Here is a 57671-nt window from a genome sequence, read left to right as displayed (position 1 = left end):
CGATTTGCCGTGCTGCGGCGTTGGCTTCAGCAGCAAGCGCGTCCGACTCGGTTTGTAACTGCCGACGTTGTTCATCCAGCGCGATGACTTCGTCAACCAGCTCCACTGCTGCGAAGTTCCGTACACGCAACCGTTCGATTACATGGTCCCGGTTTTCGCGGATATAACCTATTTGCAACATATTTTCGCTTATTTTGTGTCGGCAAAGATAGTAATGTGATTCAAGATATGCGAATGACTGCTATACAACTTTACAAACGAATACCTCCACCATGCTTTACCTTGTTCCAACGCCGATAGGCAACCTTGAAGACATGACGCTCCGCGCTATCCGGATACTCAAAGAAGCGGACGTCATCCTTGCTGAAGATACCCGCACCAGTGCGCCTCTGCTTAGGCACTTCGGTATAGAAAAAAAGGCATTTGCTCACCATCAGCATAATGAACATAAGGCCGTCAATGAAATCATCCGTTTCTTAGCGGAAGGCCAACATGTAGCGTTGATTACCGATGCTGGCACGCCGGGGATATCCGACCCGGGATTCCTCCTGGTGCGTGAAGCCATCAAGCAAGGGATTGCGGTACAGTGCCTGCCGGGAGCAACAGCGTTCGTGCCGGCACTGGTAACGTCGGGCTTGCCATGCGACCGGTTTTGCTTCGAAGGGTTTCTGCCTGTAAAAAAGGGCCGGCAAACCCGGTTAAAAACCTTAGCGACGGAAAGCCGAACAATGGTATTCTATGAATCTCCCCACCGCTTGCTTAAAACGCTGCAGGAATTCGCGGAAATATTCGGCGCTGATAGACAGGCATCGGTTTCGCGGGAACTCAGCAAGCTATATGAGGAGACCATACGCGGCTCGTTGGCTTCCTTAATAACGCATTTCGGGTCGAACCCCGTGAAGGGGGAATTTGTAATATCCGTACAGGGTTTGGGATAAACTTGTTATCTTAGCGTGTGAATCATGAAAATCGATCAATATATCAGCGACGGGCAAGATCCGAAAATAGCTGAAAAGCTGCTGTTGAAATTACAGGACATGCTAACCTCAGGTGAAGCGGTGACTTATATTGCGGTACAGAAAAAACCGGCCGTAACGTTGCTGCCCGACAGCATTGCGCTGACCAATAAACGGGTGTTCATCTGTGAATTCACGAAACTCGGATTGGCCACAGACTTCAAAATCCTTATCTGGGAAGCTGTTAAGGCGGTTACTTTCAAAGAAGAAATCTTCGGCGCAAAAGTAACCGTCGTTCCGGAAGAAGGTGAAAACCTGAGCGTAGATTACATCCCTAAAACCCAAGCACGGCGCGTGTTTCAGTTTGCCAACGAGGCGCTTGAAAAAAGGAAAACAACAATCGTTGAAAAGCCCGAAGAGGAGGAAGAACTGCCGATGCAACCGGAAGAGGAGCCGGTATTGATACAACGGGAAGCTATCGGGGAGCACGGGGATCCGGAAGACGAACTTACCCTGAAATTAAGAAAGCTTAAATCACTGTTCGAACGGCAGCTGATTACCCAAGCGGAATACGAAAGCAAAAAGAACGAACTCTTATCCCAGCTTTAGCCGTGAAGAAAAATTATGTGTTAGCACTTTTCAGTGCCTTTTTACTGTGGTTGGCATGGCCGCCCATCTCTTATACTGCGCCCTTGTTATGGGTTGCCTTCGTCCCGCTTTTGCTGGCGCTGGAAGATGTGATGCGGGGAACGGCGCGGAAGAAAGGTGCCCGTATTTTTATGTTGGGGGGACTTACCGGCGTATTGTGGAACACGGCGTCCATCTACTGGGTATTCAATGCGATGAACGCCGTTATGCCCGTATATGCGGCGGCGCTTGTTTCACTCATTCCCTTCGGGCTGGCTGCCTTATTGATGGCCCTGGCCTTCCGGCTTTACTATCAATTGCGCAAACGGTATGCGATTGGCTGGTCGCTGGTCGGCTTGGTTTGCTTCTGGATTGCTTATGAATACCTGCACCAAACGTGGGATCTCGCCTTCCCGTGGATGACACTGGGTAATGGATTTGCCGAAACCCACCAGCTTGTGCAATGGTATGAATATACCGGGGTATATGGCGGAACAGTATGGATTTGGACGACCAATATCTTGGTTTTCCTTGGCATCCTGTCTGCCAAAGATGGCTTTCCGGTACGCCAAAGGTACCAGCTGGTTGGTGCTGCTACTGCATTAGCCTTGTTACCTTCGGCATGGTCACTATACCGCTATGCCTCATATACAGAATATGAGAACCCCTCGAACATAGTGGTGGTACAGCCCAATGTAGATCCGTACGGTAAGTTTACCTTTATTACACCGCAGGAACAAACGGAGAATCTTATCCGCCTATCGGAATCAGTGGGCCAGCCCAACACTGAATTTTTTATCTGGCCAGAAACAGCAATCGCCCGGCAGGGCGGCTATAACGAAGATGAATTTCACCGCGATCCTGTTTTTCTGCGCATTCAGGACTTTTTGAACGCTTACAAGAATGGCAATGTGCTGTCTGGTATTGAGGGTCATCGCATTTACAGCCATCCTGAAACACCTACCGCCAGGGCCTACGACGGAATTTATTATGATGCCTTTAACTCAGCTGTACTTATCGAAAATTCGGCCAAACTCCAGTTTTACCATAAATCCAAACTGGTGGCTGGGGCTGAACAGTTTCCATTCGGCGGGGCACTGTCCTTCATGAAACCGCTCTTCAGCGCTTTCGGGGGTACTACCGGAGGTTATGGTAAACAGGATATCCCGTCCGTCTTTTACTCGCAAAGCGGCATCGGAGCCGCCCCGGTCATCTGCTATGAATCAATATGGGGCAATTATGTGGCCGAGTACATTAAACACGGAGCACAGTTCATCGCCGTGATCACGAACGATGGCTGGTGGGGCAATACGGCTGGCAAAGACCAGCACCTGGCCTACGCCAAGCTTAGGGCCATCGAAACCCGCCGCTGGGTAGCCCGCTCGGCAAACACCGGAATTTCAGCATTTATCAATCAACGGGGCGATGTGGTGCAAAAGACAACATGGTGGACGCCTGCCGCGATCAAACAAGATATCAACCTCAATGAGGAAATGACGTTGTATGTGCAGGGAGGCGACTACCTTGCTTATGCAGGATGCGGCGGAAGTGTTTTGTTCGGGATGCTGTTATTGTTCGTGTCGCTGAAACGTAAGCAATAATGGTTACCTTTGCGATGCAAAGCGCAGCAAACGACAAGTATCCCATGTTTACCGGAATCATTGAAGCCATCGGCACTGTCTCCGACCTCCGAAAGGAAGCGGAAAACCTTCATATCAGTATCGCCTCGCCCATTTCGGATGAGCTGAAAATCGACCAAAGCGTATCCCATAACGGGGTGTGCCTCACTGTGGTGGAGCTATCGCCTGGGCAGCATACCGTTACAGCTATCGCCGAGACACTTCAAAAGAGTAATCTGGGCAAACTGAAACGGGGCGATTTTGTCAATCTCGAACGCTGTACCCGGATAGGAGGACGCTTAGATGGACATATTGTGCAGGGCCATGTTGACCAAACCGGGACATGCATTCATATAGAAGACCAGCAAGGCAGCTGGCATTATACATTCCAATACGAACCATCGCATGGCAACGTCACCGTCGAAAAAGGATCCGTTGCGGTAAATGGCATCAGCCTTACCGTAGTAGATTCGCAGGCCGATCGGTTTTCCGTGGCCATCATTCCCTACACCCGTGAACATACCAATATCCGAGACGTGAGCATTGGAAGTACCGTCAACTTAGAGTTTGATATCATCGGAAAGTATGTAGCCCGGTTGCTGACGCGCTAATCTACTGAATCCGCACCCAAACCCGTATTCCCCCGGTCTGGATATTGACAATGTGCACGGGACAGACTTCCCACGAAGGAAGTGGTTTGTATCTACTACCGTAAAATAAACGATTATTGCTACTTTTGCCATCACGCTGGGTATTTTTCTCATCCGGGGACAACAATGGATTGGACAACCACCATCAACGGCTTCAGGCACTACCTTCAACTGGAACGGGCCATGTCTGCCAACACCATCGACGCATATCTTGACGATGTGGCCAAGTTACGGCAGTTCGCCGAACCGTTGAACCTGTCGCCAAGTGCCGTTACACCGGCAAACCTGCAGGATTTCCTGGCGTGGATAAATGGATTCGGCTTATCAGCCTACAGCCAGGCACGCATCCTGTCGGGCATAAAAACCTTTTATCTTTTCCTGAGCCTGGAATATGGACTCCTGGAAAACCCCACGGCGCTCATCCAAGCGCCACGGCTCGGCCGCAAAATCCCGGACATACTCAATATTACCGAGATTGATCAGTTGATAGGTGCCATCGATCTATCTACCCCTGAAGGCATGCGGAATAAAGCGATGCTAGAAGTATTGTATGGTTGCGGATTACGGGTCAGCGAATTGGTGGGACTTAAAGTTTCCAACCTTTTCCTTGACGTGGAATTCATTAAGGTTGAAGGTAAAGGCAGCAAGGAACGCTTGGTGCCCATCGGCAGCCATGCCGCCAAATACCTTCGCATCTACCTCAACGATGTGCGGATTCACCAACCTGTCAAACGCGGTTCGGAAGACTTCGTGTTTTTAAATCGGCGCGGGGCTCCGCTTACCCGGGTTATGGTATTTATCATTGTTAAAGACCTCGCCAAGGTAATCGGATTAAAAAAGAAAATCAGTCCGCATACCTTCCGCCATTCTTTTGCCAGTCACTTGGTAGAGGGCGGAGCCGATCTCCGCGCTGTTCAAGAAATGCTTGGACACGAAAGCATCACTACAACGGAAATCTATACCCATGTCGACCGCGATTACCTTCAATCAGTTATCACGCAATACCACCCACGTGCTTAACATATTCTAACTTTTAAATAAGGGTGCATTATGGCGCTATGTTAAGAAGTTAAGTATTTGATCATTATGATTGATGGCATTAAGCAATGCGCGGTATCGGAAGGCAATTCGGCCATCTAATCCAACCACGAACGTTTCCCGACCGGTAAGAAACAGGACATTCTTAACCCCAAACGCCTTCAGTACCCGGTTGCCCGGGTCGCTCAGCAGCATGAAAGGGAGCTGGTGCTTTTCCACAAACGACCGATGGCTCGCTACACTGCCCGAATTGATGCCGAAAACCAGGGCTCCTGCTCCGGCATAGTCCGCAAAACTATCCCGTATAGCGCAAACTTGCTTGGTACACCCGGGGCTTTCATCTTTGGGATAAAAAAAGATGACCAGTATGTTCTTGCCGATGTAGTCTGCAATGTCTACATCGTTCCCATATTGATTTTTCAGAATGAAAAGTGGAATCTTGTCGCCCACCCCTAACGTATTCATCATTAACCTGCTTTGTTATGTCAACATATCATGGATTTTGCCTCCTTGCCTTATTGAGCCTGATCATGGCTCCGAAATCAAGGCCCGAGGCCATTGCTTCCACAGTCATGGCGATCCGCTTTGCACGGGTGGTTATTGTTTTGGCGTCGCGGATGTAATTCAAGAAGTAATTACGGTGTGATTTCGGCAGTTCCATGAATCGTTCCCAGAGCCCCTCCTCCCCGTCGCGAAGGCAGATCTCCAAATCTTCCGGCACCTCAATAACAAAATCGGTATCCTCTTCCAGCCGTAGCGACAACGTGTCCCCCACGCTTTTTCTCAACACCTTACGCATCTGGCCATTAATGGCCAGGAAATAGTTACCCTCGCCTTTCGGCATCAAAGTCAGACCCGAAAACGGGTGGCCGTCTATATCGCCGCGCACACGGTATACCTGACGATAACCGGGTTTCAGCTGCCCGGCAATGGATCTTGGCACTTCGATAAATGCCCACCCTACCATCGCTGCGCCTGGTGTTTCCGATTGTACTATCATTGCCTGAAAACTTACCATCGGTTAATCAATATAATAAAGTTGATGTGAGGAATTCAAGCCTTCAAGCACAACACGTTCGGCGAATAACCCATAAACTGACGATCCGCTGCCGCTCATGGCGGCATATACCGCTCCCTGTTCGTAAAGCAGGGCCTTTATAGCAGCTATTTCTGGATACCGCGCAAAAATGCCGGGTTCGAAATCATTGAAAATAGTGTCCCGCCAAGTCTCCACCGGCTGCATGATGGCAGCGGCAAGATGCTTGCTAGCGGGTTCAGGACTCACCGTACCATAGGCCGTTGCCGTAGACACATATACATCCGGCTTAACCAAAACCAGATGGTACGGCGACAAATCGACCTGCACCTGGTTAAATATATCACCAATACCAGTCGCCAAGACGGGAGTGTTGCGAATGAAAAACGGGCAATCCGCGCCCAACTGACGGGCATAGCTTATCAATGCCGGTTCGTCAAGCCGGAGGCCGAATTGCTGGTTGGCCAGCTTCAGCAGGAACGCGGCGTCAGCCGATCCCCCACCCAATCCGGCGCCTATCGGGATAACCTTATGCAAATAAATATGTACTGGAGGCAGGTCATAAACGTCCTGCAATAGCCGATACGCCCTGACACAGAGATTATCCCGGCCGTCAGCGGGGATAGGTACCCCAGAGACACTGAACTGCAGTTTACCGGCTTCTACGATTTCCAATGCATCATATAACTTCAATGGATAAAAAACGGTTTCTAAGTTGTGATACCCGTCGTCCCTTCGGTTTAGTACCTGAAGGCCGATATTAATCTTCGCGTTGGGAAAGGCAATCATGATGCACAAATATAGGCTTCATGGGCATGGGAAACAAAGATGGCATAAAATTGTGGTTCTTCCGCATACATGAATTACCGGAAAAGGCTATGCTGGCTGGCCGTGAATATATCCCGCAAGCTCCGGTTGATTTCTGACGTAACTGCAGCGCCTTCTATTCCGCTATATGGATATAACAAGACAACTTGTTGGCGTGCAACCTCAACCAGCGACCGACTGGCATGACTTACTGCGGTCAGCTGTTCCTGAGGAATGGTTCCGTATTGGAGCAAACCATCCCATGAAGCTTCCAGGGCGTCATAGAACAATCGCTTGGATTGCTTCAACCGCGTCCCGGCTATCTGGAATAACCCCCTGATTTTTTCTGAATGGCTGTTCTGGAGCTTTCCTTCCGTCAATGCAACGAAACATTCCATAAAATGACGAGCCATCCCTAACGTGTTCACGGCCAACGTTACTTCTGCAAACTGTAAAAACGGGTATCGGTATACCGGGTCCGGAAATTCGGCATACTCGGGCCTTATCACAAACGAATGGGTATCGGCCACCCATACCCCATCCACGTCAAAGGAATGGCTGGCGGTTGCCTTAAGACCAAACGTATTCCAGTCTTCAACCACCCGCACACCGGCTTTGGGCATAAAAAAGGATTTCACCAACGTATTTCCTTGTTCATCCAATAAGGGCTTCCCTTCTCGTTCTATCACACAGTTTGCCGTAAAATGGGTTAAATGCGGAGCCCCCGTGGCATACCGCCACTTTCCTGTAATCCGATAACCTCCAGCCTCCGCTTCAGCGTGCCCCGCAGCCTGACCGCTTCCCCCGAAACAAATCTTTTGATCACCAAATAGAGTTTGCGCTACGGCTGGTGGCAAAAAGCCGGCAAACAAATTGGCGCCTGCACACAGCGTAACCGTCCACCCCAAGCTACCATCTATCCGGGCCAGTTCCTCTTCCAATCGCACACCCTCGGGGATAGATAACGCTAAACCACCGAACTCCTTGGGGACGAACAATTTGAACCATCGATTATTGTAGATAACCGATAGCTGCTTATCGGTAAGCCTGCCCAGTTCTTCTGCTTTAACAGCTTCGTGCCGAAGTTCGGCTTGGATATGGGGCGGTACGGTCATAGTAGATCAGCCGAAGGGTCTTTGCCGTTTCTAATAATTCGTTTCCATTCAATATAGCCAAAAATAGCTACGACAAACAGAAATAAGGTCAACAATGCGTATAAATGTAACCCTTTATAAGCCAGCAATGGTATGGCGAAGGCATTGCTGACATTTAGCAATATCCAGTTTTCAATCTTTCGCTTGGCCAATAACCACATGCCGGCCCATGCCGTAGCACTTACCCAAGCGTCCCATACGGGCACGGTTGAATCCGTATATTGTATCAACGCATAGTATAATACCGGAAAACCTATAGCCACAATCAAGACGGTAACGCCCCACTCCTTCGTTGTAGCATAAGTGGCCATCACCGGTGCATTACCGGTTTTGCGCGCCCAATAGATCCATCCGTAAATGCTCATCACCAAATAATAGGCATTGAGCAGGATTTCGGCGTATAACCCTGCGTCGTATAATACATAAATGGTAATCAGGACACTGACAATGCCAAAAGGATAAAGCAATACGTTGTTGGCTTTTGCGAGCAACACCTGAATGATTCCGCATCCTACCCCTATCCAATGCAGCAGCGGCGTTTGGGTGAGCTGCCTGCCCAATTCTTCCGTCCAGTCTACCAAACGCGCTAAATCGGCCATGCTTTAAACCGACTCCAGCGTTCCCTCAAGTTTCAGCAGGGCGGCCGACCGTTCCCGGGTTTCCCGGCAGAGCTGTTCATCCGCTGCGATGGAACGCCCAAAAGACGGAACCATTTCCCGCAGCTTGCTAAGATACTGTGCTGTTTTGGCCCGCTCGGGAAAACAGCGTGCAAGAAGATCAATCATAATGGACACCGAAGTGGATGCACCCGGCGATGCGCCCAATAACGCAGCAATGGAACCATCGGCACTGCTTACCACTTCCGTACCGAATTCAAGGACTCCGCCATGCTTTTCGTCCTTTTTAATCACCTGGACACGTTGTCCGGCGACTTCCAATTCCCAGTCCTCTTTACGCGCTGTAGGCACGTATTGCCGGAGCGCTTCCAGCCGATCTTCCGGGCTTTGCCGGACTTGGTTGATCAGGTATTTGGTCAACGGTATATTATCCATACCAGCAGCCAGCATCGGCCGTATATTGTTCAGCTTGATGGAAGCCGGCAAATCCAACCAGGATCCGTTTTTCAGGAACTTGGTAGAAAATCCAGCATACGGCCCGAACAGCAATGCCGTTTTACCGTCGATAACGCGGGTATCCAGGTGAGGTACAGACATCGGCGGAGAACCCACAGCAGCCTTTCCGTACACTTTGGCCCGGTGTCGGGCAATCACATCCGGATTAGTACATTTCAGCCATTGGCCGCTTACCGGGAATCCCCCGAAACCTTTCGCCTCTGGGATACCTGATTTTTCCAATAGCAGCAACGAACCTCCGCCAGCTCCGATGAATACAAACTTGGCCGTCACCGTACGTTTTTTGTCGGTGGTAAGATTCTTAACCGTTACCTTCCAACGGCCGTCAGTTGCGCGTTCGATATCGCGCACTTCATGGGCCAGCTTGAGTTTAACACCGCTTTGTTGGGTAAGATGCAGGAATAACGCACGGGTAAGTGCGCCGAAATTGACGTCTGTACCGATATCAATCTTGGTAGCCGCGAGCATCTCGTCGGGTTTGCGACCATCCATGATCAACGGGATCCATTGTTTCAGTACTTCATGGTCTTCGGTATACTCCATGCCGTGGAACAAATGATGGTCACGCATGGTCTCATACCGCCTCCGCAGGAAGGTAACATTGTCTGCCCCGAACACAAAGCTCATATGAGGAATACTGCGGATAAAGCTCTCCGGATGTTCTATCAGTTTATTGGCCACCAGGTATGACCAAAACTCCTTTGATACTTCAAATGCTTCGGCTATTTTAATTGCCTTACTAATATCAACGGAACCATCCGGTCGCTGTGGCGTATAATTCAGTTCGCACAATGCAGAGTGCCCGGTACCGGCATTGTTCCAGGCGTCTGAACTTTCCGCAGCGACTTCATCGAGCCGCTCAAAAATTTCGATACTGGCGCTGGGGTGCAGCTCGTTTATCAACGTACCCAACGTGGCACTCATGATTCCGGCGCCGATAAGAATAACATCCGCCTCGTCGGCGGTTTTTTTATTTCTTTTACCCATCTCGTTGTTATTGGCGCAAAAATAATGACACAAATCTGTTAATTTTCAAAAATTCGTCATTAATTACAAAACATTAACAATATTGGCATCGGCGGGTGATCAGGCATACCGCCATAATAGCGATAAAACTGCCCAAAGCCCTACTTACGGAAGTATTTAGCCACCATGGCAATGGCATCATACATATCAAAGGGCTTTTTGATATAATCTTCGGCACCACATGACCGTGCAATGGCTTCGATATTGGCCGCAGACGAAATCATGATAACCGGAATATGTTTTGTTTCGGCATTAGCTTTCAAGGCTTGGCATAGTTCACTTCCTGTTGTCCAATACAAGCGTTGATCCAACAGGATTAAGCCGATCGGATGTTCCCGTAGGATCCGGAACATGGATTTCCCGTTATCAACGATGACTTCGTATTGCTCATATTCCATAATCTCAGTCATCAACGCTGACACATCGGCATCGTCTTCGATATAGAGCAGTTTATTTTTCAAACTATTAGGCTGAAATTCATCAGTAGATTATTAGCCGGCAGATAACTACCTATACAAAACTAATTCAAATAGTCGAAATTACCAAACAGCATCTATGAGGCTTGGTTATTCACGTTCAAGCTTCTGGAATCCGGATGTCCGCCCTTTTTTGTTTTTCGGAAAGGGCGCTTCTTTTTGCGCTTTTTATCCGTACGCTTCTGTTCGGGGTCTGTGGCGGCCGCAGTCATTCCATCCGGCAGGGCAATTTCGGGCACTGTCCTGTCCATCAACCGCTCGATAGCAGCAAATCGCCTATGATCACGGCTGTTTACAAACGTGATGGCTGTACCGGTACGTTCGGCACGGGCCGTACGGCCAATCCGGTGAATGTAATCTTCTGGATCCGGCGGCACATCATAGTTGACCACCAAGTCGATTCCCTCCACGTCAATTCCCCTGGAGAGCACGTCTGTTCCTATCAATATCGGCAACTGCTTATTTTTGAAGCGAAGAAGGATATCCTCCCGCTCTTCCTGGGATAAATCAGAGTGAAAAGGCTGCACTTTCAATCCAAGCTTAATCAATTCCTTGCCCAGAATTTTCACCTTCTCCTTGGTAGAGGCAAATACAATGACACTGCTGTAATCACCACTCTGGAGAACCCCCTTCAATAGGGCTGTTTTATGTTGGTCTGCAATGCGGTACTGCTGTTGAGTTATGCCCTCGGCAGGCTTTGACAGGGATATGGTTACCTGCTTAGGCTGTTTGAGCATAGCTTTGGCAAATGCCCGGATCTTAGTCGGCATCGTGGCGGAAAAAAGTAACGTTTGCCGTTCGGCGGGTAACTGACGCACGATGCGGTTGATATCATCCTTGAATCCCATATCCAGCATGCGGTCCGCCTCGTCAAGCACCAAAAAGCGGATCTCACCCAGACGCACAGCTCCCGAATTCATGTGCGCTATCAATCGGCCCGGAGTAGCTATCACAATATCCACCCCTTCCCGCAATGCCCGGCGCTGCTGTTCATAACCGATGCCGTCTCCACCGCCATATATCGCAATGGATGTGATACCGGTAAAATAGGCCAATCCCTCGACCTGTTGATCAATCTGCACCGCCAATTCCCGCGTGGGCGCCAATATCAGCGCACTGATAGCGGGGCGGTGTTCCATACGGCATATTGCATCCATCACAGGCAACAGATAAGATGCCGTCTTTCCGGTGCCCGTTTGCGCACAGGCAATCAAATCATGTCGCTCTTGGATTATCGGGATGGCTTCGGCCTGTATGGGCGTAGGGGTTTTGAATCCCATGCTGTTTAAGCCTTCGAACAGCTGACTATCGAAACTGAAATCACTAAATGTCAATGTATTTTGTATTTACTAAATCTGTAATGACGCAAAAATACGCATTTCCGATGGATTATTTTCAAGCCATTTACAGCGCGCCTCACACGGTTTGTCAAATTTCCGTTAAGAATGGAACCAAGCCCCTTTTTTTGACAAATAATGTTTTCCTTTGCCAACCGAATGAACGTTCAATTGGATCAGGCAGCGGATAAGAAGTGTGCGATTTTCGAAAGTACGCTTAAACTGGTAAGGGTTCGCGGCTTCCATGGAAGTCCCATGAGCCAGATAGCCCAGGATGCGGGGGTAGCGATTGGTACCATCTACCATTATTTCTCCTCTAAAGATGAATTGCTCATTGCGTTGTTTGACAATTGTAAGCAAAAAATAGCTAAGGCCATGTTTAAGCCGGCCGAGGATCACTTGCCCTACCCCGATCGCTTTGTGGCTGTCTGGACAAACCTGGTGTGCTTTTATATTGAACGCCCTGAGATACTGAGTTTTATGGAACAGTTCTTTTCCTCTCCTTATGCAGCAGTGGTATATGGCAGCGGATGTAACATACAGATGAAAAACGAAATGTCAAATTTTCTTGAACAAGGCATTGGCAAGAACCATATAAAACCGTTGGATATCAATATCTTGACTGCTGCGTTTATGGGAACTGTTACTGCTGCGGCCAAAAGGCATATCAATGGCCACTATGCGTTCAATGAAACTGCGATGAGGGAAATGGTATCCATCATTTGGGATGGTATTAAACGATAATAGCTTTTTGACGACAACAAAAAATGTATAGAAAATTGCATAGTACCTTTGTTTTTTCAGTTTTATTTACCTTAACGGCAGCAACGGTATTTGGCCAAGAAAACCAGCCGACGTTACCTGAAAAGGCGACTTTGGCAGATGTGGTATCCTACGCACTGGAAAACCGGCCTGCCGTGCACCAAGCGTTGATCGATGAAGAAATCGGCGAGCGGGAAATTGCTTCGGCATTGTCTGGATGGTTTCCGCAGGTCAGCGCCATGGGTTCTTACAACTGGAACATAAAGATTCCTACCAATGTCATCGGCGGCAATGTCATCCAATTAGGACAGACGCATGTAAGTGCTGCCGTGCTGCAGGCCGACCAGCAAATCCTCAACCCCAGCCTTATCCAGGCGTCCAAAGCGGCCAGATACATCCGCCAACAAAATGCCTTAAATACGGAAAACAGCCGTATCAATACCGTGGTTGAAGTAAGTAAGGCCTACTATGATATCCTCACCAGCGAAGAGCAACTCAACATCATCAAGGAAAATATCCAGCGCTTGCAACGGCAATTGAACGATGCGAAAGCCCGGTACGAAACCGGTATTGTGGACAAGACCGATTTCAAACGCGCCCAAATTGCGCTTAGCAACACGTTGGCCGACCAGAAGCGAGTGAGTGAACTGCTGACATATAAATACGCTTTTCTGAAAGAGTTAATCGGATTTCCAATCGAGCATCCGATAGACCTGTCTTTTGACGGGGCCTCCATGGAAAGCCAAATACTCCTCGATACTACGCAGACGGTAAACTACAACCAGCGGGTAGAATTCAGGCAGTTACAGACCGTAAAGCAACTGCAAGAACTCAACACTCAATATAATAGATGGATGTATCTCCCCAGTCTATCGGCTTTTTATAATTACGCATGGGATTTCCGGCACAACCGCTTTTCTAGTATGTTCGATGAAAGTTTCCCGCGTTCGGTATTGGGGTTAACGTTGAACATCCCCATTTTCCAGGGGGGGCGGCGCGTCCATGAGATCCGCAGATCGCAACTCCTGGAATCCCGCATTGACTGGGATCTGGTCAATTTAAGGAACCAGATCAATACACAATACGAAATGGCCTTGGCTACCTACCGAGCCAATTTAAACGACTGGCGGGTAGCACGGGAAAATGTGGCACTATCGGAAGAAGTATACAACACGATAAAGTTACAGTATGATGAGGGAATCAAAACCTACCTGGATCTGATGACTGCCGAGACGGACCTCCGCACCGCACAAATCAATTACCTGAACGCCCTTTTTGCCGTACTATCGGGTAAACTGGAAGTGCAGCGGGCGTTGGGAACCGTGGCCATAGAAAACGAATAACCAGCGAACTAAAACACCTTAGGAATACCGTGAACATGATCAATATGAATAACCTTAACATCTCAGCGATAGTCATGATTGGCGCAGGTATAATAGCTTCCTGCGGCAACAAGCAGCAACAGCAACAGGCCGGTCCCCAAGCCATTCCGGTGACAACCGCCACCGTTACTGAAGAAACCGTGGTGGGCAGCGAAACGTTTCCGGGCACTGTTGTGGCGCTTAATGAAACCGAGCTCCGTGCAGAAGTAAACGGCTATATCACCGGCGTATTCGTGGCTGATGGCGCCACGGTCGCCAAAGGTCAGCGGCTGTATGAAATCGATCGTACACGCTACGAAGCAGCAGCACAACAGGCACAGGCTAACTTGACTATTGCTGAAACCAATCTCAGCCGCATTAAACGTGATGTGGAACGCTACCGTAAGCTGGCTGAACAGGACGCCATCGCCAGACAGACGCTGGATTATGCGGAAACAGATCTGAGCAATGCCGAAGCTCAAGTAGCATCTGCGCGAGCAGCCCTCGTAACGGCGAATACCAATCTTGAGCGCTCTACCATAGTTGCGCCGTTCAGCGGCACGGTGGGTATCGCACAGGTGCGTATGGGCGCGTTGGTTACAGCAGGAACAACACTCATTAACAGCATTTCATCTACCAACCCAATTGCAGTGGATTTTCCGGTTAATGAACGTAACATCCAACGTTTTAGCCAATTACAGAAACTTCCGGCCGCCGAACGGGATTCCGTCGTCATGTTGAACCTGCCTGGCGGAACCACCTTCCCATATCCCGGGAAAATCACAGCCCTCGACCGCGCCGTTGATCCGGCCACAGGTACGATTACCGTACGCGCAAGTTTCCCTAACCCTGATGGTATATTAAGGGCCGGTATGAACACTACCGTCCAGGTGCGCACACAATCGGCATCCAACCAGTTGGTTATCCCCTACCGTGCCATATCTGAACAACTTGGCCAAACCTCAGTATATGTGGTCACCGACAGCAGCACGGTCGAGCAACGCAGCGTACGGTTAGGGCTCAAAATAGGCGACCGCGTTGTCATTAGCGATGGACTTGCCAATGGAGAAACCGTAGTGACGGACGGTATCATCAACCTGCGGCCGGGGGCCAAAGTGCAGGTAAGCGAGCCCGCCGGAAAGAACTGAGTCTGATTAACGACTATCAAGCATCTAGGAAAAAAGCAACATGATCTCAGAAGTATTCATAAGAAGACCCGTTACCTCTATTGTTATCTCCATCCTGATTACACTGATTGGGGTCATTTCGATTACTACCCTGCCCGTCAGCCAATATCCGAATATTTCGCCACCTACAGTACAGGTACAGGCAACATATACCGGAGCCGATGCGCAGACCGTTGAACAAACGGTGACCACACTCATCGAAAGCCAAATCAACGGTACGCCCGGCATGCGGTATATGCAATCCAACAGTACATCCGACGGCCGGGCGGCCATTACCGTAACATTCGATGTGGGCACCGATATCGATATCGCTACACTGGACGTGCAGAACCGTGTAGGTATTGCAGAGCCATCCCTGCCCGAAAGCGTGCGGCGCCTGGGGGTTGTCACCCGTAAGGCTAACACGGACGTGCTGATGATGGTATCCCTGATTTCTCCCAATGGCACACGGGACCAGAAGTTCCTTGCCAACTATGCCAACCTGTATGTACGTGATGCATTGATGCGGGTAAAGGGTGTTGGTGATGTGATGGCCTTTGGGCAGCCGTTTGCCATGCGCGTATGGCTGGACGCTACCAAACTTTCAAACCTGGGCCTGACTCCTGCTGACGTCAACGCGGCTATCCAAGAGCAAAACATCCGAATGCCCGGGGGTAGCATCGGCGCCCGCCCCCAAGAGCACACTCAGGTATTCGAATACCCCGTTATCCTAGACGGAGACCTGAACCAAGAAGAACAATTCGAACACATAATTATTAAAACCAACGCCGACGGTTCTATTGTATACTTAAAGGACGTTGCACGTATAGAATTGGGAGAGTTTGCATACTCCATCACCAACAAACTCAATGGGTTGACGGCTTCAGGCATGATGATAAACCAAATGCCGGGCGGTAATGCCGTGGAAACCGCCGAAGGAATTTACGCGGCGCTGGAGCAATTAAAGGCCAATTTCCCAAGCGACATGGATTATGTGGTCAATTATGAAACAGTGACCGTTGTTCAAGAATCCATCAGCAATGTATTGCATACCTTGATTGAGGCCCTGATATTGGTTACGCTGGTGGTTTTCATTTTCCTGCAAAGCTGGCGGGCAACGTTGATTCCGATATTGGCCATCCCTGTATCCATAGTAGGCACCTTCATCTTTTTTAACCTCTTTGGCTTTTCCATCAATAACCTGACCATGCTGGCATTCGTATTGGCCATTGGTATCGTGGTGGATGACGCCATTGTGGTAGTGGAGGCCGTACAACACTATATCGATCATGACAGGCTACCAGCGCCGGAAGCCACGCGAAGAGCCATGAAGGAGATTACCGCGCCGGTAATTGCCATCGCCTTGATTCTGGCCGCTGTGTTTGTACCCGTGGGCTTCATACCGGGCATGGTGGGTCTGCTTTACCAACAGTTTGCCATTACCATCGCCGTATCGGTACTGCTATCCGCATTTGTGGCGTTAACGCTCACCCCGGCTCTGTGTGCGCTACTGCTTAAGCCTATGCAGTTCAACGAAAAATCGAGGGGGGTTAACCGGCTGTTCTACCGGTTCAATACCTGGTTTGAGCGGGTCACCAAGCGTTACTCCAACGGCGTACGCGCTGCCATCAAAAAAGCACCGCTCGTTATCATCCTGCTAATCTGTATTTATGTGGGCACCGTTGGCTTGTTTACGGCAAAACCTACAGGCTTTATCCCGACTGAAGACGCCGGCGTGATGATGGTAGGGATAACCTTGCCCGAAGGCGCGTCATCCGAGCGCACGGCCAACCTGCTGGATGCCTTATCGGATTCCCTGCGACGTGACAATCCGGAAATCCGAAATATCATGCGCATTGCAGGGATTAACCTCCTCAACCGGTCGTTCAAACCCAATGGCGGTACGTTCTTTATCCAACTCCATCCGTGGGAAGAGCGTAATCGTACTGCCCAAGAAGTTATCAACGGGATACAGCGGAAATATGCGGGTTTTCAGCAAGCCACCATACTTCCTGTATCACCCCCTGCAATCCCAGGCTTAGGTACGAGCGGTGGGTTTAGCATCCAGATTATCGACCAGCTCAGTGGAGATATCAAAGACTTCGAGACGCAGGTGAGCCGGTTCCTCATGGCTGCCAATCAGCGCCCGGAGATCGGCATGGCCTATACGTTATTTAATTCGCAAACCCCCAATTATCTGGTAGAGGTTAACCGTGAACAAGCTAAACGCATGGGCGTACCGATTTCCAGCGTATACAGCACCATTTCATCCTTCCTCGGAAATAGCTATGTAAACGACTTCACACGCTATGGCCGGAACTTCCGTGTGGTAACCCAAGCTGACACCGCTTTCCGCATGGATATCGCAGATATCAACAAATTGTATGTTAGGAACCAACAAGGCAACCCTGTACCGCTAAGCACACTGGTGTCTTACCGGATTATCGAGAGTCCGTCTATCATCAACCACTTCAATATCTTCCGCTCCATAGAGGTTATGGGCAGCGCTGCCCCGGGCTTCAGTAGTGGCGATGCACTAAATGCGCTTGAAGAAGTAGCAGCACAGACCTTGGGAACGGGTTATTCTTACGAGTTCTCTGGATTGAGTTTACAGGAACGGGAGGCGGGCAATATGACGCTGATGATTTTTGCACTGTGTATCATATTTGTCTTCCTGCTCCTGGCCGCCCTGTATGAAAGTTGGTCGGTCCCCTTCTCTATCCTGCTGTCTGTGCCGCTTGGTATATTCGGAGCTATTCTGGCGCTGACATTCCTGCCACGGTTAGACAATAATATCTACGCCCAAATAGGGCTTGTGGCCATTATCGGTTTGGCAGCCAAGAATGCTATCTTGATCGTGGAGTTCGCCAAAGAGCGCGTGGATATCGGAATGGGATTGCTGAAAGCAACTCTTGAAGCAGTAAAGTTGCGGCTACGACCTATTATCATGACTTCGTTCGCATTTATTTTGGGCATCGTGCCTCTGATGTATTCGGCAGGCGCTGGCGCCATAGCGCGGCAGACCATTGGCTGGACGGTGTTCGGCGGGATGTTAATCGCAACGTTACTGGCCATTTTCGTTGTGCCTGTATTGTTTGTGCTGATTACCAGGATGGCTTACGGAAAAAAGAAATTGGCGGCGCTGAAAGCATCGTACAAGCCCGAAGAGCATACCGACATCTTACACACGGACGACGATGAAGAGGAATAACTTTATTTATTTCCTTTTTATTTTTTACTTTTCATTTATACATTAAAAATCTATATTTGCAGTCCCAAATCCACCGAGGGTTTGGGATTGCTGCCCAGGTGGCGAAATTGGTAAACGTTGCGGTCTCAGAAGCCGTTGGGAGAAGTCCCTTGAGAGTTCGAGTCTCTCCCTGGGCACGTTAATGCAAAAGCACCTATAACAAGGTGCTTTTTGCGTTAATACCTATTTGTTTCTGCCGATTGCGAAGTCTCCCGGTGCCATACACCGTCAATGACGCGACTACTGCTTCAATTTTTTTTGTTTTCGAAATCTAACTGATAGTTGCCTACATGTCGCTCACTCTGCGCAATTTTCTTTTTGTGAACAAAAAAATTAACCGTCCCGACAACCAGTACGATGGCAGAAGTCGTAAAAAAGGCGTACTCGTAGATGTATGCATCCCGGATTTCAAGCAGCTGATTAACTGAAACACCGGCAACAGCAAAGTACATAGACGTACGCAGGAATGCCAGAAAAGTGGATTGATTGGCCAATATGGTGCGCTGTAAAGCCAGCCTTTCGCGCAAAATCAGATCTTTATTCATGGTAAAAGCAATTCACTATCTTTGTAATTCTGTAATCAGGTAAAGATACAAACACATGAGTACATTTAAGGAACTGATTCATGGCGACAAACCGGTATTGGTAGACTTTTTTGCCACATGGTGCGGCCCCTGCCAGACACAAGCGCCCATATTGGAACAAGTCAAACGGCGGGTTGGCCAGGCAGCCACCATTATAAAAATCGATGTCGATAAAAATCCGCATGTAGCAGCCACCACTCGGATTAAAGGAGTTCCCACACTGGGCAGGGACGTCGTCGGAACCTGAAACCTTGGTAGCTTTCTCCCTACTTTTTACTGACTTTCTCCCCACTATCTCCCGCCGTATCTTTAGGACTGCTTTGCCCCTGCTTTGCCTTTTCTTTGGAATTTTGTGGACACGCCGTGGACCAGCCCAAAGCGGACCGTGGGAGACGGGGGGATTTGGTCAGAAGAAAGGGGGTAGTTAAGGTGCTGTTGGCATGTGCCGTAATGGGTCATAACCGTTAACGGAAGTCTTTAACCACGGACAAGTCGCGCCGCAAACATGCTATCGCCCTTATAAGGATAGCCAGCAAGCAAATCCATAGCCTCCAGGTGCAGGCCGTGGCTTTCCTGCAGATAAGCAACGATATTTTCGTTTTCTTGGGCAAACACCGAACACGTAATGTAAACCATCGGCTTCCCCGGCTTAAGGTGCTTCACGACGTTCCCGGCAATATGCGTCTGTAACGCGGCAAACCGATCAATCGAGTGCTTATTGAACGAAGAAATCATCTCCGGCGTACGGCCCCAGGTCCCTGAACCGGTGCAAGGTGCATCAAGGATAATGCCGTCAAACCGTTCATTGCCCAGAACAGCGGTTGTATCCCGTGTTAAGTCGATGATTTTTTTTCTATAGGATTTGATGCCTGCGGCATCGAAACGTTCGTCCAGGTTGCGGAGGATACTGCCCCGCACATCAGATACCAATAGCGCTGTTTCCGGATGATGATCCATTAACAGGAGCGATTTCCCACCCGCACCGGCACAGGCATCCCACCAGCTTTCACCGGCCGATGCACGGACATACTTGGCCGTTTGCTGTGACGTATAGTCTTGCACTTCGTATTTGCCGGTAATGCCTGCGATATGTCCTAACCGGGTTCCATTTGGTAAAGCAACAGCATATTCACCCAACTCCCTATAGCTGACCCCTGCATCAGTTAATGCTGCGGTTACTTCACGCTGATGTCCCCGGCGGATACGGATAAACAAATCAGGCTGTATAAATAGGCTTTTGATGAAAACCGCGCTGTCCATACCGGCCGACAGCAATCCCTGTAAAGGAAACACATCCGCCAACCGGAATCCTGTATGCGCTTCAAGTAAGGCCAATTTTTCGTCCGAGGTGGCCTGAATGAACCGGTATAAATCTGGCAATAAGTATTGAACTACCTGACTTTCGCTACTGCATAGAAATTCCGCAACCGCTAACCGCTCAGCCACGGTTGCCACCGGTAAGGCGGTGCCTATACGAAAATAGTGATAAGCCAATCGGGATATCACACGCCGGTCGTTGCTTCCCATCTGCCGGTTACGTTTGTAAAACGCGGTTAGAAAACGGGCCAAAGGTATGTTCCGCTCCCGCTCATATTCGTTCAACAAACGTTCCACCGTCCGGATTTGTTGCGTTACCCGCTTTTCGGCCGACATGGTATCCCCTTATGATTATGGAAGTGGCTGGAAACTTCCGGCGCGGTATTGCAGAATAGAAACGGCATTATTCACGTATCCCCAAGCAGGGTTGTATTCGAATTCAAACGCGTTGTGCAGTCCGTCGTATCTGTTATCTGCCACATGCTTTTTATAGTCCGCGCCATATTTAGCCAACAAGCCCCCAAAATAAAAAGCCGCATCGTAGCCCTTATAGGCGAACTCCGTGGGGGCCACCCCATATGTTTTCCGATAATGCTGGTCAAATGTGCGTACCCGCGGGTCCGATTGATCGATATAATAGGACGTGGTAATGTAGGTGCGCAGTCCGGCCAGGCCTACGCCTCCTTGAAAATCCAGCTTTGCCCAGTTCGGATGACCAAAGAGCCTGATATCGTACGAAAGTTCTTCCTGCAGCTTTGTGAGCTGCGCCAAAATCGGCGACAGCTGATACGCATTGGTGGTTCCGAGAACCACCAGGTTTTTACCCGATAAACGCACCGTACGATCAAGCCCTTCTTCATCAGAAACCTCTTCTACGTTGATAGACTTATCAGCACGCAGGATGGCAGCCTTCAGCGGAGATAGAAACTGTTTGCTGGCGGCGTCTTGCGTCTGGTATAACACCACCACGTCGCCGGTACGGTATTGACGCGCAATGTGCTTTGCTAAGCCGTTAACGTGGGCCGTAATAGGCGGTGTGATGGTTACCAAGTTGGGTATATTAAATTCAGACGGCATACTGGCCGCCAATGGCGAAATCTGCAGCGCATTTTTCAGATCAGCGTTAAAACCAAACACTTGTATTTCCTTAGGAAACACGGGTCCCACAACCAATGCCGCTTGTTGCACTTCCTCAAGTTTAGCCACACGCGCATTTTCCGAAACATCATCCCGTGTGTCTAACACATTGACCTTAAAATGACTTCCCTCTTTTTCCACCAGCGCGTCCAGCCCCAATTTAAATCCTTGGTAAAAGTCCAAAGCCAGTGCCGAACGCTTGATATCCGCTGTGCTGGGTGCATGCGGATTTGCTTTATCCAATTCAAAAGGCAGCAATAAGGCTATATGGTTCTTATCAACCTTTGCTTCTTCCGATTCGATCTCCGCCCTTTTTTCGGCTTCCTTCGATTCTTCTGTTGTTGGCGTGGTTTTGTCTCCCGGCCCGCGTAATACACGAACTTTGGGTGTACACCCGGCGATAAGCAGTATTATTGCAATACTGCAGCCCACCCATTTATTCCCATTCAATCGTAGCCGGAGGTTTCGAACTGATGTCATATACTACCCTGTTTATCCCCTTTACGTGATTGATTATCTCATTTGATATTTTGGCCAACAACTCATAGGGCAGGTGAACCCAGTCTGCCGTCATCCCATCCAGTGATCCCACTGCCCGCAGGGCCACCACATGCTCGTAAGTGCGCTCGTCGCCCATTACTCCCACCGACTGCACCGGCAGGAAAATGGTTCCGGCCTGCCATACCTTATCGTACCAGCCCGATTCGCGCAGGTTACGGATGTAGATATCATCAGCTTCCTGCAAAATCCGTACCTTTTCCGGCGTGATTTCGCCCAATATCCGGATAGCCAGTCCGGGCCCCGGAAAAGGATGCCGTCCCAGGATATTCGGCGCTACGCCCAGAGCCTTCCCTACCCGGCGCACCTCATCCTTAAACAGTGTATTCAGTGGTTCCACCACCTTCAATTTCATGAAGTCCGGCAAACCACCAACATTATGGTGAGACTTAATAGTTGCCGATGGCCCGTTTACCGACACCGATTCGATGACATCGGGGTAAATCGTGCCCTGCCCCAGCCACTTGACTTCCACCCCTTCGGGCAATTCAGCTTGCACCGCGTGGGCCGCGTCGTCAAACTCATCAATGAACGCTGCGCCAATAATCTTGCGCTTCCGCTCAGGGTCGCTCACTCCGGCTAATTTTTGATAAAACCGGTCTTTAGCGTTCACCCCTTTGATGTTCAACCCCATGTGTTGGTATGATTCCAACACCTGTTCATATTCGTTTTTACGCAGCAGTCCGTGATCGACAAATATACAGTGCAAATTTTTGCCGATAGCCTGGTGCAGCAATACCGCAGCAACGGTAGAATCCACCCCGCCAGATAGCGCCATGATCACATGGTCATTGCCCAGTTTTTCTTTAAGAGCGGCCACAGTGGTTTCCACGAATGCGTCTGCGGTCCATGACGGCGTGCATCCACAAATATCTACAACAAAATTCTTCAGCAAGGTGGTGCCGTCTGTACTGTGGGTAACTTCCGGATGGAATTGGATACCGTACATTTGCGTACCCGTAACATGATAGGCTGCGACACGAACGGAATCCGTGCTTGCGATAACCTCAAAGCCAGCCGGAATTGCTGAAATGGTATCGCCATGCGACATCCAAACCTGCGAATCAACCGGAATATCAGCCAGTAAAGGGCTGCCGTGATTCACAAACTGGAGATTAGCTCGCCCATATTCACGGATGGTGGATGCAACCACTTCCCCGCCCGAATGCTGGGCGATATATTGCGCGCCATAGCAAACCCCAAGCACAGGGAAAGCAGCCTGCAAGGTGCGGAAATCGACCTGCGGAGCGTCGGGCTGCCGAACGGAATATGGGCTACCGGAAAGGATGACCCCCTTTACCGTCTCATCAAACTCCGGAAGGTGATTGTATGGATAAATCTCGCAGTAAACATTCAACTCCCTCACCCGGCGTGCGATCAATTGGGTGTATTGGGAGCCGAAATCAAGAATCACGATTTTTTCTGGCATGCGCCAAAGGTACGGAGAAGATATGAACTATTGAAGCATCAATAACAAAATACTAACCGTTGGATTCCGATTGCGAACGATGCTGACTCCAGTGTGTAGCATGCTTGATGTCCAATGATTCGGCATCAAAAACCGGATCCTGGCCGGCCTTCTTCTGCCTCCGGTAGTCAGCCAAAGCCTTCAAGGCGGGTTTCCGAAGCAGAAAGATCGCAATAAGGTTGAGCCAGGCCATTAGCCCCACCCCGATGTCTCCCAATGTCCAGGCCAGACCAGCAGTCTTGACTGTACCATAATAGGTAGCAAAAAGGATCAGAAGCCTAAGCGCCCAAACCGCCCACTTGTGTTTTCCGCGCTTATCAAGGTAGCTCAAGTTGGTTTCGGCCATATAATAGTAGGCCATAATGGTGGTAAAGGCAAAAAACAGCAGGGCAAAGGCTACAAATCCGGCACCCACGCTGGGGAAATGGTGCGCAATGGCTTGCTGGGTATATTCCGCACCGATTTCCGCACCAGGCAGTTGTTCAACCAAGTAGCCACCTGCCGGGCTCTGTACGTTATAGGCTCCGGTGAACAAGATCATAAACGCTGTCGCCGTACATACAAACAACGTATCCACGTAAACCGAGAATGCCTGAACCAGCCCCTGCTTGGCGGGATGGCTTACTTCTGCCGCAGCAGCAGCATGCGGAGCGGTACCCTGCCCTGCTTCGTTGGAATAGATACCACGCTTGACCCCCCACGCCACAGCCATGCCGATCACGCTGGCAAACATAGGTTCAAGATTGAAGGCTGACCGGAAAATCAATCCAAATACATCGGGGATCTCCCTGTAATTTATCGCGATAATAATCAACGCCATTAAGATATAGGCGCCAGCCATAAATGGTACCACTATCTCGGCCACTTTGGCGATGCGTTTTACACCGCCGATAATGATTAAGCCAAGCAACAGAATCAGGGCTATGCCGGTATACTCCACCGGAACCGAAAAAGCATTTTGTGCACTGAGTGCAATGCTGTTGCTCTGCACGCCCGGCAAAAAGAAAGCCGTGGCAAGGATGGTCGCCACGGCGAAAACCACCGCATACCATTTTATGCCCAGCCCTTTTTCGATATAAAAGGCAGGTCCACCCCTATACTGGCCGTCTTTCACTTCTTTGTAAATCTGCCCTAATGTAGCTTCTACATAGGCAGAAGCACTGCCCAGAAACGCAATTAACCACATCCAGAATATTGCTCCCGGCCCTCCCATGGCAATAGCGGTGGCTACCCCGGCGATATTGCCGGTGCCTATTCTGCCGGAGAGCGCTATGGCAAACGCCTGGAACGACGAAACTCCCTTCTTGGATGAACTGCTGCCAAACAGGAGCTTAATCATATCCCTAAAGTACCGGACCTGCAAAAAGCCGGTGGCAAACGAAAAATACACGCCCACAGCGAGGCATAAAAGGATTAATGCGTTACTCCAGATAACGTTGTTGATTGAGCTGACAAACTGTTCCATAAAATTAATTGCGTTTTTGGCAAACCCCACTTTTTTCAGGGTAAAGATTGTTTAGGGCCGCAAGATAGGGAATCATTCGTTTTTTTGTACCATCTAATAAAAAAAAGAAGAAGCCGTCTCGTTACTTTTTGAGACGGCTTCTATTTAAAATGCTATTGCCCCATTACAATTTGCTGTTTACATCAAGGGCGTTCAATTCCTCAAACGCTTGGGTAAGGCGTTTTACGAAGTGCTCTTCACCTTTACGCAGCCACACCCGCGGATCATAATACTTTTTGTTCGGTGAATCCGCGCCTTCGGGATTGCCTATCTGGCTTTGCAGGTAACCTTCTTTAGCTTGGTAATAGTTCCGTACGCCGTCCCAAAACGCCCATTGCATGTCGGTATCGATGTTCATTTTGATAGCGCCGTAAGATATCGCTTCGGCAATTTCCTCCGGTGCAGAACCTGACCCTCCGTGAAACACAAAATTTACTGGTTTTTCGGCGGACAATCCAAACTTCTCCCGGATGTATTGCTGCGAATTATTTAGAATGACGGGTTGCAGTTTCACATTGCCGGGCTTGTATACGCCATGCACATTACCGAAAGCAGCAGCCACCGTGAATTTATTGCTCACCTTGTTCAGCTCCTCATAAGCATAAGCGACTTCTTCGGGTTGCGTGTACAACTTTGAACTATCAACATCCGTATTGTCAACGCCGTCTTCTTCCCCTCCCGTTACTCCGAGCTCAATTTCTACCGTCATGCCAAGCGGCTTCATCCGCTCTAAGTATGTCTTCGAGATTTCTATGTTTTCTTCGATGGGTTCTTCGGAAAGATCGAGCATGTGCGACGAAAACAGTGGCTTGCCATACTGTTTATAAAAACGTTCGCCATGGTCAAGCAATCCGTCAATCCAGGGCAATAACTTCTTGGCCGCGTGATCCGTATGGAGAATAACAGCCACACCGTAATGCTCAGCCAACAGGTGCACATGCTGAGCCGCAGACACAGCCCCCAGTACACACGCCTTTAAGTTATCATTGTTCAGGGACTTGCCTGCGTAAAACTGCGCTCCGCCGTTTGATAACTGAATGATCACAGGCGAATTAACCGCTTTAGCAGTTTCCATCACAGCGTTAATGGAATTGGTGCCAATTACGTTGACCGCCGGCAATGCAAACTTATTGGCTTTTGCCACTTCAAACAGTTCTTGTACAGCATCACCGGTAACCACCCCTTTAAAATCTTTCAAGCTCATGGTAATATCTTTAAATTTAATGTCCTTAAAGGCCTCGAAAGTAAGGATAATTTTTCTAAAAGCACAACTTCAATACCGCAATGCCAATCCACCGTAAAAATTCCGCGGCGCCGCAGCATTAAAGAACCGGCCCGAGGTATCAGGCATACCGGCGGCAACAAATGCATTGATGTCATTTCCCAGACTGTACCGTTCATTCAACAGGTTATCGCCGCCTGCAAACACCTGTACCACCAGCTTGTTACCCAATGGCCTATCCCAGCTAAACTTCGCTTGTAGCAAATGATAGCTTTCAGCAAATACTGTATTGGCATCATTTAGTGGTATGGCCGATGTGTAATTATGCATCAGGAACAACGTGATGGCTTCCGGCAACAGTGCTTTAACACTGCCTATTGCCGTCGCAGCGGGCACGCCGGTAAGCTTATTCCCCGTAAAGTTTTGCCCGCTGATATGGTAATCGCCGAACCTGAATCGGCTCAGCGTTAGGCCGGCACCCAATTCTAAGCCACGCAACAGACCTTTCCCGTGCGGCGTAACAGCCCATGCATCGGCAGACAGCTCCAGGCCCCGCTGTTTCACTTCCCCGGCGTTGCTGAAAAATTCGGCGCCGTTTTCACGCAGTTGCCGAATAATTGCGTCTTCCATACGATAGTAAAACACGGAACCATCCATTCGAACACGGCGATTGGTTGACTGCCATCGGAACCCCACTTCATGGTTCCAGCCCGTTTCAGCCTCAAGGCCTGTATTAACAATATTGTCAGAAGGCCGCACCTCGGCAATAGTCGGAGGCGAGTATCCCCTCGAAACCGATCCCCTCCACGCCCATTGCGGAGACAGTTCATAGGAAAGCGCCACCCTGGGCATCCATTCCGCGTCAAACGCCTTGCGCCGGTACCCCGAATCTTCTTCCGGGAAAACTGTCCGGAACCTATAACCATAATAATTAAGGCTCAATGAAGTTTCCAGAAACAGGCGGTTAAAAACGGTGGCCCCAAAGCGCGCAAAATAAAAATACTGCCGGCTCCGCAAGACGTCGGCGGCTTGGGCATCGCCTCGTGTACCGCCGTGGTTATCATAGTTAGACACATCTGTACTGCCGTGCTGCCATTCCATCCCAAGGTTGGCCTGCCATGATAACGCCGGGGACACACGGTCTGCATAGTTAAGGTAGGTCCGGAAACCGACCGAATATTCATCCCGTAGTTCATAATTGGTGATGAATGGATTCCTGAAATCTGTCAGCATCCCAAAGACAGCAGCCACATGCTTAAATTTATGGCCTATGCCGGTTTCATGAACCACACCGCCGAAAAGTGTTTTGTTAATCACGCCGGCTTGTTGGTCGACCGCCCCCGGCAAGGCACCCGCAGCCGGACGCGCCTGTCTTGGGTTCTCCGCATACTGTGCCGCGGTGAGCCCTCCGGGTGTGCGGTATTGCAAATCGGAATACAGCGCTATCAGGCGCATTTCGCGATTGGCTTGGTATCTCCATCGCTGAATAGTTTGCAACGCCGTCCGCTTCATCGCCGAATTTTCCCGGTAACCGTCAGTGCGCTGATACCCTTGATTAACGGCCAAGCGGTAGGTTTGCGAAGGATTCACAGCAATTGAAAATTGTTGATGGAACAACCCGTACGAGCCCGCGTTGAGACGTAACGCTCCGGTACTTTCGTCATTCCCCAGCCCCGCCGGATGAAAGCGTACTACCCCGCCTGAATTAGCGCCGAAAAGACTGCCATCCGGGCCTTTCAAGATCTCGATCTGATCGATGCTGGACGCATCAAGAATGTTAAGGTAAGTATTCCCACCGGCATCCGTCAGCGGCAACTCATCGTAGTACACCTTTACGTTGCGTACCCCAAACGGCGAGCGCAGGAGGCTACCCCGAATGGATAACCGGTAGCTTCCCGGCGAACGCTCCTCCATACGTACCCCCGGCACGGTGTTAAAAGCGGGTAGCAAGGAAGCCCCGCTTTGGTTAGCCAGGGCGGCGCTACTGATTACCCCCGCAGAGCCGGTAAGCTTAAACAACGGCTGTGACGTGAAATATGCGTTTACAGTTACTTCTTGTAGTCTTGTCGTGCTGTCTTGGGGCGATTGCCCCGCGGATGCATAACTGGCCGATAAAGCCGCTATAAAAACAATAATAAAAGCTCGTGTCATACTTGTCAGAAATCGGTCCGAAAATAACGAATATCCATCCGATATTAACCGTCCCCTATGTTTGTAACATCATTTAAACTTTAAAGATTGCCAGAAGTCTAAAAAACTAAACGTAACAGACAATACCATGAGATCAATAGTCATTATATCCTTATCCATCGTGCTTAGCTGTGCCGGTGGGTTTATTTATGGGCAGGAAACCAACACCCAGCACATCTCGAAGCTGGTCATTGGCAAAAAGAAAAAAGAGACGTTCGCTGGCAGGGATTCGACACTAGTGCTCCATATAGACACGTTGGTAATGAAAGACCGCGCGCAGCTTTTATTCTTCGGAAAAAAAGACGTTAAGCTGACCATCGGCCATGCTGAAATCGACAAACGTGGTTACATATTCGGCACAGACGGTAAAAACAACGGCACCGATTTCGACATTGATGTAAAATTCAATAAACTTGGCCAACTGTATGTATTGGCCGGAGGCAGGGACGCCAACAACAACGGCTCCCGGACTTTCCCCAATGGCGACGGCGGCGATGTCAACTTGGTGTATGACAGTAGCGGTATCGTGCCACAGACATCAGACAAACAAGCACCGCATTACCTTCACCTCGATACCCGCGCCGGTGGATACCGGGTAAATCCGCAGACTGATTTGAATAATATCTATAGCCTTATCAATATGCGATCGGCAGGGCGTCCCCTCGGCAACCTGGCTCAAGGGCAGGTATACTCCGGATCTCCGGGACGAGATGGAAAAAGCACCGTAGAAGCCCGTCCCTGATGTACCTGAATCCGCCCCGCGAGGGACGCGAGCCGGCTTACCGGTTTTATCTGTCTACGCCCGACTCGACAGTCACCCGCTCCAATGCATAACGGATAGCTACACCGAAAGGCGTTAGCTTAATGGGGTATAATCCCTTCAGTCCGTTATTTGTAGCAACCAGGTCATGCCGCATATAGGCAATAAACGCAGCGGCCACATCTTGTTCAAACTGGTAAACATAGCGGCTAAAAAAAACCGACAATGACACACCCAACCCCGGCAACGCAAGCACTGTTTTTTTCAGCCGTATGATGGCCAGATAACGTTCAAACGCTTCACGATAGGTCATTACCTCCGGCCCTCCGATATCAAATGTCTTTCCGTAGGTGTTTTCATCCAACATCATGCTGCTGAAATAACTACAGACGTCCAACAGGTGTACAGGCTGGCAACGGCTCGTGGCAAACTCTTTAGGAAGGATAACGAGCTGTTGTTTAGCGAGCGTAGATAAAATGTTAACCAAAGATGAGCCTTTCCCGATGATATTGCTGACCCGTACAATCGTGTAGCCAAACCCGCTCTGGCGGATATACGATTCAATCTTTTCCAGATTATCGTCGGTTAGCTTCGTCACATAAATCAGATGCTGGCATGCCGTCGCCTGCAACGCTTGGATGTATTTCTGCAAAGCAATGGACTCCATTTCCAGCCGGATATCAAGTTCATTTATGGGAGACTGATTGAAATAAAAGGCTACCTGCGTTTCACTATCGATTCCCAAAGGCAACTCGCGGCGGAACAGATCACCCTCGATGATATGGAGACCTTCCCGTTCCTGCACATGTTTATGAAAGAATTTACGGCTGCGCACCAAACAAGTTACCTGATGATCAGCACTGGCAAGACAGGTGGCAACATTCCTTGCCAAATAATTATTAAGACCGGTTATCAGGACCTTCATATGCTATCCTTTAAGAATATGGCTTGGTTTTATTATATCCAATACATTCAGAAGCCCAAAAAGTTTTCCAACGGGATATTTTTTCGCAAAGGTAAGATTTCTTCCGGTAAATCAAATTCCGGTTTAATTGTCAATATTCTGTCATCCCCAACCCTAAACCTTACAAGCGTCACGATTAAACCTTATATTTGTAGAATTTAAGCTATTGCATTGCATGGATAGAAAAACAATTCTGGTTTGGTTCAGGAACGATCTGCGCGTCCACGACAACGAGATTCTGCTTCGGGCCACGGAGCGTGCCCACCAGGTTGTACCTGTCTATTGCTTTGACCCCAGGTATTTCACCACTACCCGCTACGGCACCAAAAAAACAGGGGTATTGCGCGCTGAATTTATACGTCAAAACGTGCGGGCATTGCAGCAAGCACTCCAGCGGTTGGGGGGTAATCTCATCATTGCACACGGGCTTCCGGAAGTAGTGCTTCCCCAAATTGCAGAACAGCACCAGGTAGACGAAGTGTATCACCACCGCGAAGTGGCATACGAAGAAACCCAGATATCCGCGCTTGTGGAAGAAGCCCTGTGGAAAATGCAAATCAATCTCCGGCATTTCATCGGCCATACGCTGTATCACAAAGAAGACCTCCCCTTTCCAATAAAAGACATCCCTGATGCTTTCGGTATTTTCAGAAAAAAAACCGAACGGGAAAGCGACATTAGGCCCCAGTTAGGGGTTCCGGAGATTATCCGCGTACCGGAAAACATCGATATCGGCCGGTTACCTGATCTGGAAGAGCTCGGATTTGACAAAGCGGAAATCGCGCAAACGCGCCACGTGCCGTTTAAAGGAGGGGAAGAAGAGGCGCTCCGCCAGATGGACACCTATCTAAGCGCCCACTCCGCAGGTGTGGATTTCTCCAACCTTTCTCCTTACATCGCAATAGGCGCCCTTTCGCCCAACACGCTGTATCACGCGGCAAAAAAAGCAGAAAAGACGGTCTCAGATAAGAAACGTGTTGAACAGCTTATATTAAAATTATTATGGCGTGACTATTACAGGTTCATGTTTAAAAAACATGGCAACCGCTTTTTTAAGGTTAAGGGCCTTACCGATACGCTACCGGATATGAACGAAGAAGACGGCGACCTTTTCCATCGGTGGAAATCAGGCGACACAGGGAACCCTATCGTTGACAAAGGCATCCGTCAGCTCAACGATACCGGCCACATTCCCCATCATTTGCGCATGATAGTTGCTGCATACCTCATTCATGAGTTGAAAGTCAACTGGTTAAAGGGCGCAGCATGGTTCGAAGAAAAACTTATCGACTACGGTCCCGCCAATAATTACGGCAATTGGGCTCACCTGGCCGGTGTAGGAAGCAGCCAGAAAGAAAACAAACCCATCGATATCAAAAAGCTGAGCTCACGATTCTACCCCAAAGAAGCATATGTTTCCGGTTAACGGGTCGCTGTTAGTTCCTTGTTCCGGAACTTCCGGCATCGATTGTAAAAAACATATTATTGCCGATTACCAGTAAAATTTGGCTATAAAATTGCGGATATTCCTATGGTAAACAATTTATTAATTATAACTTTGACCCATCATTGCATAAACAACTAAATGGACAAGCTTTCTTATTTAAGTAACGCAGATTCGGCTTATATCGATTCATTGTACGAGGCATACAAGCAAGACCCCGAAGCTGTTGATTTTGGCTGGCGTAAATTTTTCGAAGGTTTTGACTTCGGCCAAACCGGCGCTGCGGGAACGACGCAGGCTACTCCCGATCACGTATTGAAGGAAATCAACGTACTGAACATGATCAATGGGTACCGGGATCGCGGACACCTGTTTACTGAAACCAACCCGGTGCGGCAACGCCGGAAGTATTACCCCGGAAAAGAGCTGGAAACCTTCGGCCTGAGCGAGTCCGATATGGACACGGTCTTCAACGCGGGTGTAGAGATAGGATTAGGTCCAGCCAAACTGCGGGATATCCGACAACTCATTGAAGACACCTATTGCCGTTCTATCGGTGCTGAATTTAAATACATCCGTAGCCCTGAAAAGATAAAATGGCTGCAGGATCGCATGGAAGGTGAACGTAACACACCCAACTTCCCCATTGAAAAGAAAAAGCGAATCCTGAAAAAGCTTAACGAGGCCGTGGTATTCGAGAATTTCCTCGGCACCAAGTTTCTCGGCCAAAAGCGTTTTTCGCTCGAAGGCGCGGAAAGCCTGATCCCTGCCCTGGATTCAGTTATCGAAAAAGGCGCTGATTTGGGCATCCGCGAATTTGTTATCGGAATGGCACACCGTGGGCGCCTTAACGTGCTAACCAATATATTGGGTAAATCATATGAAAGCATTTTCTCCGAATTTGAAGGCAAAACTTACGCAGAAGAGGCCGAACAGGATTTCGGGGGCGACGTCAAATACCATTTGGGATATTCCACCGATATCACTACAGACAATGGTGCCAGCGTCCATTTGAGCCTTGTGCCCAATCCTTCGCACCTGGAAACGGTAGACCCTGTCGTAGAGGGTATTGTCCGCTCCAAAATCGACATGAAATATGACGGTGACGCAACCAGAATAGCTCCCATACTTATACATGGAGACGCGGCTATTGCCGGGCAAGGCATCGTTTATGAGGTTATCCAAATGTCTAAGCTGGAAGGTTTCCGCACAGGCGGCACCATCCACATCGTCGTAAATAACCAAGTGGGCTTCACCACCAACTTCAAGGACGGACGGTCATCCACCTATTGTACCGATATCGCAAAGGTAACGCTATCGCCCGTTTTCCACGTGAACGGCGACGATGTTGAAGCATTGGTATATGCCATTAACCTGGCTGTGGAATACCGGCAGAAATACCACACCGACGTATTTATCGATCTGTTGTGCTACAGAAGATATGGCCATAACGAGGCAGATGAACCGAAATTCACCCAGCCGCTGTTATATAAAGCCATTGAGAAACACCCCAACCCCCGCGAAATTTACAACAAGAAATTACTTGAACAGGGCAGCGTGGATGCCAACCTGGCCAAGGAGATGGAAAAGGACTTCCGCAAACTCTTGCAGGAGCGTTTAGAAGAATCCAAGGAGGAAGAAAACCTAACCCAAGACAACCCGATGTATTCCGGTGCTTGGAAGGGTCTTCGCAAAGCGAGGTATGAAGATATTTTCGCGCCCGTGAAAACCGCGGTGGCCGAGAAAAACTTCCTCGCATTAGCCAAAGCCATCAGCACATTGCCAAAAGACAAAAAATTCTTCCGTAAGATATCCCGTCTGTTCGAGGAACGGCTCAAAATGGTAAACACCAAAACATTCGATTGGGCTATGGGCGAATTGATGGCGTATGCTACCCTGCTTGACGAAGGGTTCCGTGTACGGATAAGCGGACAGGATGTGGAGCGCGGAACATTTTCTCACAGGCATGCTGTTCTGACCCTCGAAGATTCGGAGGAAGAATACATTCCGTTGCAGCAAATCAGCGGTGGCGAACGGTTTAACGTCTACAATTCCCATCTATCTGAATATGGCGTATTGGGATTCGAGTACGGCTATGCATTGGCTAATCCGCAATCATTGACCATCTGGGAAGCCCAATTTGGAGATTTTTACAACGGCGCGCAGATCATCGTCGATCAGTACATATCCAGTGCTGAAACCAAATGGCGCCGTTCTAACGGCTTGGTAATGCTTCTGCCCCACGGGCTGGAGGGCCAGGGACCGGAACACTCATCCGCACGGATCGAGCGTTTTCTTGAACTCTGTGCCGAAAACAACATGCAGATCGTTAATTGCACCACGCCGGCCAACTTCTTCCATGTGCTACGCAGGCAACTTAAGCGCGACTATCGGAAACCGCTGATTGTCTTTACTCCGAAAAGCCTGCTAAGGCATCCCAAGGTTGTAAGTAACATCGCGGAATTCACTGGCAAATCCCAGTTCCAGGAAGTGATTGATGACAATTACGTGAAATCGGCCGATGTAAAGCGCGTATTGTTCTGCTCCGGAAAAATTTATTATGATCTGCTTGAAAAGCAACAGGCTGATGAACGCAAGGATGTAGCGATCATACGGGTAGAACAGCTCTACCCAACGCCAATGGATAAGCTACGGGCAGTACGCAACAAGTACAAAAACGCCTCCGAGTTCATTTGGGTGCAGGAAGAACCCGAAAACATGGGCGCTTGGCCGTATATCTGCCGCAAATTCCGTAACCGCAACATCACACTGGACGTTGTATCCCGCAAAGAAAGCAGCAGTACAGCTACCGGCTATGCCAAGCAACATATTACACAACAACTAGCCGTGGTTGGCAGGGCTTTTGAGGACAAAAATGCCGGACAGGAGGTGAAGGATCAGGTAAAAGCGAATGTAAAAGTTGCCCAAAAAGTCGATTGACCATTTGCAAACAGCATTATAATATAAACATATATGAGCGTAGAAATAAAAGTACCGACCGTGGGCGAATCCATTACGGAAGTCACCCTTTCCCAATGGCTGAAACAAGACGGCGATTATGTGGAAATGGACGAGAACATCGCCGAACTCGAGTCGGACAAGGCAACGTTTGAATTGCCGGCCGAAAAAGCCGGTATCCTTAGGATCGTAGCGCAGGAGGGCGACACCCTTTCAATCGGAGCACTGGTAGCGACCATAGAAGAAGGCGCTGCACCCGCCGGAAACGGGGATAAACAAGCAGACAAACCTGCGTCTCCCCAGGAAGACAAGGCACAAACCGCCGGTAAGCCCGAGCCTGCCACGGATGCAGACGGCGAGGGCAGCAATTACGCAACGGGAACCGCATCCCCCGCCGCGGCAAAGATAATAAGGGAGAAAAACCTCGATCCTGCATCCATCCAGGGTACAGGCAAAGACGGGCGCATTACCAAGGAAGACGCTGAAAAGGCAGAAGCGCCAAAGGCGCAGCCTGCCAGCACCGCCAAGCCGGCATCAGATAAAACCGCGGCACCGAAAACCACGCCGGGCTCACGGAACGAACGGCGGGAGAAAATGTCGTCCCTGCGCAAGACCATTTCCAGGCGCCTGGTTGCCGTGAAAAATGAAACCGCCATGCTCACTACCTTCAATGAGGTAAACATGAAGCCCATTATGGATCTGCGCGCTAAATATAAGGAGCTATTTAAGGAAAAACACGGCGTAGGACTTGGCTTCATGTCATTCTTTACCAAAGCAGTGTGTACAGCTTTAAAAGAATGGCCTGCCGTAAACGCACGTATTGAGGGAGACGAGATAGTTTATAGTGACTTTGTAGATGTATCCATTGCGGTTTCAGCCCCTAAAGGATTGGTCGTTCCGGTTATCCGGGATGCCGATTCGTTATCCCTGCATGAAATTGAAAAGGCCGTGGTGGAATTGGCCACCAAAGCAAGGGAAAACAAGCTGACCATTGAAGAGATGACGGGCGGAACATTTACCATAACCAACGGCGGCGTATTTGGTTCCATGATGTCAACACCGATTATCAATGCCCCCCAGTCGGCAATACTCGGCATGCATAACATCATTGAACGTCCTGTAGCAGAAAACGGCCAGGTGGTGATACGTCCAATGATGTACATCGCCATGTCTTATGACCACCGGATTATCGACGGGCGAGAATCCGTGAGCTTCCTCGTGCGTGTAAAACAACTACTTGAAGATCCCGCCAGGTTACTACTGGAAGTTTAAGTTCGTTTTTACTACGAAATAAAATGTTATCGCTGCCCTGCCGCTCATGCAGGGCAGTTTTTTTTTGGGGCCGAGCTATTGTTCTTCCCCCGCTATCGTCACCTTCACGCCCATACGTTCCAACGCTTTTACCGTTTGCGGCGAAACGCCGTTATCGGTAATAATTTGATCGACCTCTTCTATCCCGCATATGCGGCCAAACCCCCGGCGACCGAACTTTGTGGAGTCGGCTAATACAATAACCCGCTGCGAAACCTCCATCATCTTCCGGTTGAGATGGGCTTCCTGAGCGTTAGTCGTCGTTAACCCGAAATCCAAATCAATCCCATCCACGCCCAGAAAGAGCTTACTGCAAAAGAAGTCGTTCAGAATCGATTCAGCGTATCGTCCGGTTACCGATGTAGAGCTTTTCCGGAGAATACCACCCAACTGCAAAATCTCCACATTGGGATGTTTGATCAACTGTACCGCTACGTTCAACGCCGATGTCACCACAGTCAAGTTCCCTATCGGCTGAATCTCCTGGGCCATCGCTTGCACGGTGGTACCGGAAGCAATAATGACGGAATCATTATCCGTAATCAATGATGCCGCTTCACGCGCAATAGCGGCTTTCTCCGCAGCCTGTATCTTTTCCTTTTCAAAAACTGTACGGTCAATCGTGTACGGATTGTTCAGCGTGGCTCCGCCATGCGTACGGAAAAGCAACTGCCGGTCTTCCAGCAATTTCAAATCTTTCCGGATCGTCACCGAAGATACCTCCAACAGCTTGCACAGCTCCAGTACATTAACAGCACCGTTCTGTTGAAGTTGGTTCATGATAAACTGATGGCGTTCTACATTATTCATAGTCCTTATTATAGCGTGTGCACTAAGATAAAGAATTTGCATTCACTTTCATCTAAATGAAATATTTTTTTGTTTCGTTTTATTTCGATTTTAATTTAAAAATTTCGTTTTGTTTTATTTATATTTTCATTTAGCTTTGCATACGACACGAAATATTTCAATTAGTTACGAAAAACACCAGCATCAATGCAGACCCCGCTTTTGGACCGGAATACTTCTCTTGATCAAGCACTACGCACCCCGCAATGGGACATTGCTATCGTCGGCGGTGGTGCTACCGGACTGGGGGTTGCCCTTGATGCGGCTTCGAGGGGGTACAAGACGATTTTGCTGGAGCAGCATGACTTTGCCAAGGGCACGTCTAGCAGGAGTACCAAGCTGGTGCATGGCGGTGTCCGTTATCTCGCCATGGGCGATATCAAACTGGTTTATGAAGCTTTGCGCGAACGGGGCATCATTTTCAAAAATGCTCCGCACCTGGCACACGCTCAACCCTTTATTATACCGTGTTATTCGCTGTTCAGCAAGTGGAAATACCTCGTCGGATTGAAAGTTTACGATTGGATGGCAGGGCGCTACCGTATTGGAAAATCTACGTTTATAACCAAGGCCGAAACCAGTCGCGCCCTTCCAGGAGTAAAAACCCGAAACCTCAAAGGTGGCGTCCGCTATTTCGACGGGCAATTCGACGATGCACGGCTGGCCGTTAACCTTGCCCAGACCGCCGCAGGCTATGGGGCTGCATTGCTCAATTACACAAAGGTAACGGCATTGCTTAAGGACGAAAACGGGAAAATGGCGGGCCTTCAATTTGTCGACGTGGAAAATGCAACCACCCACACCATCCGGGCAAAGGCCGTCGTTAACGCCACCGGTGTCTTTGTCGATGATATCCTGAAACTGGATACCGGAGACCATCGCCCGCTGGTACGCCCCAGCCAGGGAACCCACATCGTGGTAGACCGAACTTTCCTCGGAGACAAAGAGGCATTGATGATTCCACAAACCAGCGACGGACGGGTATTATTCGGTGTGCCGTGGCACGGTCACCTGCTGTTGGGCACCACAGACACCCCCATCGACCAGCATAGCCTGGAACCTGTCCCCCTTGATACTGAAATTGACTTTATCCTGAATACGGCAGCGGCCTACCTGTCCAACCCGCCGAAGCGATCGGATATCCGCAGCATATTTGCCGGACTGCGTCCATTGGCTGCTCCCGCTGACAATGAAAGTGGCTCTACCAAAGAAATTTCCCGCGATCATAAACTGATCGTCAACCGTTCCGGCCTGATTACGATCACCGGAGGAAAATGGACGACCTACCGGAAAATGGCTGAAGACACCGTGGATAGCGCCATCGAAACGGCGGCGTTAGTCCCTAAGCCCTGCCACACGAAGACTATTAAGATACATGGACACGGCGCCACGGAATTGCAAGGCCATTGGGCGACGTACGGCAGTGACGCCCATCACATACAGGCCCTTGCAGATACCGACCCGAAACTGGGTATAAAATTGATTGACGGGCTTGACCACATTGCCGCGGAAGTGGTGTGGGCAGTACGGCATGAAATGGCACGGACGGTGGAAGACGTGCTGGCCCGCCGGCTGAGAATACTGTTTCTGGATGCGGCGAAGTCTGCAGAGATGGCAGTCACGGTGGCAGCCATCATGGCCACCGAATTGGGCAAAGACGAAGCTTGGATTGCGAACCAACTCTCACAGTATAACGCCTTGGCCAGCCAGTACCTGCCCGGGCATGCAATGGGTGTAACATAAAAATGATGGCGTAATAAATAGTGGACTGTCAAATAACCAATATAATGAACCAATACATATTAGCATTAGACCAAGGCACAACCAGTTCAAGGGCGATTCTCTTTGACAGGGACGGCAATATCGTATCCCTGGCGCAAAAAGAATTTAAGCAGTATTACCCCCAGTCAGGCTGGGTTGAGCATGACGCAACGGAAATCTGGTCGAGCCAGCTTTCCGTTGCCACGGAGGCCGTCGCAAGAGCCGGACTGAAAGCATCGTCCATTGCAGCTATAGGCATTACCAACCAACGGGAAACCACCGTTGTGTGGAACAAAAACACCGGGCATCCCATCTGCCCGGCCATCGTCTGGCAAGACCGGCGCACAGCAGCATACTGTGACACCCTGAAAGAAAACGGCCACAGCGAGACCATCCGGAAAAAAACAGGACTCTTGATCGACGCTTACTTTTCGGCCAGCAAAATTAACTGGATACTCAACAACGTGGAAGGTGCGCGGGAGCAGGCGGAAAACGGGCAGCTGGCCTTCGGAACCATTGATTCGTGGTTGATATGGAATCTTACCGGTGGCGAAAAGCACCTTACCGATGTCTCCAATGCATCACGTACCATGCTGTATAACATCAACACGCTGGAATGGGATGACGAACTACTGTCGCTCTTCGGTATCCCGAAAAGCATGTTGCCGCAAGTGCGGAGCTCATCGGAAGTATACGGCGAGACGGCCGCAAACATTCTCGCCGCCAAAATACCCATTGCAGGCATTGCAGGCGACCAGCAAGCTGCCCTGTTCGGGCAACTGTGCACCAAAACAGGCATGGTTAAAAACACATATGGCACAGGCTGTTTCATGCTGATGAACATCGGCGATAAACCCGTACTGTCCGAAAACAACCTGGTTACCACCATCGCATGGCAACTGGGAGAACAGGTAAGCTACGCCCTTGAGGGCAGTATATTCATTGGTGGCGCCATTGTCCAGTGGCTTCGGGACGGACTGGGCATCATCCGCAATTCAGCCGATGTGGAACCCCTTGCCCGGAGCGTAAGCGATACCGATGGCGTATACCTCGTACCGGCATTCGCCGGATTGGGTGCTCCCCATTGGGATCCCTACGCCCGCGGAACCATCGTCGGACTCACCCGGGGCAGCACCGCCGCCCACATTGCACGGGCAGCGCTGGAAGGCATCGCATTCCAGACGGTAGACATCCTCCGCGCCATGGAAGCCGATGCGGGCGCCAGCATCAAGGAGTTGCGGGTGGATGGCGGAGCCACGGCAAACAACCTCCTGCTGCAGCTTCAGGCCGACATACTGCAGGCGCGGGTGGTCAGACCGCAAATCACGGAAACCACTGCCATCGGCGCCGCATACCTGGCAGGCCTGGCGGTAGGCCTCTGGCAAAGTGTAGACGACATCCAAAACCAGTGGCAAATTAACCAGACATTCACTCCCGATACAACTTACGATGCCACATCGGCTATCGCCAGGTGGCACCGCGCCGTCGAAACAGCGAAAACGTTTAAGTAATCGGTGACCCGCACTCACCGGACACCAAACCCAACAAAACCAATTATGACTCCATTTATAGCAGAAATCATCGGTACAGGCGCCCTCATCCTGCTGGGCGGCGGCGTAGTAGCCAATGTCATACTTAACGGCACCAAGGGACACAACGGTGGTTGGATAGTCATCACCACCGCATGGGCTTTGGCCGTATTCGTCGGCGTAGTTATCGCCGGCCCCTACAGCGGAGCCCATCTTAACCCCGCGGTTACACTCGCTATGTTCATCGCCGGCAATATCGATGGCTCGGATGCACTTGTTTATATTGCTGGGCAATTTATCGGCGCCATGGCCGGGGCATTCCTTGTATGGCTGGTGTATCAAGATCATTTCCGGGTAACCGATGATCCGGGGACCAAACAGGCGGTCTTCTGCACCAGTCCTGCCATCCGGAACCTTCCAGTAAATCTTATCAGTGAAGTCATCGGCACCTTTGTATTGATTTTAACCATCTTTTATTTCACAGATGCCGAGCTGACAGACGAACGGGCAATACCGATTGGCCTGGGTTCGCTGGGAGCGCTTCCGGTCGCCTTCCTCGTTTGGGTCATCGGACTATCATTGGGCGGCACTACCGGCTATGCGATTAATCCGGCCCGCGATCTGGGACCGCGCATTGTACATTCGTTGCTACCCTTTAAGAATAAGGCAGGTTTCAACGGATCTTACGCTTGGGTGCCGGTCGTTGGGCCACTCATCGGAGCAACGTTGGCCACTTTACTTCACCTCTTATTGAACACATAAAAAAACATTTAATCATATTAAATTTTATTTCAAAAAATTTTACACAACATCATATTTGCCTAATATAGCATTAAACTAATTAACCAATTAACCAATCATCAAATACTTCAATTGACGGATAGATCTGCTATCGTACGTCGTCTGCGCTGTCAATTGTTTTTCCTCAAAAAAACTTTGATAACCCAAACTTAACACATATTAAACATTACAATAAGATAATTGCAACTCAAACAAACAGTACTAAAGAAATGAAAACAAATATGAAATGAAAAATTACTATTTATTAACATTTTTTTCAGCTTTCTTATTTTTTGCGCTGGGATGCAGCAAAAACGAAAGCAACATCGGTCAAAAAGAACATGACCCAAACAAACCGATTATACTATCCTCTTTTTCCCCCCGTGAGGGAGGAGCAAAAGACAAGGTTTTATTAGATGGGGATAACTTTGGAAGCGATGCCAGCAAAATCGAAGTGTATTTCAATAACACCCGGGCCGCTGTGGTTTCCTCCAGCGGAAACCGGATTTATGCTATCGTGCCTCGTCTTCCCGGCGAAAATCCAGTCATCAAGGTCGTGATTGGAGAGCAATCCGCCACTTACGAAGATACGTTCACCTACACTGCCCAGGCACAGGTAACCACCGTTACAGGCAATGGCCAGACGGCCTTTCGGGAAGGAACGCTTGCCACCGCCCAGGTTTACGGCAAGTATCTCGAACTGGATGCCGAGGGCAACCTGTTTATGTCTTGGCGGGATGGTGGCACATGGGGCGTAGCCCGGATCAATGAGCAACAGAATATCGTGACCGCACTTTACGAAGCAGCGACCACCGGCGAGCGTGTCCTCTTCGCGAACGGCTTAACTGTGGACCGCGTTACCGGCGTGCTGACTGCGTCTCATGAATCTGTTCCAGAAGTATTTTTTTCGTTTGACCCAAGAGAAGCCTGGAATCCCCGCCAGCGCAATGCGCAATTCTCTGAAGCGGAATATAACTCTATCGTATGGGCAGACAGATATGCCAACTTTATTACCTTCTGTCCGTACGACGGATATCTCTATACCCGATTCCGGGACGGTAAAGTCGCCAAGATACACCCCGACACCTACGAAGCAACTATTGTGCATCAGGGACCGTATGGATCGCAATACGGACAGGCAATTAATCCGGCAAAGCCCTGGGAGCTCTATATAACGCTGCATTCCAATGCTTCCCCGGTTGAATTCCGGCAGGGTATTATGGTCTTGGATCTTCGTAACCCGAACGGAACGGGCGGATTCAAACGGATCAACGCGCCAGGCGGTAGCGGCTTCCGGGATGGACCGGTTGAAGAGGCTATATTCAATCTGCCGAAAGACATCAAGTTTGACAACGATGGAAACATGTTCATTGCTGACTATGGCAACCATTGTATCCGCATGTTGTCTGCCGATGGTATCGTTACCACCGTCGCCGGACAGCCCGGAGTTGCAGGCTACAGAGATGGCGGACCGGTAGAATCGCTATTCAACCAACCCTGGGGGGTAGCGGTTAATGAGCAAGGCGATATCTACATCGCTGACTGGAGCAATGCGCGGATTCGCAAATTAGTTATTGAATAATAAAAGCCACTTATATATAATGAAGACCATTCATATTTTGTGCTTGTTGCCTTTGTGCTTATTGCACATGGCAACATTCGCGCAGCAAACCCAAGAGTTAACCGTTGCTGGTACGGTTGTCAATGAAGCCGGCGATCCATTATCTAATGTGTCGATTCATATCAAAGACAAGGCCGCTGCCGGCACATCAACCAATGCCGACGGGAAATTCAGTATCAACGTGATTTATGGCGATAGGCTGGTATTCACCTACGTGGGATATGAACCCTTTGAACATGTCGCCGTCGAATCGACCACTAATTTGACAGTCTCGCTCACCGACAAGAGTGAAGCCCTCGACGAGGTCGTCGTGGTTGGCTTGGGGACATCGCAAAGGAAAATCAGTTCCGTCGGTGCTATCACCACAGTCGACGTCAAGGATCTCCAAAGCCCCGCTCCTTCCATTACCAACCTTCTTGGAGGACGGGCAGCCGGCGTTATTTCGATGCAAACGAGTGGCGAACCGGGCCGTAACCTTGCTGAGTTCTGGGTGCGTGGTATCGGCACATTCGGGGCCAATAACAGTGCCCTCGTACTCATCGACGGGTTGGAAGGCGACCTGAACACCCTGGATCCGGCAGATATCGAGAGCTTTTCCATCCTGAAAGATGCCTCGGCTACCGCGGTATACGGAGTAAGGGGTGCCAATGGGGTAGTATTAGTGACAACTAAGAGAGGTCTAGTGGATCGCATCCAAATTACGGCACGTGCCAATACAACGCTTTCGCGGCTTAATCGCTTGCCACAATATCTGCGTGCTTATGATTATGCGCTATTGGCTAATGAGGCCAGTATTGTCCGCGGCGAGGCCCCGCTGTACAACGAAACTGAACTGGGCATCATTCAACACGGCCTGGATCCAGACATGTACCCTGATGTGGATTGGCAGAACGAGATTCTCAACAAGAACTTTTGGCGTCAAAGCTATTATATAAGCGGCCGGGGGGGCAGTGAAGTCACCCGCTATTTCCTGAGCCTGGGCGGCAACAGTGAAACAGCCGCATACAAAGTAGATAAAAACAGTCCGTATAGTTCTAACGTCGGCTTCAATACCTACAATTACCGGATTAACCTGGACATCAACCTGACAGAAAGCACCAGCATTTTCCTGGGATCGGATGGTTTTTTATCTGAGTTGAATCAGCCTGGGGTGGCCAATACCGACTATATCTGGGGCACACAGTCACGGCTCACCCCCGTGGCCATACCTACCCGGTATTCCAATGGCCTGTTACCGGGCCGTGGTACCGGAGACCGGTCGTCGCCGTATGTGATGATCAATCGTACAGGCAAAGCCTCTGACCAATTGTTTAAAGGCAAAGCAACCCTTGCCTTGAACCAAAATCTCTCACATGTATTGGACGGACTCAAATTCCGCGTTCAGGGTGCTTATGACATCAACAGCTATTTCAAAGAGCGACGGTGGGTACAGCCTGCCCTTTACGAAGCGACTGGCAGGAACTACGATGGATCACTCATCATGATGGAACGGGTACAGGAGCAATCGGCATCGTACGACCAATTGACGCGGCAATACCGCAAATTTTTTCTGGAGTCTGTCATCAACTACGATCAGCAATTCGGAGAAGACCACCGTACCTCCGCATTGGTCTATTACTACCTCAGTGATGCCAAAGACACCAAAGACGCAACGAACAACCTCGAAGCCATTCCGCTACGTTACCAAGGGGTATCCAGCCGGTTAACCTATGGGTTCCGGGATACCTACCTGCTTGACGTCAATTTCGGGTACACGGGGTCTGAAAACTTCCAGCCCGGCAGGCAGTATGGCTTTTTCCCATCCATAGCATTGGGCTGGGTACCAACAAGCTATCAATTCATGCAGGAAACCGCACCTTGGCTCGACTACTTCAAGATCAGAGCGTCTTATGGTACCGTTGGGAATGATCGAATCACCAGTATTCGTTTTCCCTACCTAACCAAGGTAGATCAAGGTTCAGGCAACGTATGGGGCGTTCCCGGAATTGAAACGATCAACGAAACCCGGATCGGAGCGGACAACCTGGCGTGGGAAAGAGCAATAAAGTCCAATTTGGGAATCGAAGGCAGGCTCTTGAACAATAAGATTGAGTTTATCGTTGATTTTTTCGAAGATCAACGTAATGGCATTTTCCAGCAGCGGGTGCAAGTGCCCGAATATGTGGGCGTCATATCCAACCCCTTTGCTAATGTGGGCCGGATGAAAAGTTCCGGAGCCGACGGAAACATCAGCTACACAACACAAGTTTCTCCCGACTTCGGCTTCACAGTGCGCGGTAACTTTACTTACTCCAAAAATGTAGTGCAAAATTGGGAGCAAGCCTATATGGAGTATCCCTATCTTGAATTCAATGGTTACCCCCACAATTCCATCCGCGGTTTTCAAGCCATTGGGCTTTTTAAAGACGAAGATGATATCAAGTACAGCCCCACGCAAACCTTTGGAACGGTCATGCCCGGCGATATAAAGTATAAGGATATCAACGGAGATGGTGTGATCAATGACCTCGATAAGGTACCGCTGACGCATAGTAATTATCCACTCACCATGTACGGCTTTGGCGGAGAGTTCCGCTACAAGAACCTGACGCTCGGCGTATTATTCAAAGGAACTGGGAAGACCTCGTTTTTCTATGTGGGGCAGTCGATGACCGAGCGAGTTGATGACGATTGGCGCAGATGGGAAGGCAGAACGCGGGTCTTCACAAACGGCATGGGCTACATGCCATTCTTCCAAGGTACCGAGGGCAACGTACTCACTTTGGCTGCTGATCCCAGCAACCGCTGGATTCCGCGGGAATATGCCCTGGAACATGGCATAGACCTTTCTTTGGCTGAAAATCCCAACGCTCGGTTCCCCCGCCTCCAATATGGCAACAACAGCAACAACAGCCAGTTATCCACCTTCTGGCAAGGAGACGCCCGTTACCTCCGCTTGCAGGAAGTCACGCTGAACTATCACGTAAACCCAGCGTTCCTTAAAAGGATTGGTATTTCTTCGATGGACCTGCAGTTCGTGGGCAACAATCTCTATATATGGGATAGCGTGAAAATCTTCGACCCCGAACAGGCCGCGTGGAATGGACGTAAATATCCCATACCGTCTACGTATTCGGTACAAGTATATATCAACCTTTAGACACAGACATAAATCAATGACATGAAAAGGTCAATAATCATAAAGAGAATAGCGAGCGCAGCCATCATCATACAGCTGGTTGCCCTGACGATGTCCTGTAAGGACTACCTGAACATCGACAATTACTTCGACGACGAATTTAACATCGATTCGGTATTTGCAAATGCCAGGTTTATGGAAGCCTATATGTGGGGCGCAGCAGCCATGTTTCCGGATGAGTCAAACACCATCCGGTATGGTTACACACCTGGGCCCATGGCTACTGACGAGGGGTTCAACGGGCTTACCGGCGGTGGATCAGCGAATGTTTATTACGGGATGGATTTTGTTACCGGAAATATTACCCCAGATTTTTACGGATCCGGCGGTGGCCCGCACGGGAATCTAAACCAATGGGGCAAATACTACAAAATCATCCGGAAATGTAACCTGATCCTTCAAAATCTTGATGTTCCCAGAGACCTGACCAACATGGACCGGATCCGAATCGAAGGGTATACACGGTTTATTCGCGCCTATGCCTATTACAATATCTTGGTGGATTACGGCCCTGCTATCTTGCTCGGCGACGAAGTAGTGAACACCAACGAATCCCTCGAATACTACGACCGTCCAAGGGCAACCTACGACGAAACGATGGACTATACCTGTGAAGAGTTTGAAAAAGCGGCCCAGTTGCTTCCACGGGAAGTTAGCATCCTTGACTTTGGACGCCCCACCAAAGGAGCCGCACTGGCATTAATCGCCCGGTTAAGACTTATACACGCCAGCCCGTTATTCAATGGTGGTCCGGTAGCGAGTTCCTATTATGGCAATTGGAAACGCTCTACAGACGGTGTGCACTATGTATCCCAGCAATACGACGAACGCCGGTGGGCGGTGGCGGCTGCCGCAGCCAAACGGGTGATGGATCTCGGGTTGTATCGGCTATATGCCGTACCATCAGATGATAGAACCCCCGCGCTTCCTGCGGGCGTCACTTCGGATCCCAATTTCTACAACGCGTATCCCAACGGGGCGTATGGCATCGATGCATTCCGATCATATTCGGATATTTTTACAGGTGAAGCGGTAGCTGCCATAAATCCGGAGCTGATATGGGGCAGAAACACCGGATATATCGCTGAGTTTATCAGCAGAGGTTCTATGCCGCCATCTTTAGGTGGCTGGGGGCGCTTCTCCGTCACCCAGAAAGTGGTTGATGCCTACCTGATGGAGGATGGCCGCACCAAAGAAGAAGCCCGCGGCGACACCTATTTTGAAGTGGAGGCAGATCTTCCCGCTGGCGGAACCTTCAACGATCTCTTCACCGAGCAGGCGAAATTTTTCTCCGGATACCCCTTAAATGCCGGGGTCTTTAAAATGTATGCCAACCGCGAGATGCGGTTCTACGCATCCATCGGATTCAACGAGGCGGTTTGGCAGGCATTGTCCAGTACGACAATTAATAACCACACGGCCAAGTACTACTATCAGGATGTCGATGGCCGGGGCGGCGTAAGCGCGGCGTCCCCCAATTATCCGATTACAGGGTATGTGATCAAAAAATTCAACCACGCTTATGACGCCTTTAACGGCACAGGTGCCCGGCACATCCCTAAAGCGTATCCCATCATCCGGTATGCAGAAATCCTACTGTCATATGCGGAGGCACTTAACAACCTGACGGGTAGCCATACCGTGCAGTTAGGGGATGAACAATTCACCGTTAGCCGGAACCCCGAAGAGATCAAGAACGCCTTTAACCTTGTCCGCTATCGCGCGGGACTGCCCGGACTATCTGACAACCAGCTTGCCAGCACGAGTGTCGTTCAACAACAAATTGAGCGCGAACGCATGGTTGAATTTTTGTGGGAAAACCGGCGCTTCTATGACGTGCGCCGCTGGGGCATCTACGAAGATACAGAACGGGAACCCATGCGGGGCATGAACCCGGATGGGTCCACCCGGGAAAGTTACTACAGACGCACCATCCCAGGGACCTCATCATTCCTTACGCGTGTAGTCGACAAGAAATTCATTTGGGTACCAATACCTCGTGCCGAAATGAGAAGGTTGCCTTCTCTTGACCAGAATCCGGGCTACAATTAGGATAAAACTATAAGAAAATGAAACAAAGTTATATAACAATATTTGCACTGGGCACGGTGTTCGTATCGTGCAACGACAATGCCGTGTTTGAAAAGGAAATGTACAAAAATGAAGTTGCTTTAATCAGCAGCGACTATCACAATACGTTTCAGGAAATTGTTCATTTGACAGGCGAAGAAGAAATTATCGGGTATGTCGCCGCGTCCACCGGAGGTACACATGCCCCGGAAAAAGATCTGGTTGTTGGGTTAATAGAAGATCCCGAGCCATTAGCTGAATACAACTGGTCACTTTATGATGCCGATGAAAGGTTGTATGCCAAACTGCTGCATAAGGACAAGTATGAGATTATGGACGACAAAATCCGGATCAAAGCCGGAGAACGTACCGGGCGAACCATGATTAAGCTGCGTCCGGATGGTTTATCACCCGATTCAACCTATTTTATCGGATTAAGAGCCACTGATATTTCCGGTGTGGAAATTAACCCAAAGAAAAGCACCATGCTTTATCAGGTCCTCATTAAGAATGATTATGCCTCCCAGGCGGACAATTCCTTCTATACAATGACCGGATTGGTAAACGAAATGGCGACCGCCGCAAATAAACAGCTCTTTCCGCTAACCCACAACAGTGTGAGGATGATAGCCGGCAATGAAACGTATCAGTCCACGGAAGCGTCCATTGCAAAAACAGCTATTATACTTGAGGTGGATGAAGAAAACCGGGTGTCCATCAAACCGTATGGCAATATACAGGTCACCCAACTGAACAACGATCCCATGTATCCGAATATATTCAGGGTAGAAGAAGCCTTTGGGAGAAGAACCAACGTATTCTTGTTGTCGTATGAGTATACTATCGACGGTGCAACAAAGATTATGAAGGAACGGGTGGAGTTGCAAATTAGGTAAGAACCATATGCTGAAAAAGAAAGACAACTTTACTCGAAGAGCTTTCATACATGGCACCATCGTGACCGGTCTGGGCCTGACGTTAATAAGCTGTAAAAAACCGGCAGATCCCGGGCCATCCAAATCTGATGAGCCCGTCAAACCGGATGGTAATGACGAACCGTTAAAAATCACAGACATATCTATTCCTTTCATTGTGGACGTATCCAAGGGAATGGAGTTTGAGATAACAGGCAGGGGGTTTGCGTTGTACGACGAGATCATGTTTCAGCCTGTGGCCGGTGGTAGCCAGGCACGAATAACCGTGCCCACAACGAATATTACCGCGAACTCCGCGGTTGTTATGCTCCCACTTGAACTTGTCTCCGCAAGATATGAGATTCATGTAAAGCGGGGCGCAAAAACATCCTTGCTGGGAGCAACTACCTTCAATCTTGTTTTCAACGCCAATATTCCCAACCGGGCTGGGATGACCGTAAAGGGAACGGTCCATGCTGCTGGTGTAGGCATTGCCAATGTTGTGGTCTCGGATGGTTACGCCGTGACGAAAACAGATGAACACGGAATATACTACCTGCCATCGGCCAAAAAAAACAACTATGTATTTGTCTCTATACCTGCTAATTATGAGGTGGCCAACGACAAGAGCCTACCACTTTTTTTCAATCGGCTCAACCGGGCGGAACATGTTGTGGAAATCAGTGATTTTGAACTTACCCCCGTCAACAACGACAATCATGTTGTCATGATATTGGGTGATATGCACCTGGCAAACCGAAACCAAGACATCAATCAATTCCAATCAGGATTTCTGGCCGATGTAAACAACGCGATCCAAAACCATAAGAACAAGGGGAAAAAGGTTTATGCACTGACCTTGGGAGACATGACCTGGGAAACTTACTGGCAATCAAACAACTATGGCCTCCCAGATTATCTTCAAGAAATGAATAAAATAAACGCCCCTGTATTTAACACCATGGGAAATCACGATAATAACCCGGCTGTCTCCGGTGATTGGGAAACTGCTGATAGGTTCCGTGCAATCATAGGGCCCACTTATTATTCATTTAATATCGGAAAGGTACATTATGTCGTCCTGGACAATGTGGAATACCTCAATACCAATAACCGGAACTATAACGGCACTATCGTAGCCGACCAAATGGCGTGGCTGAGAAAAGACCTTGATATGATCACAGACAAAAGTACACCTATCGTTGTCGCGATGCATATCCAACTCTTTTCGAACCCGGTCATAGACAACGCAGGAAATGAAAGCCGAAACCTTCGCTTGAGCAATTCCCAGGAGCTGATCGATGTTTTGAGTGCCTTTGATACGGTACACATATTTACCGGGCATACCCACATGAATTACAATACCCGGTATTCACCTTCCCTTATGGAACACAATATAGGGGCGGTGTGCGCAACATGGTGGTGGACGGGAAGGTTGTCCGATAACCAAATCTGTAAAGATGGTACGCCGGGAGGATACGAAATATGGGAAGCTGACGGCCGAAACCTGAAGTGGACCTACAAAAGTATAGGCTATGATCAGGACTACCAGTTCAGGACCTATGATCTGAATAACGTACATCTTTCGAAAGATAAATACGCCCCTGCTTATACTGGTACGGCATGGAATACTTATGCTGCGGAATATGCTAATCCGAACCAGCACAATGAGGTGTTGATTAATATATGGAACTATGATACGGACTGGACTGTGGAAGTGATGGAAGAAGGTGTCCCTCTGCCGGTAACAAGGGTACATACCAGGGATCCACTGCATATTATATCCTATTCCGCGAGGCGGCTGAATACCAATAACGTACCAACAGCAGATTTTGTTACAGCCCCGTCAGCACACCTGTTTAAGGTGAAGGCGTCATCCCCCATCAGTACCTTGGAAATCAAAGTCACCGACTGTTTCGGGAGAGTCTATACGGAGCGTATGGTTCGTCCTAAAGAACTGGAATACCACATGAAGTAGAAGAAACATAACTGATTATTTTAAAAATCAAAACAATGAAAACGAATTATTACACTAATATAAAAAAGGCTTCAACAATGTTGTTGGGACTGATATGCCTTAGTTTTTTAGTGCCTTTTTCTTCCTGTAAGAAAGATGATGAAAGGGCGGTGCCTTTCGCTTTGAAGGACAACCCATCAGATCTGTCGGTATCGTCGCAGGGGGCGTCCCAAACCTTCGATGTACAGACTACAGGGACATGGAAGATTGAGCCCTTACGCAACGAAAGATGGTTAAAAATTGAGCCGACGGAAGGGCAAGGAGACGGAACTTTTACAGTAACCGTTGACAGGAACATGTCGCTGGAGCCGCGTCAATCGGTATTAACGTTTGTGGTGGATGGCAAGGTACAAAATAACATTTTAAAAATTGAACAGGCAGCACGTAGCCCGGAAAACGGAAATGGCGAGTCATATGTCAATCTAGACGGGCTGGCAAGTTTAGAAGTTCCCGAAGATGGACTTCATGGACGATATGCCATCCGATCTACAGGAGAGTGGAGAGTCGAGATCATTGAAGGATCGGATTGGTTCAGCATGGAGCCTATGCAGGGGCGCTATGACACAGGCGTGAATGTGAGTGTTGACGTAAATCTGTCACCGGATCCACGTACAGCACGACTTGTGTATTACCTAAACGGCGAACAGGTGCCCGGTATATTTGAGGTTAATCAGGAAGGCGTAGAAGTTATCCTCTATGAAGATTTTAACTGGTTGAATTACGGAAGTGCGATTTTTTACACGACCACCGGTGAAACAAGAATGGATAGTTGGACCGCCGGTGAAAAAGCAATGGGATGGAGCTATTATCAGCCCGACCCAACGGGTGTTCCATCGGTATATGCCCGTCCGGGGTTTTTGAAATTAGGACGAACGAATTACGGTGGCGAGGTACTCAGTCCTAAGCTTTCAGCCGTAGAGGGCACGCAGAATCTGCGGGTATCATTTAAAGCTGTACCTTATCAGACTGCGGCAGGAGCAAGAGATGTAACCATCCTCAAAATCGGCATTATCGGCCCGGGCACACTCAGTCAAGATCAGTTTGACATCAACAACTGGCCTAACTACACGACTGACCCGAACTGTACGGAGATTTGGAAGGCGCCCGAAACGACACGGACTTTTACAATAACGGGAGCTACTGCCGAAACACAAATCTGGTTTTTAGGTGGTGCTTATGACTTGCGGGAAGGGAGCGGATGGACCGGGGCAAGAAACGTAAACCGTATATTTTTAGATGATATATTGGTTACCGTGCTGAAATAAATTTTTTGCGTGCCGCACCCAGCAAGCCGTAGCTGCAGAACGACCTTTCCCTTGGGAGGGGTCGTTTCTGGTATGTGCCCGTATGGGTAGAACGACGGTTTTACTGACTGCGATGGAAAATCCAATCTACATGGATTGAAGTTCGCCAAGTGTTCTAACGACTATCTGATCGGCAAAATGTTCCCTTAAATGGCTGCCATTGCCGTGCACAGTCCAAATCTCGCGGGGATTCACCCCGACAACATAATCCAGAATATCCTGCCAATCCACGTGATCAGAGATATACAGCTCCATGTCATTCCGATGCTGCAGATGTTTCCATCCAGACGCGAATACGCGCAGTACATTCGTCGCCCGGTAATAGCTGTTGAAGGTCATCGGGGGAACAATATAGATGTGATCGGCACCATCAACTTTCATCATTTTCCGGTTATAGGGTTCATATCGCAGTTGCGTGATTCCCATTGATTCATAAAGGCGGTGCAACGGTAATATGCTGTGGTGCAATAGTATCCTGCGGCTGGGGCAATGCTCGTTAATCAAAGCGGTCAGCCGCTGCGCTTTGCCCAGCGCATAGGCCCCCAACAAGATGGGATGGGGCTTTTCTTTCAGCTTCATTATTTCAACCGCGGGGTCAGGATGGCTGATTCCGGGATCCGCAAATGTGCTTTCGGTGATGAGCACATCGGCTTCCACCATTTCCAGCGGCTCACATGTGCTGTCGGCCTGCATCTTATAATCGCCCGTGTACAGGTACCGAACTCCCCCATATTCCATTAAAATCTGCGCAGAACCCAGCATATGTCCGGCGGGAATAAAGCGGATGGCTACACTTCCAATCGTAAAAGGTTGATGGTATGAAAATGTGGTATAGGTATGCGCAGGCTGCTTGTTGTAACGATAGCGCATGAATGCTGCCGTGGCTGCCGTACAGCAAATCTCACGGTGCCCCGGCGTAGCATGATCACCATGGGCATGGGATACCAACGCCAGGTTCACAGGCAGCAGCGGATCAACATAAAAATCACCATACCGGCAATAATACCCCTCAGGCCGCTTAATTAAAAAATCCGGTAAAATCTTGCCCATCGTGCTATCGTTGCGAGCGGAAAAATCGGTCGAGCGCCAATACTTGGGGAATAATGGCGCGCACGCCGTCGTTTACAATAACAAAGTCCGCCAGTTTCATCTTCGCATCATCGGTCCACTGCCTTGCCATCCGTGCGCGCACTTGCTCGGCGGTAATGTTATCGCGCTCCATTACCCGCGCAATGCGCACTTCCTCAGGTGCGGTAACCAATATATTATACCGGTTTAATTTAAACGAGCCACTTTCAAACATCAGGGCGGCTTCCTTAATGGTATAAGGCGCCTTCTGGCTAATGGTCCAGGTTTCTCCCGCCTGTATGACCACCGGATGCACCAATGCGTTCAACCGGTTCAATTGCGCTGCGTCACCAAACACTTTCGCCGCCAGGTACCCCCGGTTCAGCGAACCATCTCGGTGGTATGCTTCGCTACCGAATGCCTCTTGGATGGCCTCAACCAACCCGTCATCGGTCACCATCAAACGCTTGGCTTCGGTGTCCGCATCAAAAACGGGAATCCCCAAAATGCCGAATATCCGGCAGACGACCGATTTTCCGCTGCCGATCCCTCCTGTTATCCCAACTTTCAAAGGTTCCATCTTTACTTCCTCACAAAAAAGTCGACGTTCTGGGGTTCTATTTTCACCAGTCGGCAGAATTCCGGCATACGCGTGATGATAACCGGTAGTTTGTTAACGCCATGCTCCACCCATTCTTCCATGTTCACCACGGCTTCGAACGAGTTGGCTGTTACCCTGGTAAAATCCCGCAACGACACCATTACGGTAAGCTTTACCCTGCCAGGTAAGAGTTTCACCGAACTGAACGATTTGGCATTTTCTACCTTCAGTGGCACTTCAAGGATTTTTTCGGTCACCTCTCCCACCGGTATGCTTACCTCCACCATTGTGGGGTATACATTGATGTTGGCGCGATGATTCTGTTTCAGGCGCACCGTGGTATGGATATCGCTGCTAACATCGGTTGCCCGGATAGTATCTGTTTCCCATCGTTCGATTTGCACGACATCTTCGAGCGGACCTGTGATCGTTACGTATTCAGGAGAAACCCGTAAATCGTCAATAACGGCATACTGCCTGCTGAACTGAAGACGATACAACGGGGTTACCGGCACTTTCCGCTCGGTCTGTTTGGAAAAATCAAAATACAAAGTGTCGGGCGAAACCGCAATAACCCGCTGGTTGGCCGGAAACTGACGATTGATAAACCCAAGCTGGTTGCCAAGGACAATCCAATTCCGATTTTCCAAGCCACTGAGATCGACCTGTATTGGCTGTACCGCGGATTGCAATCTGAAAAACAGCAGCTGCCATCCAACGGCTCTCAAACGAATACTTACCGTGTCAGACTGTAAAGGATGAAAAGCCCGGTTATCCGGAATGTTGACGTATTGTACGCCTGATTTTACCGTATAGGTATACGTGTTGGATACCGCAAAAAGCCCCCAAGCCAAAAAAGAAAAAACAATGCATTTGGCAAAGATGCTAAGTTTACGCCGTTGCGCTTTGTTTAAATTCAAAATCGGCATACCGTATAAGCAAGCAAAAATAGCCAAATAAAATCATCGGGCAATATATAAAAGCCACGGAAACCACCAATCGTAAAATCTGCGGTTCCGTGGCTCCCACCATACCGGTATCTTTTTAAGCTTTGGGGCTCGCTGTATTTAGCGCCTTGGAGGCGTCCAAAGAGATGGCCGATTTGTCAAAACGAATCTTCACGCCACCGCCAACATCCACAAGGAAGGTGGTTTCGGATACTTCTACAATTCGTCCGTGTATGCCCGCAGTGGTTACCACGCGATCATTTACCTTTAATTCCTCAATATATTTCTTATGATCTTTGGCTTTTTTCATCTGTGGTCTGATCATGAAGAAATAAAACACCACGATGATCAAGATCATAGGTAGGAACCCCATTAGCCCCCCTCCGGCACCTCCTGCCTGTAATAAAATAGTTGATGTAATCATTATTATTCGTTATTTGATTTGCTAAATTATATCCGTGTAAATCCGGCCATCGCCTTCATCACTTCTTTACTTCTCCACGTAAGTGCAACAAGGTGTTCGGACTTGAAGCATTGGATGTCACCGTCACGACCTTATGTTGTTTTCCCACCTGCCCTGAGCTGTTAAATACAACCTTGACCATGCCCTCCTCTCCTGGAGCGATGGGATTCTTGGAATACTCCGGCGTGGTGCACCCACATGAAGCCTGTACATTTGAAATAATCAGCGGTGCTGTCCCCTTATTGGTAAATCGGAATTCATGCGTTACCTTTTCGCCCTCTTTTATCTCCCCGAAATCATAAGAGTCCGATTCGAGTTCCAAAACAGCTGATGTAGCATCGCTGCCCGGAATAATGGTTTGCCCTACCGGCTGCTCGCCCATCTGATCCAACGGTATATCTTCACTGGGCGGATTGTCATGACTTTGTTGATTCCTTCCGGAATTGCAGGCTATGGCCAAAACCAACCCCGCAACAACTAACGGTATGCATTTCATAATGATGACTGTTTTTCTATGTAACACCTTATCATATTTATTAATCTAACAAGATATATTACCCCTTGTTTGTCATTCTACAAGCCCTCTTCCATGTTTGCGTATCCGCCCTGCTGCCTGCAGTTCATTGAGTATCTTATCTAAAATCCCATTAATAAACGTATTGCTCTTAGCCGTACTGAACACTTTGGAAATCTCGATATACTCATTGATGGTTACCTTTACCGGTATTGTCGGAAAATTCAGCAGCTCACAGATAGCCATCCGCATGAGCAGATTGTCCAGCAACGCTATCCGGTCAGACTCCCAGTTTTTCGTCTTCATACTGATTAGCTGTTGATAATCATCGGCATAGCGGATGGTGTTAACCAGCAATTCCGTGATGAACTGCCTGTCTTCATGCCAATTAGGTGTTAGGTCGGCCAATCGGTTCTGGCCGGGATCCTCACTGGTAAAATTCTTGAACGTTTTAGCAATCATGGCTTGCAACACTTCTTTGTCCACTTGCCAATTGATAAACTTTTCCTCAAACACCTGTTCAATTGCCGGCGACTTAAGGATAATCTTTTTGAATATGAATTTGATAATATCCTTTTCAGCGGCTACCGTTCGGTTGTCCTGCGCTAAATACGCGGCATATGCCTCCGTATCCTTCAATTGAAGGAATACCGCCCGCACAATTTCCGGATCAAAATTCCAAGAAACCTTATAATGCTTTATATCGGTCCGATATTTCTCATTATGCCGCAGGAGTTCAATGAACGTATTGTTATATAGCCGGGTGTTTGGCGACAGGTCTGCCGCTGTTGGCAGAAACTTATTTATCCGTTCCTCGGCATCAATCCTGACGTAGTCAGACACTTCATCCAAGAGATTTAGTGTCCACACATACATCTCATACACCTGGTCAACGCTTTTTAGTAATACCTTTTCAAACTTGTTGACCTGCTTATCTTCCGACAACTGGTACGCATACAGCGTCTGTAATACTTTGACCCTAAGGTGCCTTCTATTTAACATATTTTGTAAAGAACGAACGGATATAATATAATATTGATAGTCGGCTACTGCTTAATTTTACGCATATCCGCTATCCGCGTTTCAGCAATTTGGTTGGCCGCCTGATATGGTGCTACATTTTCGCTTAGCGATTTACGCAATACCGATCGGGTAGCTTCATAAATGTTTTCTGTAAGTGCCGCTGTCCGGGATGCACTGTATCCGGCAAGTTCCGAATAACAGCTGATTAGTCCGCCTGCGTTGATCAAGTAATCCGGTGCATACAGGATTTTCTTTTCCATGAGCAGTTGACTGTCTTCCCGCTCGTCCCGCAACTGATTGTTTGCCGATCCAGCAATAATACGGCACCGCATTTTGGCAATCGTTTCTTTGTTTACGGTTCCCCCCAAGGCGCATGGCGAATAAACATCCACATCCAATTCATAAATATTGTTGTTTGCCACTGCCACCGCCCTGTATTTATTGGCCACTTCGGCCATCCGTTCTTCCACGATATCGCTTACGTATACCTTGGCGTTTTCTTCGCGTAACAGCGCGATCAGCTGTTCTCCTACATTGCCTGCACCCTGAACGGCTATGGTCCGTCCGGCTAAACCGTCATTCCCATACAGTTCTTTCAACGCGGCTTTGATTCCATAGTATACCCCCTGAGCGGTAAAAGGCGAAGAATCGCCGCTGCCACCGAGCGACTTGGGCAGCCCCGCCACATGGTTTGTCTCCATCTGCAGGCATTCCATGTCCTTAGGTGTGGTACCGATATCCAACGAAGCGATAAACCGCCCGTTGAGCTGTTCTACGAACTGCCCGAACCTGCGCAGCAGCACTTCGCTCTTCTGTGTACGGTGGTCACCGATAATCACCGCATTGCCCCCACCCGCGTTAATGCCCGCTACGGCCGCCTTATAAGTCATTCCTCTTGACAGCCGGAGCACGTCGTCCATGGCTTCTTCCATACGCTGATACGGCAGCATCCGTACCCCGCCTATCGCCGGGCCAAGCGTCGTATCGTGAATGGCGATGATGGCTTTCAGCCCTACGGCGTTGTCGTTACAGAAAACAAGCGTTTGGTGACCAAACTGCTCCATGAGCTCGAAGGACGGATTGTCTTTGACGGATACGGACATACGCAACTCTATACTATGTAACGTGCTATGGATTATTGCGCAAAAGTAGCAAAATATTTGTGCATATAACCAATAGGGCTAAACATTTCGTATTTTTGCACAGTATCCGCATAT

48 protein-coding genes and 1 tRNA gene (1 of these 49 only partly in view) are annotated in these 57671 nt (G+C 49.3%); 24 read left to right on the top strand and 25 right to left on the bottom strand.

The genetic code is table 11. From position 1 onward, the window contains the following. Nucleotides 1–181: the beginning of a serine--tRNA ligase gene (serS, locus tag BM030_RS13175; RefSeq protein ID WP_090974063.1), read on the bottom strand. 1091 nt of this gene lie to the left of the window's left edge; 181 of the gene's 1272 nt are visible here — the first part of the coding sequence; the start codon lies at nucleotides 179–181; its stop codon lies beyond the left edge, outside the window. Between the two features lie 91 nt (nucleotides 182–272). On the opposite strand from serS, the gene rsmI reads away from it, so the two are divergent. The 5 genes from rsmI (at nucleotide 273) to xerD (ending at nucleotide 4872) form a co-directional block, all read left to right on the top strand. Further along, the gene (gene rsmI / locus BM030_RS13170) at nucleotides 273–938 is read left to right on the top strand and encodes a 16S rRNA (cytidine(1402)-2'-O)-methyltransferase (protein ID WP_090974062.1); all 666 of its coding nucleotides are present in this window, start codon (nucleotides 273–275) and stop codon (nucleotides 936–938) included. 24 nt (nucleotides 939–962) lie between these two features. After that, nucleotides 963–1565: a PH domain-containing protein gene (locus BM030_RS13165; protein ID WP_090974061.1), complete on the top strand. Its 603-nt coding sequence runs from the start codon at nucleotides 963–965 to the stop codon at nucleotides 1563–1565. 2 nt (nucleotides 1566–1567) lie between these two features. After that, complete coding sequence (gene lnt, locus BM030_RS13160) at nucleotides 1568–3184, top strand: apolipoprotein N-acyltransferase (RefSeq protein WP_090974060.1); 1617 nt, start codon at nucleotides 1568–1570, stop codon at nucleotides 3182–3184. Between the two features lie 44 nt (nucleotides 3185–3228). After that, on the top strand, nucleotides 3229–3813 hold the full coding sequence (locus tag BM030_RS13155) for a riboflavin synthase (RefSeq protein WP_090974102.1): 585 nt from the start codon (nucleotides 3229–3231) through the stop codon (nucleotides 3811–3813). A gap of 165 nt (nucleotides 3814–3978) precedes the next feature. Then, a complete protein-coding gene (xerD, locus tag BM030_RS13150; RefSeq protein WP_090974059.1) occupies nucleotides 3979–4872 on the top strand; it encodes a site-specific tyrosine recombinase XerD in 894 nt (297 codons plus the stop codon). 36 nt (nucleotides 4873–4908) lie between these two features. On the opposite strand, the gene BM030_RS13145 is transcribed toward xerD, so the two are convergent. The 8 genes from BM030_RS13145 to BM030_RS13110 form a co-directional block, all read right to left on the bottom strand. After that, nucleotides 4909–5358, bottom strand: coding sequence for a peroxiredoxin (locus tag BM030_RS13145; RefSeq protein ID WP_090974058.1), 450 nt, complete (start codon nucleotides 5356–5358; stop codon nucleotides 4909–4911). Nucleotides 5359–5383: 25 nt separating this feature from the next. Then, nucleotides 5384–5890, bottom strand: coding sequence for a YdeI/OmpD-associated family protein (locus BM030_RS13140; protein ID WP_244518928.1), 507 nt, complete (start codon nucleotides 5888–5890; stop codon nucleotides 5384–5386). Nucleotides 5891–5911: 21 nt separating this feature from the next. Further along, nucleotides 5912–6715, bottom strand: coding sequence for a 4-(cytidine 5'-diphospho)-2-C-methyl-D-erythritol kinase (gene ispE, locus BM030_RS13135; RefSeq protein ID WP_090974056.1), 804 nt, complete (start codon nucleotides 6713–6715; stop codon nucleotides 5912–5914). Nucleotides 6716–6789: 74 nt separating this feature from the next. Beyond that, complete coding sequence (locus BM030_RS13130) at nucleotides 6790–7848, bottom strand: acyl-CoA dehydrogenase family protein (protein WP_090974055.1); 1059 nt, start codon at nucleotides 7846–7848, stop codon at nucleotides 6790–6792. After that, nucleotides 7845–8486, bottom strand: a complete 642-nt coding sequence (pnuC, locus tag BM030_RS13125) for a nicotinamide riboside transporter PnuC (RefSeq protein ID WP_090974054.1) — start codon at nucleotides 8484–8486, stop codon at nucleotides 7845–7847. The genes BM030_RS13130 and pnuC overlap by 4 nt, the downstream gene beginning before the upstream one ends. Before the next feature lie 3 nt (nucleotides 8487–8489). Next, nucleotides 8490–10040, bottom strand: coding sequence for a malate:quinone oxidoreductase (locus tag BM030_RS13120; protein ID WP_317615112.1), 1551 nt, complete (start codon nucleotides 10038–10040; stop codon nucleotides 8490–8492). 107 nt (nucleotides 10041–10147) lie between these two features. Further along, on the bottom strand, nucleotides 10148–10507 hold the full coding sequence (locus tag BM030_RS13115) for a response regulator (RefSeq protein ID WP_090974052.1): 360 nt from the start codon (nucleotides 10505–10507) through the stop codon (nucleotides 10148–10150). Nucleotides 10508–10599: 92 nt separating this feature from the next. Beyond that, entirely contained in the window at nucleotides 10600–11856 is a 1257-nt protein-coding gene (locus BM030_RS13110) for a DEAD/DEAH box helicase (protein ID WP_170845728.1), read from the bottom strand. A 162-nt stretch (nucleotides 11857–12018) separates the two neighbouring features. Here BM030_RS13110 and BM030_RS13105 point away from each other — a divergent pair, with 162 nt between their 5' ends. From BM030_RS13105 to BM030_RS13085, 5 genes are all read left to right on the top strand, one after another. Next, nucleotides 12019–12603: a TetR/AcrR family transcriptional regulator gene (locus BM030_RS13105; RefSeq protein WP_170845727.1), complete on the top strand. Its 585-nt coding sequence runs from the start codon at nucleotides 12019–12021 to the stop codon at nucleotides 12601–12603. Nucleotides 12604–12626: 23 nt separating this feature from the next. After that, the gene (locus tag BM030_RS13100; RefSeq protein ID WP_090974050.1) at nucleotides 12627–13964 is read left to right on the top strand and encodes a TolC family protein; all 1338 of its coding nucleotides are present in this window, start codon (nucleotides 12627–12629) and stop codon (nucleotides 13962–13964) included. Nucleotides 13965–13999: 35 nt separating this feature from the next. Continuing rightward, complete coding sequence (locus BM030_RS13095; RefSeq protein WP_244518935.1) at nucleotides 14000–15130, top strand: efflux RND transporter periplasmic adaptor subunit; 1131 nt, start codon at nucleotides 14000–14002, stop codon at nucleotides 15128–15130. A gap of 40 nt (nucleotides 15131–15170) precedes the next feature. After that, nucleotides 15171–18359 carry an efflux RND transporter permease subunit gene (locus BM030_RS13090; RefSeq protein ID WP_090974049.1) on the top strand — a complete coding sequence of 1063 codons (3189 nt, stop codon included), beginning with the start codon at nucleotides 15171–15173 and terminating at the stop codon, nucleotides 18357–18359. A gap of 92 nt (nucleotides 18360–18451) precedes the next feature. Next, nucleotides 18452–18535, top strand: a tRNA-Leu gene (locus BM030_RS13085). A 111-nt stretch (nucleotides 18536–18646) separates the two neighbouring features. Here the strand turns inward: BM030_RS13085 and BM030_RS13080 are convergent. Continuing rightward, nucleotides 18647–18943 (bottom strand): DUF202 domain-containing protein, encoded by a 297-nt coding sequence (locus tag BM030_RS13080; RefSeq protein ID WP_090974048.1) that lies wholly within the window; start codon nucleotides 18941–18943, stop codon nucleotides 18647–18649. A gap of 55 nt (nucleotides 18944–18998) precedes the next feature. Between BM030_RS13080 and BM030_RS13075 the strand changes: the two genes are divergently transcribed. Further along, complete coding sequence (locus tag BM030_RS13075) at nucleotides 18999–19229, top strand: thioredoxin family protein (RefSeq protein WP_090974047.1); 231 nt, start codon at nucleotides 18999–19001, stop codon at nucleotides 19227–19229. A gap of 230 nt (nucleotides 19230–19459) precedes the next feature. Here the strand turns inward: BM030_RS13075 and BM030_RS13070 are convergent, their stop codons facing one another. From BM030_RS13070 to BM030_RS13045, 6 genes are all read right to left on the bottom strand, one after another. Further along, entirely contained in the window at nucleotides 19460–20635 is a 1176-nt protein-coding gene (locus BM030_RS13070; protein WP_090974046.1) for an RsmB/NOP family class I SAM-dependent RNA methyltransferase, read from the bottom strand. Nucleotides 20636–20650: 15 nt separating this feature from the next. Continuing rightward, a complete protein-coding gene (locus BM030_RS13065; protein ID WP_090974045.1) occupies nucleotides 20651–21916 on the bottom strand; it encodes an ABC transporter substrate-binding protein in 1266 nt (421 codons plus the stop codon). After that, nucleotides 21873–23423, bottom strand: coding sequence for a glutamine-hydrolyzing GMP synthase (guaA, locus tag BM030_RS13060; RefSeq protein ID WP_090974044.1), 1551 nt, complete (start codon nucleotides 23421–23423; stop codon nucleotides 21873–21875). The genes BM030_RS13065 and guaA overlap by 44 nt, the downstream gene beginning before the upstream one ends. A 52-nt stretch (nucleotides 23424–23475) precedes the next feature. Next, on the bottom strand, nucleotides 23476–24927 hold the full coding sequence (locus BM030_RS13055; protein WP_090974099.1) for an alanine/glycine:cation symporter family protein: 1452 nt from the start codon (nucleotides 24925–24927) through the stop codon (nucleotides 23476–23478). Nucleotides 24928–25090: 163 nt separating this feature from the next. Continuing rightward, a complete protein-coding gene (gene fbaA, locus BM030_RS13050; protein WP_090974043.1) occupies nucleotides 25091–26170 on the bottom strand; it encodes a class II fructose-bisphosphate aldolase in 1080 nt (359 codons plus the stop codon). Nucleotides 26171–26239: 69 nt separating this feature from the next. After that, nucleotides 26240–28339 carry a TonB-dependent receptor gene (locus BM030_RS13045; protein WP_090974042.1) on the bottom strand — a complete coding sequence of 700 codons (2100 nt, stop codon included), beginning with the start codon at nucleotides 28337–28339 and terminating at the stop codon, nucleotides 26240–26242. Nucleotides 28340–28466: 127 nt separating this feature from the next. Here BM030_RS13045 and BM030_RS13040 point away from each other — a divergent pair, with 127 nt between their 5' ends. Next, nucleotides 28467–29120 (top strand): hypothetical protein, encoded by a 654-nt coding sequence (locus tag BM030_RS13040; RefSeq protein ID WP_090974041.1) that lies wholly within the window; start codon nucleotides 28467–28469, stop codon nucleotides 29118–29120. A gap of 46 nt (nucleotides 29121–29166) precedes the next feature. On the opposite strand, the gene BM030_RS13035 is transcribed toward BM030_RS13040, so the two are convergent. After that, nucleotides 29167–30063, bottom strand: a complete 897-nt coding sequence (locus tag BM030_RS13035; RefSeq protein WP_139215893.1) for a Rossmann-fold NAD(P)-binding domain-containing protein — start codon at nucleotides 30061–30063, stop codon at nucleotides 29167–29169. A 214-nt stretch (nucleotides 30064–30277) separates the two neighbouring features. Between BM030_RS13035 and BM030_RS13025 the strand changes: the two genes are divergently transcribed. The 3 genes from BM030_RS13025 to odhB all read left to right on the top strand — a co-directional run bounded on the left by BM030_RS13025 (nucleotide 30278) and on the right by odhB (nucleotide 35776). Beyond that, nucleotides 30278–31528, top strand: coding sequence for a DASH family cryptochrome (locus BM030_RS13025; protein WP_090974038.1), 1251 nt, complete (start codon nucleotides 30278–30280; stop codon nucleotides 31526–31528). A 159-nt stretch (nucleotides 31529–31687) separates the two neighbouring features. Then, nucleotides 31688–34486 carry a 2-oxoglutarate dehydrogenase E1 component gene (locus tag BM030_RS13020; protein ID WP_090974037.1) on the top strand — a complete coding sequence of 933 codons (2799 nt, stop codon included), beginning with the start codon at nucleotides 31688–31690 and terminating at the stop codon, nucleotides 34484–34486. A 33-nt stretch (nucleotides 34487–34519) separates the two neighbouring features. After that, a complete protein-coding gene (gene odhB / locus BM030_RS13015; protein WP_090974036.1) occupies nucleotides 34520–35776 on the top strand; it encodes a 2-oxoglutarate dehydrogenase complex dihydrolipoyllysine-residue succinyltransferase in 1257 nt (418 codons plus the stop codon). Between the two features lie 75 nt (nucleotides 35777–35851). Here the strand turns inward: odhB and BM030_RS13010 are convergent, their stop codons facing one another. After that, entirely contained in the window at nucleotides 35852–36625 is a 774-nt protein-coding gene (locus BM030_RS13010; protein WP_090974035.1) for a DeoR/GlpR family DNA-binding transcription regulator, read from the bottom strand. A gap of 186 nt (nucleotides 36626–36811) precedes the next feature. On the opposite strand from BM030_RS13010, the gene BM030_RS13005 reads away from it, so the two are divergent. From BM030_RS13005 to BM030_RS12965, 9 genes are all read left to right on the top strand, one after another. After that, nucleotides 36812–38407, top strand: coding sequence for a glycerol-3-phosphate dehydrogenase/oxidase (locus tag BM030_RS13005; RefSeq protein ID WP_090974034.1), 1596 nt, complete (start codon nucleotides 36812–36814; stop codon nucleotides 38405–38407). A 44-nt stretch (nucleotides 38408–38451) separates the two neighbouring features. Then, entirely contained in the window at nucleotides 38452–39936 is a 1485-nt protein-coding gene (glpK, locus tag BM030_RS13000) for a glycerol kinase GlpK (RefSeq protein WP_170845726.1), read from the top strand. Between the two features lie 45 nt (nucleotides 39937–39981). Continuing rightward, complete coding sequence (locus BM030_RS12995; protein ID WP_090974033.1) at nucleotides 39982–40716, top strand: MIP/aquaporin family protein; 735 nt, start codon at nucleotides 39982–39984, stop codon at nucleotides 40714–40716. Between the two features lie 265 nt (nucleotides 40717–40981). Beyond that, nucleotides 40982–42316: an IPT/TIG domain-containing protein gene (locus tag BM030_RS12990; RefSeq protein ID WP_090974032.1), complete on the top strand. Its 1335-nt coding sequence runs from the start codon at nucleotides 40982–40984 to the stop codon at nucleotides 42314–42316. Between the two features lie 67 nt (nucleotides 42317–42383). Next, nucleotides 42384–45494: a SusC/RagA family TonB-linked outer membrane protein gene (locus BM030_RS12985; protein ID WP_244518926.1), complete on the top strand. Its 3111-nt coding sequence runs from the start codon at nucleotides 42384–42386 to the stop codon at nucleotides 45492–45494. Between the two features lie 21 nt (nucleotides 45495–45515). Next, a complete protein-coding gene (locus BM030_RS12980) occupies nucleotides 45516–47585 on the top strand; it encodes a RagB/SusD family nutrient uptake outer membrane protein (protein ID WP_090974030.1) in 2070 nt (689 codons plus the stop codon). Nucleotides 47586–47602: 17 nt separating this feature from the next. Next, nucleotides 47603–48499 (top strand): BT_3044 domain-containing protein, encoded by an 897-nt coding sequence (locus BM030_RS12975; protein ID WP_090974029.1) that lies wholly within the window; start codon nucleotides 47603–47605, stop codon nucleotides 48497–48499. A 7-nt stretch (nucleotides 48500–48506) separates the two neighbouring features. Beyond that, on the top strand, nucleotides 48507–50495 hold the full coding sequence (locus tag BM030_RS12970; protein WP_090974028.1) for a calcineurin-like phosphoesterase C-terminal domain-containing protein: 1989 nt from the start codon (nucleotides 48507–48509) through the stop codon (nucleotides 50493–50495). Nucleotides 50496–50530: 35 nt separating this feature from the next. Continuing rightward, nucleotides 50531–51799 (top strand): BACON domain-containing protein, encoded by a 1269-nt coding sequence (locus BM030_RS12965; protein ID WP_244518924.1) that lies wholly within the window; start codon nucleotides 50531–50533, stop codon nucleotides 51797–51799. 126 nt (nucleotides 51800–51925) lie between these two features. Here the strand turns inward: BM030_RS12965 and BM030_RS12960 are convergent, their stop codons facing one another. The 7 genes from BM030_RS12960 to BM030_RS12930 all read right to left on the bottom strand — a co-directional run bounded on the left by BM030_RS12960 (nucleotide 51926) and on the right by BM030_RS12930 (nucleotide 57557). Further along, nucleotides 51926–52888: an MBL fold metallo-hydrolase gene (locus BM030_RS12960; protein WP_090974026.1), complete on the bottom strand. Its 963-nt coding sequence runs from the start codon at nucleotides 52886–52888 to the stop codon at nucleotides 51926–51928. Between the two features lie 4 nt (nucleotides 52889–52892). Further along, nucleotides 52893–53486: a dephospho-CoA kinase gene (coaE, locus tag BM030_RS12955; protein ID WP_090974025.1), complete on the bottom strand. Its 594-nt coding sequence runs from the start codon at nucleotides 53484–53486 to the stop codon at nucleotides 52893–52895. A gap of 2 nt (nucleotides 53487–53488) precedes the next feature. Then, nucleotides 53489–54436: a CdaR family protein gene (locus BM030_RS12950; RefSeq protein ID WP_090974024.1), complete on the bottom strand. Its 948-nt coding sequence runs from the start codon at nucleotides 54434–54436 to the stop codon at nucleotides 53489–53491. Nucleotides 54437–54551: 115 nt separating this feature from the next. Further along, entirely contained in the window at nucleotides 54552–54875 is a 324-nt protein-coding gene (yajC, locus tag BM030_RS12945) for a preprotein translocase subunit YajC (RefSeq protein ID WP_090974097.1), read from the bottom strand. Between the two features lie 61 nt (nucleotides 54876–54936). Next, the gene (locus BM030_RS12940; RefSeq protein WP_090974023.1) at nucleotides 54937–55413 is read right to left on the bottom strand and encodes a DUF1573 domain-containing protein; all 477 of its coding nucleotides are present in this window, start codon (nucleotides 55411–55413) and stop codon (nucleotides 54937–54939) included. A 72-nt stretch (nucleotides 55414–55485) separates the two neighbouring features. Continuing rightward, nucleotides 55486–56433 carry a transcription antitermination factor NusB gene (nusB, locus tag BM030_RS12935; RefSeq protein WP_090974022.1) on the bottom strand — a complete coding sequence of 316 codons (948 nt, stop codon included), beginning with the start codon at nucleotides 56431–56433 and terminating at the stop codon, nucleotides 55486–55488. Between the two features lie 44 nt (nucleotides 56434–56477). Next, nucleotides 56478–57557 (bottom strand): Glu/Leu/Phe/Val family dehydrogenase, encoded by a 1080-nt coding sequence (locus BM030_RS12930; protein WP_090974021.1) that lies wholly within the window; start codon nucleotides 57555–57557, stop codon nucleotides 56478–56480. Nucleotides 57558–57671 lie beyond the last annotated feature (114 nt).

Source organism: Parapedobacter composti (genome assembly GCF_900112315.1).
Lineage (GTDB): Bacteria > Bacteroidota > Bacteroidia > Sphingobacteriales > Sphingobacteriaceae > Parapedobacter > Parapedobacter composti.
Note: the sequence above shows the minus strand (reverse complement) of the source record. Positions and strands in the feature narration are given on the sequence as shown.

Bases quoted from the DNA above. Each gene is read 5' to 3' on its own strand.
- rsmI (WP_090974062.1), top strand. From the start codon at position 273: ATGCTTTACCTTGTTCCAACGCCGATAGGCAACCTTGAAGACATGACG.
- BM030_RS13165 (WP_090974061.1), top strand. From the start codon at position 963: ATGAAAATCGATCAATATATCAGCGACGGGCAAGATCCGAAAATAGCT.
- BM030_RS13155 (WP_090974102.1), top strand. From the start codon at position 3,229: ATGTTTACCGGAATCATTGAAGCCATCGGCACTGTCTCCGACCTCCGA.
- xerD (WP_090974059.1), top strand. From the start codon at position 3,979: ATGGATTGGACAACCACCATCAACGGCTTCAGGCACTACCTTCAACTG.
- BM030_RS13145 (WP_090974058.1), bottom strand. From the start codon at position 5,358: ATGATGAATACGTTAGGGGTGGGCGACAAGATTCCACTTTTCATTCTG.
- BM030_RS13140 (WP_244518928.1), bottom strand. From the start codon at position 5,890: ATGATAGTACAATCGGAAACACCAGGCGCAGCGATGGTAGGGTGGGCA.
- ispE (WP_090974056.1), bottom strand. From the start codon at position 6,715: ATGATTGCCTTTCCCAACGCGAAGATTAATATCGGCCTTCAGGTACTA.
- BM030_RS13130 (WP_090974055.1), bottom strand. From the start codon at position 7,848: ATGACCGTACCGCCCCATATCCAAGCCGAACTTCGGCACGAAGCTGTT.
- pnuC (WP_090974054.1), bottom strand. From the start codon at position 8,486: ATGGCCGATTTAGCGCGTTTGGTAGACTGGACGGAAGAATTGGGCAGG.
- BM030_RS13105 (WP_170845727.1), top strand. From the start codon at position 12,019: ATGAACGTTCAATTGGATCAGGCAGCGGATAAGAAGTGTGCGATTTTC.
- BM030_RS13100 (WP_090974050.1), top strand. From the start codon at position 12,627: ATGTATAGAAAATTGCATAGTACCTTTGTTTTTTCAGTTTTATTTACC.
- BM030_RS13095 (WP_244518935.1), top strand. From the start codon at position 14,000: ATGATCAATATGAATAACCTTAACATCTCAGCGATAGTCATGATTGGC.
- BM030_RS13090 (WP_090974049.1), top strand. From the start codon at position 15,171: ATGATCTCAGAAGTATTCATAAGAAGACCCGTTACCTCTATTGTTATC.
- BM030_RS13080 (WP_090974048.1), bottom strand. From the start codon at position 18,943: ATGAATAAAGATCTGATTTTGCGCGAAAGGCTGGCTTTACAGCGCACC.
- BM030_RS13075 (WP_090974047.1), top strand. From the start codon at position 18,999: ATGAGTACATTTAAGGAACTGATTCATGGCGACAAACCGGTATTGGTA.
- BM030_RS13070 (WP_090974046.1), bottom strand. From the start codon at position 20,635: ATGTCGGCCGAAAAGCGGGTAACGCAACAAATCCGGACGGTGGAACGT.
- BM030_RS13065 (WP_090974045.1), bottom strand. From the start codon at position 21,916: ATGACATCAGTTCGAAACCTCCGGCTACGATTGAATGGGAATAAATGG.
- guaA (WP_090974044.1), bottom strand. From the start codon at position 23,423: ATGCCAGAAAAAATCGTGATTCTTGATTTCGGCTCCCAATACACCCAA.
- BM030_RS13055 (WP_090974099.1), bottom strand. From the start codon at position 24,927: ATGGAACAGTTTGTCAGCTCAATCAACAACGTTATCTGGAGTAACGCA.
- fbaA (WP_090974043.1), bottom strand. From the start codon at position 26,170: ATGAGCTTGAAAGATTTTAAAGGGGTGGTTACCGGTGATGCTGTACAA.
- BM030_RS13045 (WP_090974042.1), bottom strand. From the start codon at position 28,339: ATGACACGAGCTTTTATTATTGTTTTTATAGCGGCTTTATCGGCCAGT.
- BM030_RS13040 (WP_090974041.1), top strand. From the start codon at position 28,467: ATGAGATCAATAGTCATTATATCCTTATCCATCGTGCTTAGCTGTGCC.
- BM030_RS13035 (WP_139215893.1), bottom strand. From the start codon at position 30,063: ATGAAGGTCCTGATAACCGGTCTTAATAATTATTTGGCAAGGAATGTT.
- BM030_RS13025 (WP_090974038.1), top strand. From the start codon at position 30,278: ATGGATAGAAAAACAATTCTGGTTTGGTTCAGGAACGATCTGCGCGTC.
- BM030_RS13020 (WP_090974037.1), top strand. From the start codon at position 31,688: ATGGACAAGCTTTCTTATTTAAGTAACGCAGATTCGGCTTATATCGAT.
- odhB (WP_090974036.1), top strand. From the start codon at position 34,520: ATGAGCGTAGAAATAAAAGTACCGACCGTGGGCGAATCCATTACGGAA.
- BM030_RS13010 (WP_090974035.1), bottom strand. From the start codon at position 36,625: ATGAATAATGTAGAACGCCATCAGTTTATCATGAACCAACTTCAACAG.
- BM030_RS13005 (WP_090974034.1), top strand. From the start codon at position 36,812: ATGCAGACCCCGCTTTTGGACCGGAATACTTCTCTTGATCAAGCACTA.
- glpK (WP_170845726.1), top strand. From the start codon at position 38,452: ATGAACCAATACATATTAGCATTAGACCAAGGCACAACCAGTTCAAGG.
- BM030_RS12995 (WP_090974033.1), top strand. From the start codon at position 39,982: ATGACTCCATTTATAGCAGAAATCATCGGTACAGGCGCCCTCATCCTG.
- BM030_RS12990 (WP_090974032.1), top strand. From the start codon at position 40,982: ATGAAAAATTACTATTTATTAACATTTTTTTCAGCTTTCTTATTTTTT.
- BM030_RS12985 (WP_244518926.1), top strand. From the start codon at position 42,384: ATGGCAACATTCGCGCAGCAAACCCAAGAGTTAACCGTTGCTGGTACG.
- BM030_RS12980 (WP_090974030.1), top strand. From the start codon at position 45,516: ATGAAAAGGTCAATAATCATAAAGAGAATAGCGAGCGCAGCCATCATC.
- BM030_RS12975 (WP_090974029.1), top strand. From the start codon at position 47,603: ATGAAACAAAGTTATATAACAATATTTGCACTGGGCACGGTGTTCGTA.
- BM030_RS12970 (WP_090974028.1), top strand. From the start codon at position 48,507: ATGCTGAAAAAGAAAGACAACTTTACTCGAAGAGCTTTCATACATGGC.
- BM030_RS12965 (WP_244518924.1), top strand. From the start codon at position 50,531: ATGAAAACGAATTATTACACTAATATAAAAAAGGCTTCAACAATGTTG.
- BM030_RS12960 (WP_090974026.1), bottom strand. From the start codon at position 52,888: ATGGGCAAGATTTTACCGGATTTTTTAATTAAGCGGCCTGAGGGGTAT.
- coaE (WP_090974025.1), bottom strand. From the start codon at position 53,486: ATGGAACCTTTGAAAGTTGGGATAACAGGAGGGATCGGCAGCGGAAAA.
- BM030_RS12950 (WP_090974024.1), bottom strand. From the start codon at position 54,436: ATGCCGATTTTGAATTTAAACAAAGCGCAACGGCGTAAACTTAGCATC.
- BM030_RS12940 (WP_090974023.1), bottom strand. From the start codon at position 55,413: ATGAAATGCATACCGTTAGTTGTTGCGGGGTTGGTTTTGGCCATAGCC.
- nusB (WP_090974022.1), bottom strand. From the start codon at position 56,433: ATGTTAAATAGAAGGCACCTTAGGGTCAAAGTATTACAGACGCTGTAT.
- BM030_RS12930 (WP_090974021.1), bottom strand. From the start codon at position 57,557: ATGTCCGTATCCGTCAAAGACAATCCGTCCTTCGAGCTCATGGAGCAG.